Consider the following 57,671-nt stretch of genomic DNA (forward strand, 5'->3'; position numbering starts at 1 on the left):
TAGGAAGTTTTATAATATATAAAGTATTAAACCAAAAATCAAAAGAAAAGAAGAATTAATGAGTTTTGAAAAAGTTTATGTTCTAGATACAAATATTTTACTTGAAGATGCAACAAATATTTTTAAGTTAAGTGATGAAAAAAAGAATTTAATTGTTTTACCAGAAACAGTACTTGATGAAATTGATAGCAAAAAAAGTGGTTTTGATGAGATAAACTTTCAAGCAAGAGAGTTTGCAAGAATCTTAGAAAATTCGAAAATCATTGGCACAAAAAAAGAAGAAAACTTTAAAATAGTAAGACTAGAGATACATAGCCAAAAAGAGGCAATAATAGATATTATTTCATGTGAAGAGTATGATATAAATACTAAAAATGTAGCTTTAAATATTATAAATGATAGAAAAATACTTGAAGTAGGACTTTTTGCAAAAAGACACTATGATGAAAATACAACTTTTCTTTCTTTAGATATTATGGCAAGAACTAGAGCTGTATCTTTAGATTTAAATACTGATTCTTTACTTGGTTCAAATCAAGAAGATTTTAATTATGAGTTTATTAAAACTATTGAAATAAAGTTTGAAGATACAGAGCATTTAGATAATACTTTAATCACTGAATTAGATAGTGAATATGCACCCCACAATTTTAATTACTGTTTTAAAGTAAAAAGTTCAGACCAAGTTATTCTTGCTACAGTTCAAAATAAAAGAGTAGTTTTATTAGATGAAGGGGAAATGAGAAATCAAATTATTACTCCTTTAAATAAAGAGCAACTATTCTTTTCATGTGGAATACTATCTCATTTTTATAATGTACTTATTGTTGAAGCAAAAGCAGGTTCTGGTAAAACTTTACTTGCATTAAGTGGAGCATTAAAGTTAATTAGACAAAAAAACTATCAAAGAGTAATTTACATTAGAAACTCAATTGAATCCCTTGACAAAGGTGAAGATGTAGGATATTTACCTGGATATGAAGAGAAATTTAGAATCTATAATCACCCATTAATGGATAGTTTAGACTATATAATTAGAACAGAGCATAAAAGAAGACAAGCAAATAAAAAGAATGCAGAGAATATTCAAGAGTTAGATGATCAAGAAGTAACTCAAAGAATAGAACAAATGATTCAAAACTATGGAATAGAGACAATGTGGGTAGGGGAAATGAGAGGAAGAACTCTTTCTAATGCCTTTGTTATAATTGATGAAGCACAAAATATGTCAAACAAAACTATGCAAATGGTTTTATCTAGAGTTGATAATACTTGTAAAGTTGTAATTTTAGGAAGTAATAAACAAATTGATAACTTCTATGTAAATAAACATACAAATGCATTAACTACTCTTTTAAAATCTACAAAAAATGAAAACTCACTTATAAATATCTTTGCAATTAGGTTACAAAAAGTATTAAGAGGTCCAATTACTGAATGGGCAGAGCAGATATTTACTTCAAAAAATAGATAATTTATTAAAAATTAGATACCTTTATGTATTAAAATATGTAAAGGTATTCAAATGAAAATTGTATTTTTAGACACAAAAACTTTAGGAAATGATATTTCACTTGATAAGTTTGAAACTTTAGGTGAAGTAATAAAATATGAAACTACAAATTCACGTGAAACATTGCAAAGAGTCCAAGATTGTGATGTAGTAGTTACAAATAAAGTAGTACTTTCAAAAGAAATAATAGAAAAATCAAATTTTAAACTTATTTGTATAACTGCAACAGGAACTAATAATGTTGACCTAGAAGCAGCTGCTAAAGCAAATATTGAAGTTAAAAATGTAACTGACTATTCCACTTCAAGTGTAGCCCAACTAACAATAACTTTAGTGTTAGAGCTTATTCAAAAGATTTCCTATTATAAAGAGTATGTTGATTCTCTTCAATGGTCAAGAAGCAATCTTTTCACACATGTTGACAAACCATTCTTTGAATTAAAAAACAAAAAATGGGGAATAATTGGACTTGGTAATATTGGAAAAGAAGTTGCAAAAATAGCAAATGCCTTTGGAAGTGAAGTTAATTATTATTCTACTTCTGGTAAGAATTTAAATACAGATTATAATAATATAAGTCTAGAAGAGCTACTTAAAACTTCAGATATAATTACAATACATTCTCCACTTAATGATTCAACATACAATTTGCTAAATAAAACAAATTTAAGTTTGCTAAAAGAAGATGCTATTTTAGTAAATGTAGGGCGTGGTGGAATTATAAATGAAGATGATTTATCTGCAAAGCTAGATTCAACTAAAAGCTTATATTGTGGGCTTGATGTTGTAGAAAAAGAGCCAATTGAAGAGAGTAGTCCATTATTAAAAATCAAAAATAAAGACAGATTAATTTTAACACCACATATTGCATGGTCATCAATAGAAGCTAGGACAACTTTAATAAATAAAGTATTTGACAATATAAAATCTTTTGTATTATAATACATACTATAATATGTATAGGAGTACACATGAATCTGTTGCAATATAAATCAGATGAGATGGTTTCATCTACAGAGTTAATTAGAAAGAGTAAAAACATCTTTAATAAGCTTCAAAAAAAAGAGATTGAGAAGGCTGTAATATTAAGAGATGGTAAACCTCAGTTTATGCTTTTAGATTTTGATACTTATGAAGAGTTGATGAGTGAATACCTATCTTTAAAACAACTTTTAGAAAAAGATGAAAAAAAAGTTAAAAAGAATAAAGTAAAAAAAGTTGAAATTGAAGAAGAACTTTTACAAATTGATGATTCTTATGATGATGAAGAAGAGATAAAAAAAGATGAATTGGAAGAAGCTTTAGCTCAAATAGAAAAATTAGGACTAGAAGAAAAAAGTGATGAAATCTTAGAAACAAAAGATGATTTAGAGATTGAAATTGATATTAAAGAGATTAATAAAGAGAAACAACCTTTAAAAGATTTCTGGGAGTAAATATTAAAGTATAGATTTAGAATCAATAAAAGAATTGTTTAACTTTTATTTTAAGAAAGAAATTACTATTTAGGATTTTAATGCACTCTAAATACAATTTGGTTAAAATTAGCTTTTTTAAAGGGTTTTATATTGAAATATAATTGTATTGATTTTTTTTGCGGATGTGGTGGTTTAAGTTTAGGTTTTAAACAAGCTGGGTTTAACATAATTATGGGAATTGATTCTGATGAAAATGCCATAAAAACATATAATAAGAATTTTAATAATGTTGGCTATAGACTTGATGTTTTAGATGTTAATGGTAAAGAAATTTTAAAAAAACTTCCAAAAGATACAAAAGTAGATGTACTAATTGGTGGTCCTCCTTGTCAAGGATTTTCAGCTGCAAATCAATGGACAAAAGATAATGACGATGATAGAAATAAGTTGGTTTTATATTATGCCAAACATATCGAATACTTAGAACCAAAAATGTTTTTAGTTGAAAATGTGAAAGGAATGCTAGCCCCGTCAAAAGTTCATATAAAAGATCAAATTTTAAAAATATTTGATAAAATTGGTTACACTATACATGGTCCAGAAATACTAAATGCCGCAGATTATTTAGTGCCACAAAAAAGAGAAAGAGTATTTTTTATTGGAACAAAGAAAGGTTACAACTTTAAATTCCCAGAAAAAAAAGACATTAAATATACTGTAAAAGATGCTATTTCTGATTTATATATTTTTGAAGATAAACAAGATGATGAACCAATTAAACATAAATTGAAAACTGAAAGTGTTTATCAAAAGTTAATAAGAGAAAATTCTGAAATTGTATATAATCATCATCCAAAACTTCCTGCTGAAATTACACAACTTAAAATTAGTCATGTACCTCAAGGTGGTAATTGGAAAGATATACCACTAGATGTAATAGGGAATAATAGAAGTAATAGACATTCTAGTGCATATAAAAGATTAAGTGAAAAAGAACCTTCAATAACTATAGATACAGGCAATGCTCATTCAAACTATTTTCATCCTCTATTTAATAGAATACCTTCTGTAAGAGAAGCTGCTAGACTACAATCATTCCCTGATACTTTTATTTTTGAAGGACCGAGGGGTAGTCAATATAGGCAAGTTGGAAATGCAGTTCCTCCCCTATTATCAAAAGCTATCGCTGAAGAATTTATGAAATCATTAGGGAATTACAATGAATAAAATTGATTTATTTTGTGGATGTGGTGGATTAAGTTTAGGGTTTAAACAAGCTGGATTTAATAATTTATTTTCAATTGATTTTTGGCCTGATGCAATTGAAACTTATAATCATAATATGCCAAATTCAAATGCATATTGTGAATGTCTTGATGAAGATATAGTGGAAAAATTAGATAAATATTACAATGGAGAAGAAATACATACAATAATTGGAGGACCACCTTGTCAAGGATTCTCAACTGTTGGGACTAATAGGTTAGGGAAAAGAGATGTTGAAGACCCAAGAAATTACTTATATCAACACTTTTTAAAATTTGTTAAACATCATAGACCTTATTGCGTTTTAATTGAAAATGTAAAAGGTATGAAAACTTTAGATAAAGGTAGATACTTAAATCATATAATTTCTGAAATAAAAGAAATGGGTTATAACGTAAAATATGAGATTTTAAATGCATCAGAATATGGAGTACCTCAAAGTAGATATAGACTCTTTATTGTTGGTTATTTGATGGATAATTTTGAATTCCCAAAGCCTGTAGATTATAAAGTTACAACTAGTGAAGCTATCTCTGACTTACCAAGTTTAGATGTATATTCAGATTTAAAAGATTGTCCAACCAGTTTTGTATATTCTAAGAAGTTAACTGATTATCAAGTCCTTTTAAAAGGAAAATCAAAACTAATTTTTAATCACGAACCTACAAATCATACTGAACAAACAAAAGATATAATATCAAAAATTAAAGATGGTGGAAGAATAACAGATTTACCAGAAGAATATTGGAATATTAGAAAATATAACAAGTCTTTTCAAAGAATGAACAGTTGTGAACCATCACATACAATAGATACAGGTCACAGAAATTACTTTCATTATAAAGAAAATAGAGTACCTTCTGTGAGAGAATGTGCAAGAATACAATCTTTTCCTGATAATTTTATTTTTTTAAAATCTAAAACTAGTCAATATAAACAAGTAGGAAATGCTGTACCTCCAATATTAGCAAATAAATTGGCTATTCAAATCAAAAAATATATTGAACTTGAAGATATTGAGAAATTGAGAGAAAAAAGAAAAAAACTGATTAAAGGTTAAATATGTTAAAAAAATATAAAGTAGAAAAAGAAACAGATTTTGTAATTAATTTAAGTAAATATGATGTTTTAAAATACATTTTAAAACAATACTTATCAAAATTTTTCAATGAATTAGATAATATAAACAATCAAGAATTAATAAGTCAAAAAACAATTCTATTAGACGAATTAATAAAAGACAATAAAGATGATTATTTAGAATTTGAAATTGCAGATAAATATTATTTTCTACTTAATGTTTATAAATTTGATTATTTTGATAATTTAATAACTTATAGTAAAGAAATTTTAGGAATAACTGTAAAAGAGGATGAAGAAAGTACAGAAAAACTTAATAATATTAAAAAAAATGTATCTTTAAACCAAATATTTTTTGGACCTCCAGGTACTGGAAAAACATATAATGTTGTTAATGAAAGTTTAAAAATTCTTGGTGAAGATTCTTCTAATTTATCAAATGTAGAAAAATTTGACAAATTATATAGTTTAAATCCAAAGTTACTGAATGATGATAAGTTAAAACCTGGCAAAAAAATTTATAGAAATTTATCTTATCCTATTTCAACTATTTTAAAAATCTTTGATAAAAATAATACTGTATCAATGACTAAAGAAGAAATAATTGAGTCTGCTATGAATGATTATCATTTAAGTTGGAGCGGACCATCAACTATAAGTCAAAACACAAGACCACTTTTACATTTTAATTTATTAGAAAAAAATAATAACTCGTTTGAATTGACAGACAAAGGGAAAGAGTTTTTATCTGAATATAAAACTATAAATTTTTCTAATGAAATGATTACTTCTTTAAAAAACTACATAGTATCAAGTCTAAGAAATACCACTTTAAACGATATAAACTTAGTTAAAAATATGATTTTATGTACATTAAGATGGTTTTATGAAGATAAAATCATTAGTGATGCTTCAAATACAATTAAATTACTTAAGTATTATAACTATGAAAATATGAGTTATGGTTATATTTTTCCATATTTAATGGAATTAAACCTAATTGAAAAAAAAGATACTAATTTTTCTATAACTAACTATGGAGAAGAACTTGTAGAAAGTTTAACTATTTTAAAAGATATAGATGATGGAAAAGAAAACAAACAAATTAAGTTTAATAGATTAAATGAAATTGGGAAAATAGAATTTGTTACATTTCATCAAAGCTTTTCTTATGAAGAATTTATTGAAGGAATTAGACCTGAAGTAGTAAAAACTAGTGATGGGAAAAATGAAATTACATATAATGTAAAAAATGGTATTTTCAAAAATATATCAAATGCTGCAATAAAAAATCCTGATGAAAATTTTGTTCTAATAATAGATGAGATTAATAGAGGAAATATTTCAAATATCTTTGGTGAACTGATTACACTTTTGGAAAACACAAAAAGAAAAGGTAATAAAGATGCATTGAGTATAAAGCTACCTTATTCTAATGAAATATTTAGTGTACCTAATAATTTATATGTTATTGCTACAATGAATACTGTAGATAGGTCAATTGGTCTTATAGATAATGCTTTAAGAAGAAGGTTTACATTTATTGAATATCCACCATTAAGTAAGCTAATCACTTCTATTGATGGAATTGATTTAATTGAGTTTTTCACTACTTTAAATAAGAGAATAAGTTTTTTATTAGATGATAATCATAAATTAGGTCACGCATATTTTATGTCAATAAAAAATGAAAAAGATTTAAATATATTATTGAAAGATAAAATTATTCCTTTACTTCAAGAATATTTCTATGATGAATGGGACAAGATTGCACTTGTATTTGCAGATAATGATGCGTGGGGGAAAAAAGAGGAAGAAAAAATTATTCAAAAAAACTCAGCTACTGATGTCAATGAACTATTTGGAGAAAGTGATTTAAATGGATATGAAGATAAGATTGTTTATCAAGTCAATGAAAATTTACTTAAAGCAAATTTATCTTTAGATATTTTAAAATTAATTTATGAGAAACCAACTAGATGAAATATCCAAAAAAAGTTTGTGAATTTGGATATATAAGAAATATAAAGGCATATCCTAATGCTACTGACACTTTTAATGAGATATTTTTAAATGATGATGCATTTGAAGAATTAATTTCTTTTATAGAAACTAATTCTGCACTCAATGGAGATATTGACAAAGCATTTTCTATTTATAGAAAAAGTGGTAAACAATACATACAAGTTAAAAACTATGTTGGAATAATTGAAACCAAAAATAAAACTGTTATTGAGATACTCCCAAAAATTTATTTATCAAATGATAAAGATGAGATTAAAAAGACTAAAGATATTTTTCTGAAAATGTTGAAAGAGTTAAAAAATTCACCATTTATTTCAATTAGTGATGCTGACCTTCAAACAAAAAAAGATTTTCCTATGTTAGAAATATTTATTTCTTCATTTTTAATTGAATGTGAAAGACTGATAAAATACTTGAAATTAAACTATATTAAAAAATCTGAAAATTTAAAATTTATCAAAGGGAAAATAGAAATAACAAATCAAATAAAACATAATTCAATAAATAAAAGTAATTTTTTTGTTAATTATGATAAATATGACTTAAATATCCCACAAAATAAATTAATAGTTTCAACTTTATATAAAATTATTAATATATCTATTTCTCATAAAAATATTTCAAAAGCTTCAAAACTATTAAAGAATCTACCTTCTATTGAAACTTCTAAAAATATTACTAGAGACTTTCAATTATCATTAAATTCTAATAGATTATTTAAATCATATGAAAAAGCATTAAATTGGGCAGAAGTATTTTTATTAAATAAATCATTTACAAATTTTTCTGGAGATAGTATTAATCAAGCTATACTTTATCCAATGGAAAGAATTTTTGAAGATTATATATGTTCATTATTAAAGAAATTTACAATAGGAAATACCATTAAACTTCAAGATAAATCTTATTACTTAGTTGACAAACATAAAAACAAAGGAAAATTTTTACTTAAACCTGATGCTATATTATCAAAAAAAGAAAGTTTAATTATATTTGATACAAAATGGAAATTACTGAATTCAAAAAGCAATTCTAAAAACTACAATATAAAATCTGCTGATATGTACCAATTATATGCATATGGAAAAAAATATTCTTTAAATTCTCAAATAGAACCAAAATTAAAACTTATCTATCCTAAAAATATAAATTTTATAGATAAACTTGATAATTTTATTTATGACGGGGATTTAGTATTAGAAGTAATACCTTTTGATTTAGAAAGAAATGAAAAAGAACAAATACTTTCATTAATTCATTAATATCTTTGATTATATGTTTGAGTAAAAGAATTGATACTTATATAAGTTCTTAAAAGTCTTAAACTAGTGATACCTCACTAGTTTTATAGATTATTTTTAATATATAAATAATCAGATATCTTAGTCCACTCTCTTACATCTTTCATATATGCATCTTGGTGGTCTAGAATCTCTTTTAGCTCAGGAGATTTTTTTCCTAATTCATCTCTTAATTCAGCATTTGCTTTTTTCATTTCATCCATAATCTCTTTTGGGAATGTTTTGATTTGAATATTTGGATATTCTGCTTTCATCTTTTTCCAGGCTTTTGCATTCATATCATAGTTTTGTATATACATATCATATGCAGCTGTTCTAATAGTAAGTACTAAAATCTCTTGTAAATCTTTTGGTAATTTATCAAAAGTTTTTTTATTTATTAAAAACTGCATTTCAGAAGCTGGTTCATGCCAACCTGTATAATAATAAGAAGCAACTCTATGAAATCCCATACCTATGTCCATAGATGGACCAACCCATTCTAGTGCATCGATATTATTTCTTTCAAGTGCTGTGTAAAGCTCCCCTGGAGCAATATTTGTAACTTGAACACCAAGTTTTGCCATAATTTCTCCAGCAAAACCAGGAATCCTCATTTTAAGTCCTTGTAAGTCTTCTAAAGTATTAATCTCTTTTTTAAACCAACCACCCATTTGAACGCCAGTACTTCCACCTGGAAATGAAAGTAGTCCATGTTTTGAATAAACTTTTTGCATAAGCTCTAAGCCACCACCTTCATAAAACCAAGCATACTGTTCAGGTGCAGTCATCCCAAATGGCATAGATGTAAAAGGAAGAGCTGCAATATCTTTACCTTTCCAATAATATGATGCAGAATGTCCTATATCATACTGACCACCTTTTACCATATCAAAAATACCAAGTGGTGATTTATGCTTATTAGCAGCATCAACTCTAATTTTTAATCTTCCATTTGAAATAGTTTCTGCATATTTTGCCATATTTCTTGCTGAGTCAATTAATGGAGATAAAGTAGGTCCCCAAGTTGTAGCCATAGTAAGAGTATAAGTTTTAGCTTTTGCTTTTTTCTCTTGTTTTGTTTGTTGTTTTGTGTCATTACACCCAGTAAAAAGAATAACTAATGAAACAAAAAGAAATGTAAGTCTTTTCATCTTTCCCCTTATTATTTAACGAAGTTTTTTAATTGTGTTTAGTTGTTGATTTATTTTTTTCAAATATGCATAAGCTATTTGATTATCTGGCTCACATCCAATAATCTTTTCAAAGATTTTCTTTGCATCATCAAAATTTTGATTAAGATATAGTTTAATACCTTTACTTTCTAGTTTTCCTGTTATATCACATTTTGCAAGAATTGAAGCTTTTAATATTTCTTTTGCTTCTTTGTTATTTTTGTCACTTTTTAAAATATTTTTTGCCATTTCTTGTGCTTTGGTATAATCTTTTTTTGCTAAATAATCTTTTGCTTCTTCTATTAACTCTTTTTGTTTGATACTATATAAATAGCTGTCTATTTTGTCATCATCTTGATAAATAGAATTTAATACACTAAACTCTTTTTTTGCTTCGTTATATTGTTTTTTGTTATAAAGCTTTATAGAGTTTTTAATTAAATTTTCGTAAGAGTTTTTTATTTCATTCTTAGCTTGCAGAACAAAAGGATTATTTTCATCATATTTATGTAGTTTCTTTACTGCATTATTTAAAGCAAGAGTGTGATAGACATTTATTTTATTCTTTTGTAATAGTTTTTGAACTTCTTTTTCTTTTTTATTAATAAATCTTTTCACTTTTTTATCTTTAAGAAGAATCTCTTTTAGTGCTATTGCTTCAGGTAAAAAAGGGTCATTACGCATTGTTATATTTATGTAGTATAAAGACTTTAGTTTATTTTTCTTTTCATAAGCTTTAGCTTTTTTAAAAAAGTAATTAGCATTAAATTTTGCTCTGTTTTTTAGACTATTTATGTACTTTTTTGAATAAACTTCTTTTGCCTCATAAAAGTTTACTTTTTCGTAAGCAAGAATAGCTTTGTGGTAATATTTCTTTTTTAAATAAATATCCCCTTCTTTTTTATAGTTTTTTATTTCATTTATTACTTTGTTATAAATCTCAAGTTTTTTCTTATCTGAAATGTTATTTGGGGATGTAATTGAACAAGCAGTAAATAAAAAAGGTAGAATTATTAGGTAGAAATTTTTTATTAGTGTTTTCATTAAATATCTCTTTTTGATAAGATTAGGCTAACCTCAATATCTTGACTAAAGCCTTTTGCATTTATAGAATCAATTGTTTTTGTCTCAAAGTCATTTTGTATATTTTCTAAATTAGTATTAGCTATTAAAATCTCATTTTCTTTTGCGTTAGAGCATAGTCTTGCTGCTAGGTTAACATGTGATCCCATAGAAGTAAAATCCATACGTTCATTAGCCCCAACATTTCCAACAATAACTTCTCCTTTGTTTATACCAATTCCTACGCAACAGATAACTTTATCTTGTTCTTTTCTTTGCTCATTTGCAGTTTTTATAATATTTTGAATTTCAATTGCGGCATTAACAGCATCATGCAAACTTTTTTCACCTGAAAATGAAGCCATAACTTCATCTCCAATAAACTTATCTATATCTCCATTATTCTTTTTAATAATTTCTGCTTGAAGATTCAGATAAAAATTAACTATTTCTACAACTTCACTTGGAGATTTTTCTTCACTCATTTGTGTAAAGCCTCTAATATCAGAAAAAAGAAAAGTCTGTGTTCTATATTCTCCTCCTAAAAGAAGCTGTTTTTTTGTATCTTCTTGAATCATACTTATAGTTGAATTTGAAACAAATTTTTCCATATGATTTCTTTCTCTAAGACCATTTACCATACTATTAAAACGTTCTGCTAGAGTACCTATTTCATCGTAACTATTACTATTTAATTCTTCTATATTTAAATCACCTTTAGATACTTTATTTGCAGCCTCTGTAATATCTAAAATTGGTCTAGTAAACTTTAATCCAAAGAAATAAACAATAGCTGTAGCAATAAGAATGAAAATAAAAGTAGTAAAAATAGCAATATAAATTACTTGATTTATTACTCCATAAATAGCCTGTTTATCATATTTTAAAACAACTGCACCTAAAAGAAAGGTTTGGTTTTTAAAAGTATAAAGAATAGGTCTTGTAAATTGATAGGCTTTAATATTATTATTTATAGTAATATCTTTTTGCAAAATAGATTCAGAGTTAATTTTATTTAGTTGTTCTATTAGTTCTTTATCTTCTAAGAATTGGGTTTTTATAGAGCTTTGAAAACCAGTTAGATATTTAAATTGATTTTTGTTTTCTTTTTTTTCACGCTCATAAATAGAAATATCTATAAATCCATCTATATTTGATTGTTCAATTTTGTTTACAAGTTCACTTAAATTTAGTTTGTTTTCATATGTTCTTTCCAGCAAAGCTTGTCTTGAGAAGTTACTAATATGATGAATTGAGCTTGTAACAACATCAAAAGATTTTTTTTCAATAGAGTCTGTCATAAGATTGATAATAATAAAACTTGAAATTACAACAGTTGTAATAATAGTTCCAATAGCAAAGCCAATTAGTTTTAGCTTTATTCCGCCATTTCTTATTATTATTAATAGTTTATCTTTTAGAGATATTAAATTTTGTTTATTATATATTTTTCTCACAAATTACCTTAAATAGATAATCGACATTATAGTATTTTTACTTTATATTTAGGTAAATAATTAATTATAGTATGTACTGTTTATTATTTGATATAAATATGGTGACCATGATTGGGCTTGAACCAACGACAACTACGATGTCAACGTAGTGCTCTACCAACTGAGCTACACGGTCAGAGGATACTATTTTAATTCATGAAGTTCACTAAATAAAAAAGCCTCAACTATTTCATCAATACTTCTTTGAGTAGGAGCTACTAATACAGATATATCTTCTTGTTGGAATTGCCAAACATATTCTTGGTCATTTTGAACAATCAATGTCTCAATAAAAGCATTTATATCATCTTTTTCTTTATAAAACGTACAATTTTCTATTTGTCCTTCATTTAATTCAATAAAAGCCCAATATTCTGTTGCATCAAGTGTAGTTAATAGGGCTTCATGCCTTCTATTTGAATCTACAGGGATTAGTAAACTCATACTAAAGTCCTTCATTTTTTCTAAATAATATTATTTGTTGATAAATATTATTGTTCGTATTATATATTTTTGAAACTTATTAAAACTTTACTTATTTACTATAGGTATATTTTTTTAAACCATTTAGAAAATATAAAGATAGTCCAAAGATGTTGTTTGAACTTTCTTTGTGAAGAAAGAGAATAGATTTGTTTTAAGTATTCATCATTAAAAAGATTAGTTTCTTTATTTACTTCTAAAATAGTTTGTAAAATAGAGTCTTTATACTCTTCATGAATCCATTCATTAAAAGGAGAATTAAAACCTTTTTTTGTACGGTTTACTATTCTTTCAGGAATATATTTTAAAGCAATCTTTTTTAGAAGATATTTATTTGTATCTCCTATTTTAATTTTTGAATCAATACTAAATGCAAGATTTACTAATCTATAGTCTAAAAAAGGAGTTCTAACTTCTAAAGAGTTTCTCATAGAAATACGATCTACTTTACTAAGTAATGCTTCTCCTAGCCATATTTTCAAATCAATATAACTCATCCAATCAACGGGGTCTTTTTTAGGGTTTTCTGTTTTAAAAGTAGGCACTTTTTTAAATAGTTTTCTTTTTTGAATATCTGAATAAATTTCACCAAAAGAGTTATAAATATTTTGTTTTTTAACTACTCTTCTTAAGTATTCACTCTCTTTTGTGTTGTTTTGTAAGGCACCAATAATAGAGTTTAGAAACTCATTTTGATTGCTTTGTAGTGATTTCGCAAAATCATAATAACCTAAAAACTTAGCATAGTTATCATACCCTAAAAATAGTTCATCACTTCCTTCTCCACTTAAAACTGTTTTTATTCCTGTTTGATGTATTTTGTTTGTAAGGATATTAAGAGGAACTGCTGCACTATCTGCATGGGGTTGTTCAAGTGCAGTTAAAGTATCTTCAAAATAGTTTATAAAATCAGCTTTTCCTATTTCAAGTCTTGTGTGATTTGAGTTTATATGTTTTGCAGTAATATCTGCATAATCTAACTCACAATAGTTTTTATATTCACTATATCCTACTGAAAAAGTGTTTATCTTCTTATGTGTAATTTTAGAGTATAAAGCTGATACTAAGGAGCTATCAACTCCACCACTAAGTAAACTTCCAACTTCTACATCTGAAACAAGTCTTGATTCAATACTTTTGATTAAAGTCTCTTCTATCTTTTCTAAAGCTTCATTTTCATCTTTTATAGCTTTATAGGTATTGATTTTATAGTATCTTTTCTTTTTTAAATCATTGTTTTGCAAAGTAAAATAAGTTGCTGCTTCAAGAGAGTTTATATCTTGATAGAAAGTATTTGGTGAGATTGGAACAAAATATTGAACATATTGACTAAGAGCTACTTTATTTAGTTTAGGAGTACTTCCTAGTAATTTTATAATAGAGTTTATAGAAGAAGAGAAGATAAACTTATTGTCTTTGTGGTAATAAAAGAATGGTTTCTTTCCATATCTATCCCTTGCACAAAAGTATTTTTCTTTTTTCATATCATAAAGGCAAAAAGAGAACATACCATTTATTTTGTTTAAAAAGTCTTCTTCGTACTTTTGATATAGTCTTATTAAAACTTCTGTATCTGATGAGGTTTTGCACTCTAAGCTTTCGCTTTGTATTAATTCTTGATAGTTATAAATCTCTCCATTAAAGACAATTAAAATATCATCAAAAACCATAGGTTGATTTGCTTCTTTGTCTAAATCAATAATAGCAAGTCTTGTGTGACCAAACTCTTTGTTTTTTATTTTTAGTGAAGAGTTGTAATCAGGACCTCTATTGTTTAAGTTTTCTAAAGCCTCTTTAAAATTGTTTGATAAAAAGCTTGCACCTAAAATACCACACATCATTAAACTCCAAAGAACTTATTTAAAATGATTATATAAATAGCCATAAATCCAATAAAACTTAAAGTACTAATAATAACTGCAAAGGTTGTATCAATTGGTTTACAGTTGTATAAAGCTGAAATATTTACATTATTTACTGCAAGAGGAACAATTAGTTCTAAAAAGATGATTGAACCAACAAAAGGATCAATTTTAAAATAAATAATGACAAATAGTCCAATGATAGGTAAAATAATATGTTTAAACAAAGTGATGTTTATTGATAAATTCCAATTTGCACTTCTTATTTTAACTTGAGACATAAAAATACCAAATACAATAAGTTGCATAACTATCGCTGCATATGCTCCCATTGTAAATACTTTCTCAAAGTTTGCATTTAAAGTAAAACCATAATGATTAAATAAAATAGCTAAAATAGCTGCATGAATAGCTGGTATTTTAAATATCTCTTTTATCGCATCAGCAAATTTAAACTTTTCTCCTGCAAAGAAATAAACTGAAAAGATATAGATATAAAATATATTTGCAATATTTAAAATAGAAGTGTATGGTACGGATGCTTCGCCAAAAAGAGCAATCCCAAGGGGAATACCTAAATTTCCAGTATTTCCAACTAAGCAAGAAGCCAAAAATATAGAACGGTCTTGATAATCTTTAAATATTTTTTTTGAATAAAAAAAAGCTAAAAATAGTGTTATAAATATAGCGATTGCATAAATTAAAGGTGAAATTATAAATTCTTCAGTTACAGGAGCTCTTGTTAATCCCCAAAAGATAAGTATTGGTTGTAAAAAATATAGGTTTAAAAGTACAAAACTTTTTTCATTAACTTGTTGTTTAAAACTTCGTTTAAAAATAAAACCAATAACAATAAGAATATAGATTGTAGCAACTGAAATAAGAGCGTCTATGATAAATTCCTTTTAATTAAAAAAGGAATTTTATCAAAATAAAGTAGTTTGTTAGCTTTTAACTCATCATACCTTTTATCATGAAGAAAATAGCTGCAGATAGACAAGCAGCTGCAGGAACAGTAATAACCCAAGCAGCAATAATTTTTTTAACAGCATCTCTTTTTACATATTTAACTTTTTTAGCTAATTTGAAATCTCTCTTTTCTTGTTTAACTTGCTCAACTTTTTCTTCAATAGCTTTATAAAGTTCAGCAATTCTAATATAATCAGATTTCTTTTTCTCTTTTAACTCTTCTAATTCTTTTAATTCATCTTCATACTCATCAAGAATTCTTTTATCCTTTTTGAACTTTTTTCTAGTATCTGCAATAAATTTTGATTCTGATGAGTCAAGATATTCTCTTAAAAAACCAACACCAAAAACACCACCAACTGCAATATGAGTTGAAGAAACAGGAAGTCCTAGTTGAGAAGCAATAATTACAGTAATAGCAGCAGCCATTGCAATAGCAAAAGCTCTTATTTGGTCAAGCTCAGTAATTTCTGAACCAACTGTTTTAATAAGCTTTGGTCCATATAAGGCAAGCCCAACTGCAATACCAACAGCACCAACAGCCATTACCCATAATGGAATTCCTACTTTTGAACTGATGCCATGATTCATAACAGCATCATTAATAGCTGCTAATGGTCCAATAGCATTTGCAACGTCATTTGCACCATGGGCAAAAGAAAGTAGGGCAGCTGCAAAGATTAAAGGAATAGTAAATAATGAATTTACCCCTTCTCTATCTTTTGAGATCTTTTTAGCAGCTTTTTTTATAAGAGGTTTAACAAAGTAGTAAACTACAATTGCAATAACAATACCAATTGCTGCAGCAGTTAAGAAATCAAGTTTAATTATTTTTTTAACACCTTTTAGAATTAAATATGTAGAGAAAGCCCAAGACATTGCAGCTACCAATATTGGTACAAATTTCTCAGCAGAAGGAATAAGATCTTTTTTAAAGATGATATTTCTTTTAATAAAATATAAAAAACCAGCAGCAATAATACCACCAAGTATGGGAGAAATAACCCATGATGCAGCAATTTTACTCATTGTTTCCCATGAAACAATAGAAAAACCAGCAGCTGCAATACCTGCACCCATAACTCCACCAACAATAGAGTGAGTAGTTGATACAGGAGCTCCAATTGAAGTTGCAAAGTTTAACCATAAAGCAGCTGATAAAAGTGCTGCTGTCATTGCCCAAATAAATATTTCTGGCTCAGAAATAAGAGCAGGGTCGATAATACCTTTTTTGATTGTTTTAACAACATCACCACCAGCAATAAGTGCTCCAGCTGCTTCAAATATAGCAGCAATAACAATTGCCCACATTAAAGTCATAGCCTTTGAACCAACAGCTGGACCAACATTATTTGCAACATCATTTGCACCAATATTCATTGCCATATATGCACCAAATACTGCACCAATGATTAGGAATGTATTATTTGGAATATCTCCGTGAGAAGTATAACTCCAAAGAAATACTAAAACAACAAATAAAAGAGCTAAAGAAAACTTAGCAAGAGTTGGTAAAGTCTCATTTGTTGCCTTTTCAAACTTGTGTATGGTTTTTATATCCAATATGTACCCTTTAATGTAACTTTTTTGTAATTAATATTGTGTAGGATTTTATTGGGTAAATCCTTACACAACCTTTAAGTAAGCTTAATTTTTATATTACTAAACTAACTAATATATTTTATATCTCTATAATATATTCTACACTTTTTTTTAAATTTATAGATATTTTTCAAAAAAAATATCTCCATTGTAATAAAAACTTGACAAATTATACTTTTTTCTATAGAATAGTAATATAATATAGAGAAAAAACATAAAGGAGTTATAATGAGTATTAAAATTTTAACTGCCAACGAAAATCCAAAGGTAGATAAATTAAAAAAAGAGTTTGATATTTTTAGAGTAATTGACATCAAAAAAGGTGAATTAGAAATGATTGAATTCTTTAATAAAGATGGAGCCTTTAGAGGTTTTGGTAGAGATACAAAAACAGCTTTTAAAAAAGCTAAAAAAGTTTTAAAAAACTACTATAGATAGTAGTTAAAGAGAAGAGGGAAGAAGATTATCTTCTTCTTGGTCTTCTTCTTGAAGAATCAGAGTGATTACTTCCTCCACCGTTTCTATTTCTAGAACCAGATCTTCTTTGACCATTTCTTCCTCTATTTCCATTTCTATTTCTAGAGTCTCTTCCACCTCTATCATCTTTCATTCTTTCGAATAATCTTGTGATATCTTGTTCAGACTTACCAATATTATTACTTCCTTTTACATAAGTGCTATTAGTAAGCATTGAAGCTAATTTGTGTGCAATTGTAGATAAGTCATACTCTTCTTTCATGCTTTCAACTAAATCAATACCTGAATCATATACTTTTTGTTCACTAATTTTTGCTCTTAGTGAATCAGTTTTCTTCTCTTTTACCGATGCTACATTAGGAACAACTTTAGCTTCTAGTTTTCCACCAGTTGTTTTTTGAATCTTTTGTATCATTCTAAACTCATGGGGAGTTACAATTGAAACTGCAACACCTTCTTTTCCAGCTCTTCCTGTTCTTCCAATTCTATGAACGTAAGATTCTGAATCAAATGGTAAATGGTAGTTAAATACGTGAGTTACATCATTTACATCTAATCCTCTTGCAGCAACATCTGTTGCAATTAGTACATCAAGTGCACCTTTTTTGAAAGATTTAATTACTTCTTCTCTTTGTCTTTGTTCCATGTCTCCATGAAGACCTTTTGCCATATGACCTTGAGAAACTAAAAATGTAGATAGTCTATCAACTTCTTTTTTAGTTCTACAGAAAATAATTGATTTTTCAGGGTTTTTGAAATCATATAATCTAATTAATGCATCATCTCTTTCATATTCATCAACTACATAAAATGATTGCGTAATTTTAGAGTTAGTCATTTCAGATTTTGTTACTGTAATGAATTCTGGATCTTTTAGAATATTTTGTGCAAGTTTTTTAATTGCTGGAGGCATTGTTGCAGAAAATAATAGTGTTTGTCTTTTTTCTGGAAGATATGTGAAAATCTCTTTGATATCATCTAAAAATCCCATATCTAACATTTCATCAGCTTCATCTAATACAACAAATGAAGGTTTGATATTAATTTTTTTACCCTTAAGTAAGTCAATTAATCTTCCAGGTGTTGCAACAATGATTGATGCTCTATCAATATTTCTTAACTGCATAGAGTAAGATTGACCACCATAAACTGTAGCAGTGTTTAATCTTGAATTTTTACCAAATCTGAAAAGTTCATCAGATACTTGCATTGCAAGTTCTCTTGTTGGAACAATTACTACTGCTTCAACTCCACTATTACCTTTCATCATATTAATCATTGGAAGTCCAAATGCAGCTGTTTTACCAGTACCTGTTTGTGCTTGACCAACAATATCTCTTCCACTTAATACAACAGGAATTGCATCTTTTTGTATTGGACTAGGTTCTTTAAAACCTGCATCATTAATCGATTTTTGTAAGTCTTCTTTGAAATTAAATTCATTAAAAGTCATTTATTACCTTTTTTTTAGTTTATACTTGTGTAGTATATTTTTAAAACATACACTTATATAAACTTCTTCTATTTAATAGAACTAGATTAAAAAACTTAATGCTTAATGAATGAAAGCAGGGCCTTGAAATAAGAGATTCAAAGTAAAAATAGCATATATCTGTGTATCGTTTTGCGGATTATATCTAATTTAATATAAATTTAAGCTTCAAGAAAAAAGGTAGGAAGTCCTACCTCTTTTTTATAAGTCATCTAGACTTTTGTAACCTTCTAGATATTTTGTGTCGTAGTTATTATTTATGAAATCTTCATTTTCCATCATTTTTTGGTGGAATGGAATAGTTGTTTTTATTCCTTCTACTTCAAATTCATTTAAAGCTCTTTTCATAATATTGATAGCTTTACTTCTATCTCTTCCCCAAACAATTAGTTTTCCAATCATTGAGTCATAATATGGTGGTACCACATATCCTGCATATACATGTGAATCAACTCTTACGTTTCTTCCCCCAGGTACAAACCATTGTTTTACTTTACCTGGACTTGGTAAGAAAGAGTTTGGATCTTCTGCTGTGATTCTAACTTCAATAGAGTGTCCTCTAAATTTAATAGCTTCTTGAGGTGGTAATTCATCACCTTCTGCTACTTTAATCATAAGTTCAATAATATCAACTCCTGAAACCATTTCAGAAACTGGATGTTCAACTTGAAGTCTTGTATTCATTTCCATAAAGTAAATGTTTTGTTGGTCATCTGCTAAGAATTCAAATGTTCCTGCACCTTCATATTTTAAGTATTTTGTAGCTTTAACTGCTACATCATGCAAGTGTTTTCTTGTTTCATCATTTAATAAAATAGCAGGAGACTCTTCAATAACTTTTTGATGTCTTCTTTGTAAAGAACAATCTCTTTCACCAATGTGAATAGCATTTCCATGAGAATCACCCACAACTTGAACTTCAATATGTCTTGGTTTATTGATAAATCTTTCAAGATACATAGTTCCATCACCAAAGGCAGCTAAAGCTTCACTTGATGCAGCTGTGAAAAGTTGTTCGAACTTATCTTCTGATTCAATAAGTCTCATTCCTCTTCCACCACCACCAGCAGCAGCTTTTGCCATAATTGGATAACCAATTTCTAAGGCAACTTTTTTACCTTCTTCAACAGAATGAACTGAACCATCAGATCCAGGTACAACTGGAACACCCGCTTTAATCATTTCATCTTTTGCTTTTGATTTATCAGCCATTTTTTCCATTACTTCAACAGAAGGACCAATAAATTTAATATTGTGTAATCTACAAATTTCTACAAAGTCTTGGTTTTCTGATAAGAAACCATACCCTGGGAAAATTGCATCACAACCTGTCATCTCTGCAGCAGTAATAATTGCAGGAATGTTTAAGTATGAATCAATAGACTTTACATCTCCAATACAAATTGCTTCATCTGCATGTTTTAAGTATGAAGCATTTTTATCTCCAGCAGAATAAACAGCAACAGACTTTTTACCCATTTCTCTAATAGTTCTAATAGCTCTTTGAACTATCTCACCCCTATTAGCAATTAGAATTTTTTTAATTTCAGCCATAGCAAGCCTCTTATTATAGTTTTTCTACAACGAACATTGGCATATCATATTCAACAGGGTTTCCGTTTTCAATTAAGATATCAATGATTTTACAATCAAATTCAGCTTCAACTTCGTTCATGATTTTCATAGCTTCTAAGATACATAAAGTTTGACCTTTTTTAACTGTATCTCCTTTTTTAACAAAATTAGAAGCTTCTGGAGATGGCGCAGCATAGAAAGTACCAACCATTGGAGAATTTATAGTGTCCCCAGCTGGTGAAGTAGCAGGAGTTTCAGTTGTAGCTGCAGTTGCAACAGGTGCAGCAGGAGCAGCAACAGGAGCAGATGCAGGTGCAGAAGTTGTTACAAAAGTTCCTCCTTCAAAACCTTTTTGCATAGCTACTTCAAATTCACCTTCTTTAACTTTTAATTTATTTAATTCACTTTTATCAAAAACTCTAATTAGTTCTTTAATTTCTTTGAAATCCATGTTTAACCTTTAATAATTAAATTTTGGAAATAATACCATAAAAAATGTTATAAAATCTAGTACTAATTTTTCAAAATATGGTAAAATTAGCTTTTTTTTAATAAAAATATGCAAAAAAATGTTAAAATATAAAGAAAATTTAACAAAATTAGAAGTTTTTACAAAATGAAATTTAAAAGTAATTTTTATGAAACTAATATGAAACTATTCTAGGAAAAATAAATGATAAGTGATAAAAATTTTATAAACATCGCCCATGAAATAGCAAGTGCTTCAAAATGTGTATCAAAACAAGTTGGTGCTGTAATTGTAAAAGATGGAAGAATTCTCTCTACTGGATACAATGGAACTCCAGCAGGATATACAAATTGTAGTGCCCACTGGAATGGAGAATATACTAAAGATCACCATGATTGGTCAAAAACTTATGAAATCCATGCAGAAATGAATGCTTTAATCTGGGCAGCTAGAAAAGGTATTTCTATTGAAAATGCAACAATTTATGTAACCTTAGAGCCTTGTAGTGAGTGTTCAAAAAACTTAATTGCAGCTGGTATTAAAAGAATTGTTTATGATAAAGCTTATGAACATACAAACTCAGATGTTGTTTCTAAATTTATCAAAGAAAATGGTGTAGTAATTGAACAGATAAAATGATAGGTATAGATAATCACAAGTTTTATAAAAAAGCTATTGATAAATATGGAATAAGTGCAAAAGGGGTTCACTGGCAATCACAATTTACTCAATATCTTAGATTTGAAATTATAAACTCATTTATTAAAGATGAGATTGAAAGTTCATCCATAGTAGATGCAGGTTGTGGTTTTGCGGAGTATTTAAACTATCTTAAAAAATCAAGCTTAAAACCTAAAAGTTATATTGGTTTAGATGTTGAACAAAAAATGATTACTCTTAGTAAAGAGAGATTCCCTAGTGAAAAATTTATAGTTAAAGATATAGTAAAAGATAAGCTACCAAATGCAGACTACTATATTTGTAGTGGTGCTATGAATATACTTAGAAAAAAACAGATGTTTAAATTTATAGAAAACTGTTTAGCTTCATCTAATAAAGGCTTTGTTTTTAATTTTTTAAAAGCTCATAGTTTAAACAATGTTTCATGTGAGACAATTATAGATTTCTGCGAAGGTTTAGGCAAAGAAATTTATATAAAAGATTACTACTTAGATAACGATATAACTATTTGCTTAAAACACTTGACTACTTAGTTAAGTGAAATTAAAAATATCATAAGTTTTTCATATCAAGAATATATACTTACAGCATAATAATATAAAGAAAAGTTTTAAGGATTAGGTAATGAAAGTAGGTTTATTTATCCCCTGTTATATGAATGAGCTATACCCAAATAGTGCGATGGCAACTTTAAGATTGTTGAAAAAAGTTGGGATGGAAGTTGAGTATCCAATGGATCAAACCTGTTGTGGGCAGCCAATGGCAAATTCAGGCTGCTCTAAAGATATGAAAACACTAGCACTTAGATTTGTAGAAATTTTTAAAGAGTATGACTATATAGTTGCTCCAACTGGTTCTTGTGTAACTATGGTAAAAGATCATTATGAACCATTTTTTGATGAAGATGATAAAGATTACAATAAAGTAAAAACTTCAATTTATGAAATATGTGAATTTTTACATGACATTATTAAAGTAGAAAAAATTGATTCTTCTTTTCCTCATAAAGTAGGAGTTCATAACTCATGTCATGGACATAGAGGATTAAAATTAGGAAGTGCTAGTGAACTTAATATTCCTAAAAACAATAAATTAAAAAATCTACTTAATTTAGTAGAGGGAATAGAAATTGTTGAGTTAAATAGAGATGATGAATGTTGTGGATTTGGTGGAACATTTTCTGTAACAGAAGAAGATATTTCAGTTGCAATGGGAAAAGATAGAATCAAAGACCATATTGATTCACATGTTGAGGTAATGACAGGCGCTGATATGTCATGTCTTATGCACATGGAAGGTTTAATTAATCGAGAAAATAAACCTCTAAAAATCATGCATATAACTGAAATCCTTGCAGGAAAGGCTTAATATGAGTATTTTACATAATCATCCAGCAAAGGCAAAAGAGTTTGTAGCAAATGATGAAAGAATGCATTGGCACGATCAAGCTCTTTGGTTTGTAAGAGAAAAAAGAGACAAAACAACAAAAACAATTCCTGAATGGGAACAATTAAGAAGATATGCAGACCAAATAAAGTCTCATACTATGGCAAACTTAGATAAATACCTTTTAGAGTTTGAAAAAAATGCAAATGAAAAAGGAATAAAAGTTCATTTTGCAAAAGATGCACAAGAACATAATGAAATTGTACATAAGATTTTAAGTGAAAACAATGTTAAAAAAGTAGTTAAATCAAAATCTATGTTAACAGAAGAATGCCACTTAAATCCTTACTTAGAATCAAAAGGAATGGAAGTTGTTGATACAGATTTAGGTGAAAGAATTGTTCAATTAAGAAAGGAACCACCTTCTCATATTGTACTTCCAGCTATTCACTTAAAAAAACAAGATGTTTCAGATACTTTCCATGAAAAAATGGGAACAGAAAAAGGAAACTATGACCCAACATATTTAACAAGAGCAGCAAGAGCAGATTTAAGACAAAAATTCTTAGATGCAGATGCTGGTATCACTGGAGTTAACTTTGCAATTGCAAATACGGGTGGAGTTGTAGTTTGTACAAATGAGGGAAATGCAGATATGGGTGCTTCTTTACCTAAACTTCATATTGCATGTATGGGGATTGAGAAAGTAATTCCAAGACTTCAAGATTTATCTGTATTTACAAGATTACTTGCAAGATCTGCAACTGGTCAAGCAATCACGTCATATACTTCTCACTTCCATGGTCCAGTTGAAGGTGGACAGATGCATATTGTAATTGTGGATAATAAAAGAACACCTTTTTTACAATCTGAATCATATAAAAAAGCACTAAATTGTATTAGATGTGGAGCTTGTATGAATACTTGCCCTATTTATAGAAGATCAGGTGGTCACTCATATGACTATGTTATTCCTGGACCAATTGGTTCAACATTAGGAACATTTAGGGATCCAAAAAAACATAAAACACTATCTTTTGCATGTACACTTTGTGGTTCATGTACAAATGTTTGTCCTGTAAAGATTGACCTAGATTCGCAGCTTTACACCCATAGACAAGATTTAAGGGAAATGAATATTATCTCAAATCAGAAAAGACTTTCTATGCAATTTGCTTCTTGGCTAATGAGTAAACCAGCACTATTTGACTTTATGGGTAAGGTAGCCAGAAAAGTGGTACCACTTTTACCAAAAGGTATGATTTATAATAGGTTTAATACTTGGGGTAAACAAAGAGATATACCAGATATGCCAAAGAAAAGTTTTAAAGAAATGTATAAAGAGGAGTTTGGAAATGACAAGTAAAGAATTAATATTAAAAAATATTAGAACAAATAATGTAGTTCAAAATACAACTCTTCCTGACTACTCAAACTTTGGATTAACATTTGAAGATAAGTATTCACATTTTTCAACTATGCTTGAATCAGTTGGTGGAAAAGCTTTATTTATAAAAAAAGAAGAGTTGGATGAAACTGTTAAATCTTTATATCCTAATGAAAAGAATATAACATCAAATATAGAAGGTTTTTCATTGGCAAACTTTGATGCTAATGAAGAAGCTGACCCTCATAATTTAAAAGATGTTGATTTAGCAGTTGTAAAAGGTGAGTTTGCAGTTGCAGAAAATGGTGCTGTTTGGGTGAAAAATAGAGATAATAGGCATAGAGCTTTATATTTTATTGCTCAAAATATAATTTTAGTATTAGAAAAAAGAGCAATAGTTAATAATATGCATGAAGCTTATGAATTAATATCTTTTACTGACCCTTCATATGGGGCATTTATTAGCGGTCCTTCTAAAACTGCTGATATTGAGCAATCATTGGTAATTGGGGCTCATGGTCCTAAATCAGGATATGTGATCTTTGTAGAATAGTTTACTAATTATGTTATAATCAAAAGATAACATAAGGATTATTTTGAAATTACTACTGATTTTATTTTTGTTTTTGAGCTCTTTATTTGCCTCAAAAGAGGTTTTATTGCTTCATTCATACCATAAAGGGTATAAGTGGAGTGATGATATCTCTTTAGAGATAGAAAAGAAATTTAAAAATAAAAAAGACATAGACCTTACTACTTTTTATATGGATACCAAACATATAGCAACACCTGAGTATTTAAATAAACTAGCTGAAGTTTATAAAGAACAATTCTCTACAAGGAATTTTAATTTAGTGATTCTTAGTGATAACAATGCGCTAGAATTTGTATTAAAATATCGTGATTCACTTTTTAAAGATTTACCAATTTTATTTTGTGGAATTAATAATTTTGATAAAACTCTACTTCGAAGGGATGATATTCAAGGGAATATGACCGGTGTTGTTGAACAAGTTGATTTAGAAAAAAATTTTAAATTAATTCTTCGTATGCAACCACAATTAGAAAAACTACTTATTATAAACGATAAATCAAAAACGGGACTTGCAGTAAAAAAAGATTTAGATCCAATAATTAAAAAATATTCAAAAAGAATTGATATAGAGTATGTAGATAATTTAGATATTGATAATTTAAAAAAGAAAGTAGTTAATTTAGATAAAAAGAAAAGTGCTCTTTTATTTGTACTTTTGTTTAAAGATAAGACAGGGAAGTTTTTTACATATAAACAAAGTTTTAAAAAAGTATATGAAGTAAGCAAAGTTCCAATTTATGGACTTTGGGATTTTTATTTAGATTATGGAATGGTTGGAGGTTTATTAACCTCTGCAAAAGCTCAAGGGGAAGCTGTTGCAAATATGGCTTTACAAGTTTTAAATGGTAAAAGCGTAAAAGATATTCCTATTATTGAAAAATCTCCCAATAGATATATTTTTGACTATAAAGAATTGGATAGATTTGACTTAAGTGTTGAAGATATTTTAAATGAGTACGAACTAATAAATGAACCTCGTGGTTTTTTTAGAAAATACACAAAATTTGTTATTCTTATAATTATAATTATAGGAGTTCTTTTAATTATTGTTTTATCTATGAAAGCAAATATTCAAAAAAGAATGAGGGTTGAAAAAGATTTACAAAATAGAATTAAATTTGACAAAGTTTTATTAGATACTTTACCAAATGCAATATATTACAAGAATAAAGATGGAAAATTTTTAGGCTGTAATAAAGCTTTTTCTGAACTTCTTAATATCCCTAAAAAAGATGTAATAGGAAAAACTGCAAAAGATTTCTTTGCCCCTGATATTGCTAGAAAAAATGAGTCTGTTGATAAAAAGTTACTTAGAACTTTAGGAACAAATACTTCCGAAATAACTTTACACTTAAGCGATAATCAGATGAAACATATAATTATCAAAAAAGCAGTTTATCTTAATAATGATAGCTCAATAGGTGGAATTGTATGTATTATGGATGATATAACAGAACGAATACAGCAAAAACAGTTTTTAATCCAACAAGGAAAATTAGCAGAAATGGGTGATATGGTTGCAGCAATTGCTCATCAGTGGAATGAACCCTTAGTTGAATTATCAGCACAAGTACAAGATATACAAACATCATTTTTATTAGGGGAATTGAAAAATCATCATGTTCAAGAGTTTGTGGATGATTCAATGATACAAATTAAGTATATGTCAAAAACACTAAGTGATTTTAGAAATTTTTTAAAACCTTCAACTAAGAAAATATTTTTCTCAATTAAAAAATCATTTGAAGAGATTTTTGAGATTATTGGTAAACAAATTTTTTATTCAAATATCAATATTAAAGTAAACTACAACTATATAGGTGATGATTTACTAATTTATGGATATGAAAATGAGTTTAAACAAGTTTTACTAAATCTAATAAACAATGCAAAAAATAAGATTATAGAAAAGAACACAAACAAAAAATACAATTTAACAATTAATGTAGATGAAAGTAAAAAGTATAATATAATAGAGATTATTGATGATGGTGGAAATATTGAAGCAAGTATTATTGATAAAATCTTTGAGCCATATTTTACAACTAAAAAAAGAGGTACGGGATTTGGACTATATATGGCAAAAGTAATTGTTGAAGATAAAATGAATGGTCAAATAACAGTACAAAATAGAGACAAAAATGTAGTCTTTACTATAAAACTTCCAAAGAAAGAGGCACAAAATGAAAATTCTACTACTTGAAGATAATAAGAAATTAAATACAACAATTAAAAAAAGATTAGAACTTAAAGGATATAAGGTATTTAACTATTTAGATGGGCAAGAAGCTTTAAATAACATAGATGAAGGTTTTTCTTGTTTTATTCTTGATATAAATGTGCCCAATGTTGATGGATTAAATATTTTAAAGAAAATTAGAAGTTATTATAGTGAAGTACCAATTATTATTATAAGTGCAACAGTAGAACTTGATATGATAAAAGAAGCTTATGACTTTGGTTGTAATGATTATTTAAAAAAACCATTCTTTATTGATGAATTGGAAATAAAAGTTGAAAGATTATGTCAAGTAAAAGATGAGAAAGAGTATTTTGATGAGAACTCTTATTTTGATTACAAATCTTCAACTTTGTGTATTGATAATGAAGAGCAAAGGTTAACAAAAAAAGAAAGACTTCTTATGAATCTATTTTTAACAAAGAAAAATCAAGTACTTACTTATTCTACAATTGAAAGTTATGTTTGGGAAGGTTCGTTTGCTTCAATTGAATCAATAAGATCTTTAGTAAGAAGACTTAGAAAAGTTGTAAAAAAAGATTATATTCAAACTGTTGTGGATACGGGATATATTTTTAAGATTGACTAAATAGTTAAAAATAGCATTAAAATAGCAATTTCTTAAAAAATCTTTAATTTGGTGAGCATATGCTCAAAACCCTATATTTTATGGGGTTTTTTTCAAAAAAAAACTCAAAATATCATATCTTTTTCATTTCTGACAGTTACAATTTCCATGAGACACAAAAAAAGGAGATTACATGAAGATGTTTGGTAAATCAACTAAACTACTTTTAGCTGCAGCATTAATTGCAGGACTAGGTGTTGATGCAATGGCAAAAAGAGTGTATAAATTAACACTTGCAACAACTTGGGGACCAACACTATCACCATTTATTGATGCGCCTAAAAATATGGCAAGACTTGCAGAAGAAATGAGTGATGGAAGACTAAAAATTAGAGTGGATGCTGCAAACAAGCATAAATCACCATTAGGTGTATTTGATATGGTTAAGGGTGGTCAATATGATATGGCTCACACTGCATCTTATTACTGGAAAGGTAAAGATATTAATACAATGCCTTTTAGTACAATGCCTTTTGGTATGACAATGCCTGAACAATATTCTTGGTTCTACTATGGTGGTGGACAAGAATTAATGGAAAAAGTTTATAGTAAATATAAAGTTTTATCATTCCCTGGTGGTAGTTCAGGAAACCAAATGGGTGGATGGTTCAGAAAAGAAATTAAGACTTTAGAAGATTTAAAAGGTCTTAAAATGAGAATTCCAGGATTTGCTGGAGAAGTAATGGCACAGTTAGGATTAACAGTAACTAATATTGCTCCAGGTGAATTATATACTTCACTTGAAAGAGGAACTTTAGATGCGTTAGAGTGGGTTGGACCAGGTATGGACATCAACATGGGGTTCCACAAAATTGCTCCTTACTACTATACAGGATGGCATGAACCAGGATTAGATTTACAATTCTTAGTAAATGAAAGAACATATAAAAAGTTACCTGAAGATTTAAGACAAATTTTAGTTGTAGCAATGAGAGTATCTGCATATGATATGTATATTCAAAACTATCACATGAGTGCTGAAGCTTGGGCTAAAATGGAAAAAGAATATCCAAACATTAAAGTTAAAACTTTCCCTAAACCAGTTATGGACGCTATGAAAGCTTCAAATGCTAAGTTAAGAGAAAAAATGAAAGCTGAAAACCCAATGTTAAAAGAGATTCTAGAATCACAAGAGGCTTACCAAAAGAAAGTTAGAAAATGGACAGAAATGTCTGATTATATCTACTTAAAAGACAATTTATAAGATTGTTCTTATTCTTACGAAGAATCCCCTTAGGGGGATTTTTATATAATGATAAGTAATATAAACATAAAACAATAAGATATCTTTATCTTACTTATTACAACACACCCAAAGGATTTTTATGTTGTTAAAACTTGAAAAAGGTTTCAATAAATTTGCAGACTTTATTGGAATGATAACTGCATTAGCAATGGTACTTATGATTTTAAATGTATTTTATGATGTAATCATGAGATACTTCTTTAACACTGGAAGTATTGCAATGCAAGAGATGGAATGGCATCTATTTTCAGTAATTATACTTCTTGGAGTTGCTTATACTTTAAAAGAAGATGGTCACGTAAGAGTTGACTTAGTTTATGATAAATTTAGTCCAAAAAGAAAAGCTATGATTAATATGGTAGGTGCAGTATTATTTATTTTACCAATTGCTCTTTTAGTGGGAATAAGTTCAATTACCAATGCCCATGAAGCTTATTTATCAATGGAACAAAGTGGCGATCCAGGAGGACTTCCTTATAGATGGATTGTAAAATCATTAATTCCATTGTCATTTCTTTTATTAACAATTACAACAATTGGTTTTTTTATTAGAAATTTAAATATTTATAAAGGTTTACACCCTATGGATGAATACAATTTAAAAGGTGAAATAGAAAATCTAAAATGTGATTTAAAAGAGAAAAAATATCACGTAGTAGATATTGACCCTTATGAAAATGAAGATAAAAAAGGAGAATCAAAATGATTGGTATAGTAATGTTTTTTACAGCATTGTTTATGCTGATTATTGGATTCCCCGTAGCATTTACATTTGCAGCAGTTTCAGTTTTCTTTGGTATTTTTGCAGGATTTTATGAAATTTTTTCTTATGCAGAAGAGGGTACAGCATTAGCACATCTTTTAAGTCAAGGTTGGATTGAAGGTATATCAATGTTTGACTACATGCCTTTTAGAATCTATGCTATTCAACAAAGTACTATTTTAATGGCAATTCCTATGTTCATTTTTATGGGAATTGTTTTACAAAAAACTGGTCTTGCTGAAAAATTATTAGAATCTATGGGATTCTTATTTGGTGAAGTAAGAGGTGGTGTTGCCATTTCTACAGTTTTAGTTGGTACTTTACTTGCTGCTTCAACAGGAGTTGTAGGTGCATCAGTTGTTGCAATGGGTGTTATTTCACTTCCTGTAATGCTTAAGTATAAATATAACACAGAGCTAGCCACAGGTACAATCTGTGCTTCAGGTACCTTAGGGCAGATTATCCCTCCTTCAATTGTATTAATTATTTTAGGGGATGTATTCCAAGTTCCAGTTGGAGATTTATTCTCAGCTGCTGTTGGACCAGGACTTGCTTTAGTTGTAGCATATATTTTATTTATCTTAGTTGTTTCTTTTGTGAAAAAAGATATGGCTCCGGCAATTCCAGCTGATCCAAGTAGAGGAAACAAGAAGAAACAAGTAATTAGAGCTTTAATTGATATTATTCCATCATTAACTTTAATTATATTAGTTCTTGGTTCTATTTTTGCAGGTGTTGCTACTCCAACAGAATCAGCAGCAGTAGGTTGTATAGGTGCAGTAGGATTAGCTGTTTTATATAGAACTTTTACAGTTGGTATGGTAAAAGAAGCATCTTTAGAAGCAGTAAAAATTACTTCTATGGTATTTGGAATCTTAATTGGTGCAACAGCATTCTCTATGGTATTCTCTTATACAGGTGGAGAAGAGATAGTTGAACATGCAATGATGAGTTTACCAGGTGATGACAAATGGGGATTCGTAATCTTTACAATGCTAGCAATCTTAGTATTAGGATTCTTTATTGACTTTATTGAAATCTCATATATCATTGTTCCAATTTTATTACCAGTAGCTGAAACGTTAGGAATAAACCCTGTTTGGTTTGCAATTTTAATTGCAATGAACTTACAAACATCATTCTTAACGCCACCATTTGGTTTCTCACTATTTTATTTAAAAGGTTGTGCTCCAGCAGGTGTAACAACTGGACAAATATATAGAGGAGTGTTGCCATTTATTATAATACAAGTAATAGTCCTAGGAATTGTAGCATTCTATCCAGAAGTATTTGGAATGTCTACTAATATGTAGTATAATACTGCTAAAAAAGGAGTATATGATGTCGATGTTTTTAAAACTTATAACAAATCTAGTATTTAAAACCAAAGATAGAATGTACTCTTTTATAGATGATCCCCAACAAAGAATATATACTGTCCCACGCCTTGAATAATATTTTTTATAAATTTAATAAAGAAAAATTTATAAGGACAAAAAATGTTAGAAGGAAAATATCAAGAGTTTTATAATGAGGTATCAAAAATAATTGATACTAAAAATTTATTTACAGATAAGTTACATACTTTAGCTTATGGAACAGATGCATCTTTTTATAGGTTAATCCCAAAGATAGTAATTAAAACAGATAATGCAAAAGAAGTAGAAGAGATTTTAAAACTATCAAATGCTATGGAGTTAAGTGTTACTTTTAGAGCTGCAGGAACTTCACTTTCAGGACAAGCTATTAGTGACTCTATTTTAATTATTACATCAAGAAATTTTAGAGATTTTAGAATTTCTGATGATAAAAGTACAATTTCATTACAACCAGCACTTACAGGACAAGAAGCAAATAATTTATTAGCTCCTTATGGAAAGAAAATTGGACCAGATCCTGCAAGTATAAATGCTGCAATGATTGGTGGGATAGCTGCAAATAATGCTTCAGGTATGTGTTGTGGAATTTCACAAAACTCATACAAAACTTTAAAATCTATGAAGTTAATCTTTGCCGATGGTACAAAATTAGATACTGCAAGTGAAGAGTCAAAACAAGCCTTTAGAATTTCACATAAAGATTTAATTGAAGGTCTTGAAAAAATTGCCAATGAAACTAAAAGTGATGAAGAGTTATCTGCTTTAATATCTAAGAAATTTAAAATCAAAAATACATGTGGTTACTCAATAAACGCACTTATTGATTTTGATGATGTATTTGAAATTTTACAACACTTAATTATTGGAAGTGAAGGAACTTTAGCCTTTATTGAAGAGATTACTTATGAAACAGTTGAAGATTTAAAAGATAAAGCAAGTGCACTTATTTATTTTAAAGATGTAAAAGAAGCATGTAATGCGGTTACTAAAATTAAACTTGCACGTGAAGCAAAAACTATTACAGTAGATGCAGTTGAGCTTATGGATAGGGCTGGACTTGCAAGTATTGAAAATGACCCAGCTATGCCAGAGTTTATTAAAGATTTTGATGAAAATGTAACAGCACTTTTAATTGAAACAAGAGCAATAAATGATGAAGCATTAGATGTTCAAATTAAAGAGCTTGAAGAGTTACTTGAAGAGTTTGAAGTTGTAAGAGATATCTATTTTACAAAAGATATTGCAGAATATACTCTTTACTGGAAGATTAGAAAAGGACTATTCCCTGCCGTTGGAGCAGTAAGAGAAGTTGGAACAACTGTTATTATTGAAGATGTTGCTTATCCTATTGAAGTGTTAGCAGAAGCTACTTTAGAACTACAAGCATTATTTAAAAAACATGGTTATAGTGAAGCTTTAATCTTTGGTCATGCTTTAGAAGGAAACTTCCACTTTGTATTTACTCAAGACTTCTCAATTGAATCTGAAGTAAAAAGATATGATGAGTTTATGAATGATGTTGTTTCATCTGTTGCAGTTAAGTATCAAGGAAGTTTAAAAGCTGAACATGGTACTGGAAGAAATATGGCTGCTTTTATTGAAGTAGAGTGGGGGAAAACTGCTTATTCAATGATGAAAAGAATCAAAAAAATATTTGATCCAAAAGCTTTATTAAACCCTGGAGTTATCATAAATGATGATTCAGAGGCTCATTTAAAAAATCTTAAAGCAATGCCAGCAACAAATGAGATAGTTGATACTTGTATTGAGTGTGGTTTTTGTGAACCTACTTGCCCTTCAAATGATATTACTTTAACTCCTAGACAAAGAATTGTTATAAACAGAGAGATCTCTAAACTTGAAAGAGAAGGAAATCTTGAAGAAGCTAAAGAGTATAAAGACCTTTATCAATATGATGGAATAGAAACTTGTGCAGCATGTTCTTTATGCTCAACTGCCTGTCCTGTTAAGATTGATACAGGAAGTTTAACAAAACATTTAAGAGCAGAACAGTTGAGTCCAAGAGCCCAAAAGATAGCTTCGTTTGTTGCAAATAACTTCTCTACAACACTAAAGGGAATGAAGTTTGGATTAGGTGGGGCCAATTTACTTCATAAAATAATTGGAACATCAAATATGGAAGGTTTAACTTCTTCAATGAGAAGTATAAGTAAAAATTCTATACCAAAATGGAGTGCAAGTCTGCCTAGACCAACTTCAATAGATACAAACTTTGAACAAAAACTTGTAAATAAAAAAGTTGTATATTTCCCTTCTTGTATAAATAGAACTATGGGAAGAGATTCTAAAACAACAGTTGAAGAAGAGGTTTTTGATGTAACAGTAAGACTTCTTCAAAAAGCTGGTTACCAAGTATTATTCCCTAATAATATAGATAGTTTATGTTGTGGAATGCCTTTCTCTTCAAAAGGTTTTATAAGTCAAGGAAAACAAAAAAGTGATGAGCTAGAACAAGCTTTAAAAGAGATTAGTAATTTTGGAGAGTATCCAGTACTTTGTGATACAAGTCCTTGTACTAAAAAAATGCTTGAGAGTTTCCAGGAGGGAATGAAAGTTTATGAGCCTATTGAGTTTACTTTAGATGTATTAAAAGAGAATTTAGAGTTTACACAAATAGATGAACCTATTACTATTCACTCAACTTGTTCTTCAAGAAAGATGGGCTTACATGAGAAGTTTATAGAACTAGCAAAAATGTGTTCAACAAATGTAATTGTTCCAGATAATGTAAAATGTTGTGGATTTGCAGGGGATAGAGGTTTTAACTTCCCTGAACTTAATCAATCTGCACTTAGGTTTTTAAAAGATGATGTAAAAGGGGCAAAATATGCATTTTCTACTTCTAAAACTTGTGAAATAGGTTTAAGTGAAACATCTGGCTTAGATTATAACTCTATTTTTTATTTAGTGGATAAGTGTACAGCTGCAAAAAATAAATAATCTTTTTTTATAACAAAACAGATATTTACCATTAATTTGGTAAAATGTCTGTTTTTATATCAAATAAAAGTTTGATAGATACAAAAAGGATTAAAATTATGACTAAACTACTTCTTGTTTTTTTAACATTCACTACTATATCTTTTGCACAACTAGTTGATGCAATTGCTTTAACTGTAAATGATGAACCGATTACTCTTTATGATATTGAGAAGAGAAAAGCTCAAGCAAATCTTCCAAAAGATAAAGCTGTAGCTCAACTTATTGATGAGGTTTTATTTGAACAGTTAGTTGAAGAACACAATATAACAGCAGATATTTTTGATGTGAATAACTATTTAGAAAAGATTGCTGCATCAAATGGTATGGATTTATATACATTTAAATCTTTAATTAAACAAAAATACCAAGATTACAATGCATATGAAGAGCAAATTAGAAAACAAATTATTACGCAAAAACTTACAAGAAAACTTGTTAGAGGAAATATAAAAATTGCCACTGAAGAGGATTTAAAAATCTTCTATGACAATAATAAAAATCTTTTTACTACAGCTTCAACTGTAAGAGCAGTTCAATACTCTTCTGTTGATAATGCAGCATTAAAAAAAGCTATTAATAACCCAATGGTAAATGTAAAAGATGTAAAAAAAGCTGCAATTGAGTTAAATCAAGCTAATTTAAATCCTCAATTAAAATATATTTTAAATGAGACAAAAGTTAATCAGTTCACTCCTATCTTTACATCAAATAAACAGTATGTTTCTTTATTAATCAAAGATAAAGGTAATCAACAAACATTAGCTTTTGAAGATGTAAAAGACAGAATTTTTAACATGATTATGCAAGATAGAGAAAAAGAGTATTTAAAAGACTATTTTGAAAAATTAAAACTATCTGCAGATATTAAAATAGTAAGATAAAAGGAAATAGATGTTTGAAGTAATTATTGGATTAGAGGTACATGTTCAATTAAATACAAAAAGTAAGCTGTTTTGTTCTTGTGCGACAAGTTTTGGAGAAAAACCAAATACAAATGTATGCCCAACTTGTTTAGGACTTCCTGGAGCACTTCCTGTATTAAATAAAGAAGCAGTACATAAAGCAATTATGCTAGGAACTGCTTTAAAATCACAAATTAATCAGAAATCTATCTTTAATAGAAAAAATTACTTCTATCCAGACTTACCAAATGGATACCAAATTTCTCAATTTGAAGTTCCTGTTGTAGGGCTTGGTGAGTTAGTAATTGATTTTGAAGATGGAAGTAGTAAAAAAATTGGTGTAACAAGAGCTCACTTAGAGAATGATGCAGGTAAAAATATTCATGCTGGAAGTGTTTCTCATGTAGATTTAAACCGTGCAGGAACACCACTTCTTGAAATCGTTTCTGAGCCAGATATGAGAAATGCTGAAGAAGCTATTTTATATCTTAAAAAACTTCATTCAATTGTAAGATATTTAGGTATTTCAGATGCAAATATGCAAGAAGGTTCTTTCAGATGTGATGTTAACGTATCAATTAGACCAAAGGGTGATGATAAGTTATACACAAGATGTGAAATCAAAAATATGAACTCATTTAAGTTTATTGAAAAAGCTATTAAATATGAAGTAAATAGACATATTGAAGCTTGGGAAGATGGAGTTCATGATACAGAAATTGTACAAGAAACAAGACTATTTGACCCGGAAAAAGGTGAAACAAGATCAATGAGAGGTAAAGAAGATGCTGCTGATTATAGATATTTCCCAGACCCAGATCTTTTACCTTTAATCATTACAGATGAGATGATGGAAAAATATTCACAAATTCCAGAACTTCCAGATGAGAAAAAACAAAGATTTGTAAATGAGTTTGGCATCAAAGAGTATGATGCTTCTGTTATCACTGCTTCTTTAGAGACTGCAAACTTCTTTGATGAAATGATGAAAGAGGGAATTTCTGGTAAAAATGCTGCAACATGGTTAACTGTTGAGTTACCAGCAAGATTTACAGAAGGAATGACTTTAGAAAATTCTCCTGTTGGAGCTAAAAAGCTTGCAGGTGTTGTAAAAGCTATTGAAGATGGAACTATCTCTGGAAAAGCAGCTAAAGAAGTACTTGATTTCTTAATGGAAAAACCTGATTCTGAAATTGATGCAGTTATTGAGGAGCTTGGATTAAAACAAGTATCTGACGATGGCGCTATTTTAGAAATCATTGATGGAATATTAGCTGCAAACGAAGATAAAGTTGCAGAATATAAAGGTGGAAAAGAGAAACTATTTGGATTCTTTGTAGGACAAACTATGAAAGCATCTAAAGGTAGTGCAAATCCAGCTAAAGTAAACGAACTTTTAAAACAAAGATTAGGGTAATAAATGGCTGAAAAATCTATTGCAGTAATTGGAGCAGGTAAGTGGGGTCAAGCCTTACATTTTGCTCTTAGTCAAAATCAAAAATGTTTAATAACTTCAAGAACAAAAAGAGATATTAACAATTTTGTAGATTTACAAACTGCATTGGAGTGTGAATATTTAATTATTGCTATTCCTGCACAAGAAGTAAGAGAATGGCTAGAAGGAAACTTTGTATTCTCAGGACAAAAAATACTTGTAGCAGCTAAAGGTATTGAAGCTAGTACCGGAGAGTTTTTAAATGAAATTTATGAAGAGTTTGTTCCAAGTAAAAATATAGGTTTTATTTCGGGACCATCTTTTGCAAGTGAAGTTATGCAAGCTTTACCAGCAGCTATTGTAATAAACTCAAAATCTAAAAAGCTTTATGATAAATTCGCTCCTATGTTTCCACGATTTTTAAAAACTTATTATAGTGATGATGTAATAGGTGCAGAAATTTGTGGTGCATATAAAAATGTACTTGCCATTGCAAGTGGAATCTGTCAAGGACTAAAACTTGGAAATAATGCTAGAGCTTCACTTATTTCAAGAGGTCTTGTGGAAATGCAAAGGTTTGGCAAAAAGTTTGGAGCTAAAAAAGATAGTTTCCTTGGTCTTAGTGGAGCAGGAGATTTGTTTTTAACTGCAAGTAGTGAATTAAGTAGAAACTTTCGTGTAGGGCTTGGATTAGCAAGTGGGAAAAGTTTAGAAACTATCTTAGAAGAGCTTGGAGAAGTTGCAGAAGGTGTGAAAACAGCAGAGGCAGTATTTAAACTATCTAACAAAAATAAAATATATACTCCAATTGCAAATGAAGTTAAACTTATTCTCGATGGAAAAAACCCTCATGATAGTTTGAAGGACTTATTAAGAAGTTAGAAAATGAGTACAATTTCATTTTTTAACTTATCCCTTTCTTTTCTTCCTTTACTTTTTATATGGTATTTTTACTACAAATGGACAAAAGATAAATCTGATATTATAATAGCTAGTATAAGAATGATTATTCAGCTTATAGCTATTGGATATTTACTTGTTTTTATATTTAAATCAAATGATATAACAGTAGGTATTTTTATTGTTTTCTTTATGATTGTAGTCTCTTCTTGGATTACTCTTAGAAATACACTTGATAAAAGTTTTAAACACTATTTTCAAATACTCTCAGCAGTAGCTTTAGCTGGACTAATAAATCTTTTTTTAATAGTTGTATTTGTATTAGAGTTAGAAAAATTATACGAACCACGATACGTAATACCACTTGCAGGAATGGTTTTTGCGAATACTATGAATGCCCTTTCTTTAGCTGTTGAACGCTTTGAAAAAGAGATTGAAAGGTCAAGCTTCGAAGAAGCAAGACAAATAGCTTTTAAAGCTTGTATGATACCTCAAATAAACTCACTATTAGCAGTTGGATTAGTTGCTCTTCCTGGAATGATGACAGGACAAATATTATCAGGTATTGATCCATTGATTGCAGTTAGATATCAAATTATGATTATGGCAATGACTCTTTCTAGTGCAGGATTAAGTGCAATAGTTTATTTTCTTTTGAAAGGGAAATTATTAAAAAGGGAGTTTTAGTATAAATTTTGCTCCAAAGGGAGTGTTTTTTGCTAATATCTTACCTTCAAGTTTTTTTTCAGTAAGGGTTTTAGCTAGGCTAAGTCCCACCCCACTTCCTTCATGAAGTTTAGTTGAGTAGTTAGGGTCAAAGATTGTTTCTTCACACTTTAAACCTTTTCCTGAGTCTTCTATTTCAATATATATTAGGTCATTAATTGTTTTAGTAGTAATTCTAATAACTCTTGTTGCATCAAGATTTTTTAATTCATAAATTGCATTTTCAAGTATTACCATAATAATATTAGAAAAAGTACCTCTATATGTTTTTATTTCAATATTTTCAAACTCTTTTTTAACTTTAATATTATGTTTTAATAAGTAGTCACTTACTAGATTAATTAAAGTATTTAATTGTTGATTTAGATCGAAAGTTTCTTTTCCATTAGGGTTTAAAAATAGTGTGTTTACACTATGATTTACTTCATTTATATATTGAAGAGTATTTTTTATTTTTGGTAGAGTATCTTTTACAGTAGAAGTTAGATTATCTTTGTCAAGCATATAAGTTGCTTCTATTAAATTAATTTGACTTCCCAACTGTGAAATAGGTCTTTTTATCTGATGAATTATATAAGAAATAGTTCTTCCTGCATTTGTAAATCTAGATTGTTCTAAAAGTTGTTGTTCCATTTCTTTTTTTTCTTTTTCAGCTGTATTCATTTTTGCATTAAGAGCTAAAGAGATAAAAATAACTTCTAATAGTAATCCTATTGGTAAAATTAACCAAGAGTATTGCAGGGCTTCTTTTATACCAATAACTTCTAAAGTGTAGTAACTAAAACACAATATATAGATGCTTTGTCCTATTAGAAAGTATATAGAGTAATTATTCTGTTTTTTAAACTCAAAAATAGCAATAAAGAAGATGAAAATAAAAGAAAATAAAGCAAAAGTATCAATTTTTGATGTTATATAATGGTATGAATTATCATAAAAACCAATACTTAGTAGTAAAATTGAAACTATCTGAAAAATTATTAATGCTCTAGTTAGTTTATAAAGTCTTGAATCTTTTTCTCCATTAAAAAATTTAATTATAAAGAGTAAAAGAAATATTACATAAGAGTAAACAAAATACCAAGTTGAGATAGTAATAAAATATAAATTGATTCCTAAATTTAATTGATATGTAATACCATTTAATGTTAAAAGGTAAAAGCTAGATGAAAGAGTTGATAAAACATAAAATAAAAATGCACTATTTTTTGTTGTTAAGTATAAAACACTATTATAAATCATTAAAGAAAGAAAAATACCATAGATAACACCCCAAATCATTGATTCTAAAGTTTCTACTCTAAAAAAATTATGAGGAGTAAATATCTCCCATTGATTTGTAATAGCTCCTAAGTTTTTATATTTAATATATATTTCATATGAGGATTTCTTTTCAAAAACAAAATTAAAAATACTTTTTCTAGAAAGGATTCTTTCTTCTTTATAAGGTCTTAGGTCACCTAATAAGAAGCTTGCAATTACTTTTTTATCTTTTAAAATATAAACATCAATATAATCAATACCTGGTCTTAAGTTTCTAAAAAATAGTTCTTGATCTTTATTTGACTTATTTAATAAAACAAATCTTGACCATATATAGTTTGGGGTTTTTTCAAAGTTTGATTTTTTAGTGCTATAAAACTTTTTTTCTTGAATATTTCTAATAGATAAGTTTTCAGAAGTAGAAAATATTTCTTTTGAACTTTTATATAAAGCTTTTTCAAAATTATTGTCAATAGTTATTGTTTCTGCAAAAGAGAATTGAATAAAAAAAGATAGAATAATTATAAATTTAATCATATGTTTAACGCGTAACCTAGGTTTCTATGTGCTGAGATTAAATCAGCAGGAAGTTTTTTTCTTAGTCTATAAACAATATTTTTAACACTATTTTTATTTATTTCTTCATTTTCATTATTCAAAAAATTGATAATAGTATCAAATTCAATAATTTCATTTTTATAATTACATAAAAGTTCAAGTAATTTTGATTCATTAAAAGTTAATTCTATTTTATCATCTTTAATGAATAAACACTTTTTCTTTTTACAATAGGTGATTTCTTTAGTGAGTTTGTACTTTAGTCTACTACTCTTTTCAAGTTTTTCTATAGAGTTATTTATTTGTTCTAAAAGTTTATCAAAGGCAATAGGTTTTTCTAAAAAACTTGTAAGTTCTAAGGGAATACATTTTTGTAGTTTTTCAATATCCATAAAGCTTGAAAGTATAATTATAGGTATATCGTCTTTTTCTTCTCTAATTTTTCTACTTAACTCATAGCCATCCATGTTTGGCATTACATAGTCACTTATAATTATATCTATTTCAAGTTCTTTATAGTTTCTAAAGGCTTCCAGTCCATCTTTTGCTGTGAAGACTTGTTTAAAAAGTAAGGATAGAGTTTTTTTTAGATTATTTTGTATTTCAATATCATCTTCAACAATTAAAATATTTAAATACTTTGTTGTATCTTTCAATTCTATCCTTTTTTAAGATATAGAAATTTATCTTAAACTTAGTAAATATTTTATTAAAATACCCATCCTGCCTGAAGTAAAAACCTAGAAGAATAATCTTTTTGGCTAGTAACATCATGTTTGATATTTTGAGCTAAATGTGCATTAACAAACATATCTTTATATGAACCATAATATCCTAAACCAAATGATTGTAATGTTCTAGGAGCTTCATTTGTAGTATCCTGACTCATAAATGTTCTCCCTACATCATAAAAAACAGATACAGAAGAGTTTAATTCTTTATAGTTTGGAAGTGTATAAAATAACTCTGTATTAAAGATAAATCCATTTTCAGCACTTTCTTCTCCATCAGGATAGTATTTAACACCATAAATACCTCCAATACTTAAATCTTGACTTCCATCTAAATTTTTATCTCCTAAAGCATATTGAGCTTGGAAAGAGTTTTCCCATCTGATTTTTGGAGTTAATTCAAAGTCTTGTCCTAACTCTAGGTTTAACTTTGTAAATGTTCCATTTGTATTAGCACCATTTTCATCATTTTGTCTATCTTCATCACTATTAAACTTTAGTTTTCCAGTTGTTAAAGATAATTTAGCTCTTGATTGAGAATTTTTATTAAATACAATTTTGTCTTCAGTATAATCAACACCTACTGTTAATACCTTAGAACTTTTCTTTGTATATACATCTGTTTCTTGAATTTCATCTTTCATTTTATTAAATGAAATTTCTGCAAAAAGATTTATATTTTTAAGTTTTGATCTTACATAAGGATACTCTGTTCTGAAAGTAATTGAATCAGAGCTTCCTAAAGCATCTAGATTCTCATAAGTACTTCCAAGCTCATAAGTAGTTTTAGAAATACTAACTTCTCCTCTTAAACCTTTTTCATTCATTGGAAAGTTATAAGCTACTCTTCCATTAATAAGTCCAATCTCTTCTGATGTAAGACCTGAGAATGTTAGTTTATCTCCTATATCAAATGGTGAATTAATATCAGCTCCTGCCATGATTCTATGTTTACCTGTATATTGAGAACCATAGTTGTCACCTAATACATAGCCACTATATTTTTTAGTAGCTTGAGTTCCAATAATAAAATCACTAGTTCCTACTTTTTTACCTGGTCTAACTTCTGCTTTATTTACAACAACACCAGTAGTATCGTTAATAATAAGCATAGCTCTTTCAAGTGTATTTGTAGAAACAATATTATCATCTTTAATTGCATTTAAGTTTGCTTGTACGATTTCATCTTTAACTAATGAATTATTTTCTAAGATAAAATCTCCATAGTTTCCTTCAATTATGTTTATTTTTAAAACACCTTCTTGTGAAAAGATATTTTGTTTTGGAATATATGCCCTTGCTACAAAGTATCCTTCTTGTCTATATGCTTTTGTAATTAAAGTTGTTGCATCTTGCATATCTTTAAAGCTTAACTCTTTGTTTTCATAAGAAGAAACTATTTTTTTTATTTTTTCAGTTGATAACTTCTCATTACCTTTTATTTCAATTGTTTTAATAAATACTTTTTTACTATCATCAAACTTTTTTAAAGGTTCTTCTACTTTGTTATCTAAAGAAGGAAGCTTGGTTTCTTTTTCTTTTTTTAGTTTTGGAGGTTGCACTTGTTTTAGTGCATCACCAATGTTTGGAACATTGGCAGCACTTAAAGATAGTGATGTGATTATTGATAATGCTATAATATTTCTTGTTTTCATTCTTACTTTCCTATATTTCATCTTCTGCTACATAAAACTCTTGTTCAACACCTTCTGGTAAAAGTATTCCATTCCCTACAATTACAATTTGAGAACTTCTTGATAATGGTACTTTTACTTCATCTACTTTTTCTCCAGTTGCATCTTCTTGCATTTTTTTTGCTTCACTCATAGAGACTCTTTTTGTAGCTTGTCCTTCTATTGGTTTTGAAATAATCTGTTTATTACCTTCCGTATCAACTGCTATTTTAGTTAGATTAGTTGGTGTTGTTGTAACTTTTGGAGGTAATGGGGTTTTAATTGCTTCTTTATTTGTAATCGTAGTAACTATTTTTTCTATTTCTTTAGATTTATTATCAGTTTTTGTTTCACTTTCTTGTGTTGTCTCAATAATTTTTGGACCTACATACACATTATAGTTTTTATTTACATTCCCTGCTTCTGCATTTAGTTTAATTGCATCATCTGTTCTTTTTTCCGTAATTACATCTTTTTCAACAGTAATATCTCCAGATAAAGTATTAACTTCAATATTATTTTTAGCATTTAAACCTTTTGAGTCATCAACTTTACCGATTTTAACATCATCTTTATCTTTATAATATAATTGTCCAATTGGAGACTCTTTTGTTCCTGCTGCTAATATATCAACATCATTGTTATCGTTATCTAAATTAAAGTTTCCACTTCCTTTTAGATTTAAATTTTTTGCTTGAATATAGCCATTACCAGAATCTGTTGTTGTTCCTGTTGAATTTAACGTTAGTGTATTTGTTCCAGCATCTAAAGTATTTGCAATTTCAATTTCATTTGCTGCATGAAGTTCAATATCATAGTTAGTTGTAATATCTCCAGTAGTAACTACTTTCCCAGTATTTGAATCACCAAAAATAACATTAGTAAAGTCTTGAATATTTGCTAAATCAGAACTTGTAAAGTCTAAAATATTAGAATCATTATTTACATTTCCACCTAATTCAATTGTTCCTCCAGCTGTTCTTTTGTTAATTTTTAGAGTATTTTTTCCTGAAATAGTACTATTAAAGTTGATTTTATCAGCTTTAATTTGGATTTCACTAGAACCACCATTTAAAGTGTTGTTAAAGGTTACATTAGAACCTATAAAAGATTTATTACTATATGTTGTAATATTATCAATATATAAGTTAGCACCTAGGGCTCTTCCTCCACTAGCATCCCATGAACCAGCAACGAAAATAAACTTATAATTTCCAGCTTTGTTAGCAGTTACTGAAGCAGATGCCCAGTTTGTAGTCGCACTTCCTGTTGCTCCTGTTTCATTTAAAATAACTTGTGTTTCTCCTGTATCAACATTTAAAATATATCCAAATACATCATATGCATCACTTCCACCTTGTGCTTTCCACTTAAATGATACTCCATCCCCTTCTTCTAATGAAACAGAATTATCACTTACAACAGAAGGACCATGAACAACACCATATCCTTCTGTTACCTGACCACTAGAGTATGTTAATTGTAAAGAATTACTTCCTCCATCAGTATCAGTATCTCCTGAGAGTGTTGCAGAATAGTTTCCAGTTGAATCGTAATCATCATATGCTCCACTTTCACTATCTTTAGTTGGTACAGTGTTTGGTAATATATCATCATTTGGAGTATTGTATCCTGCTATAACACTTCCCCCATTTAGATATATGGTGTTTGTTGTATCTATTGTCCAGTTTGAAGTATTTCCATCTTCAAAACCAGAGTTTGCAAATTGTGCAGTGGCTAGGGAATTTATTATTGCATTATAAACTTGCTCATCTTTTGTAATAATTTTATGTAGTTTACTACCTAAATTTAAATTATTTGCAGTCACTGTAAGAGATTTTAATCTTTTACTTTCACCTAAATCATCATTTAAATTTATATCACCAGTTCCTGCATTAATAACAAGTGGAGTTTCTCCATCAACGTTTCCATCAATTTTATTATTAATAGTTACATTTCCATTATTTGTCAAAATACTATTTCCTGTTGATCCAGAAACTATAATTTGTCCAGATCCACTATTGTTATTATCAGCAGTTAAAATAACATTTAATTTATTAGTATTTGCGTTTTGTGTTGCATCAATATTAATTCCATCTGCAAAAGTAATATTATTATCTGCAAGTAGAGTAAAGGTTCTATCTGCTGATCCTAAGTTATTAGTTATAATATTAGCATTCACAAATATATTCCCATTACTTCCACTTTCACTATTTGTACCACTTGAACTTGTATCAATATCTGAATAATCACTTTGATCAGTTTCAATAGTAACATCCCCAGTATCCAATGCACTTACTATTGCACTTGCTAAAGCAGTATCAATAGTAATATTAACAGGATCAATTAACCATTTTCCTGCTTCAATTTTTGCATCATTAAAAGTAAACTCTTTACCAGAAGTTTCAACAAACCCCTCTTTAGCAGTTATTGTCCCACCAATCTTAGCTTCACCACCATGGGCAAATAATTCTACATATCCAGTAACACCTTCAAAAGAGTTTGCTTCAATGATACCTTCATTATTTACTACACCTTTTAATAGTTCATTTACAGCATTAGTTGTAAGATAAATTTCTCCACCATCAGCATAAATAGCACCTTTATTTTCAACAAGTGAATCAAGTACTCCTTTATTTACTGTTAAATCTACAATTGAGTTTCCATTTAGGTTTATAGTTACGTCATCTGCACCTACAAGTCTTACAGAACCTTTTACTGCTTTTATTGTTCCTTCATTTGAAACTGTGTTTGCTAAAAGTGTTGCATATCCTGAGTCTGAGATATCTATTTCACCTAAGTTAATTATTGCTTCTGTTGAAGAACCTTTGAAATTATAATTAGCTGCATTAAAATCTTGGTCACTTAAGTTTTTTGTAGTAGCTAAAAGTCCTGATGTATTTATCTTTGCATTTTTACCAAATAAAACTCCATTTGAATTTAATATCCAAACCTGTCCATTTGCATTAAGTGCACCATTGATAATAGATTTTTCATTTCCTACTACTCTGTTTAAGGCAATAGAATTAACATTTGGCTGTTTAAAATTTACAACTTCATCAGTAGCAATGTTAAACTTATTCCAGTTTATAGAAACTTTGTTCGTATTTTGAACAATATTTGTGGTATTTCCACTTTGAGAGATATTTGCATTTCCACTAGTTACAACACCACCAGATGGAGCTGCAAATGTTAAAGTAGTAGTTCCAAGTAAGGCACTTACAACTAAACTGATTTTACCACCTTTTAAAATTCTAAATCTAGAACTAAAATCAATTAGTCTTTTCATTCTTCTTTCCCTTGTAATTGAATATTTAAATATTTTAACAAGTGAAAGTCAAATGAAAGTCAAAATAAATTAATATTAAAAAAGATAGTTGTTATTTAATATTTTTATCCAGTTTTCTTCCCAGCCTTTTTGATGGGTAAAATCTTTAAAAATAGTGTGTTTTATATTCGAAGTATTCTTAAAATAAGAGTAGTAAGAGTTGAAAATAGAGCTATCAATAATAGTATCTTTTTCTCCAATTAAATGAACTTGTTTTATTTTTTCTAAACTTTTAGCAAACTGTGGTGGATTTAAAGAACCATATAAAGAGTTTATATTATGTTTTTGAGTCCAGTATTTGTGGTCTATATTTCCTGCAACTGTTAACAAAAACCTTACATCCTCTCTTTTCACACTTATAAGTGTGGCAATTGCTCCTCCACCTGAATATCCTATAAGTTCAAACTCTTTATTTAAAAAATTTTGTTTTAATAAATCTAAGGCATTTAAATAAGAACTTAAAACTTCTTTTGAGTATCTATGTGAAGTCCAGTATTTCTTCTCACATTTACTATCCTTTGTATATTGACAAGGTCTTGCTAAATAGATTTTACAAGAGCTTTTGTCTTTTAAAAATAGTTTCATTGCTAGAGGATTTATAGGAGTAGGGTTATTTGAGATTCTTGTTCTGCTAAGCCATGATAAACCGTCTCCTTCAATATATACTCTTAAAGTATTGCATGAAGAAGTTTTTTGCAAAGAGTATAAAGAAAAAATATTTGTATGTAGTATCTCTTTTTTGATTTGTTTTTCTTGAATAAGTTTATTTGAAGTAGTTATTCTTTCTTCAACTGTAGCAATAGAAGAACATGCATTAAAAAATAAAACAATTAATAAAAATAGTAAAAGAGACTTCATTTATTTATTAAACTTCTCTTTATGAACTTCACCCCAAAGGTATAGCTGTTTTAGAATAGGTTTTAAACTCTGTCCATATTCTGTGAGAGAGTACTCTACTTTTGGTGGAACTACAGGATATACTTCTCTATGGACAATATTGTCTTTTTCTAATTCTCTTAGTTTTTGAATTAACATCTTTTCTGTAGTTCTTGGAAGCATCTTTTGAAGTTCACTAAATCTTAGGGTATCTCGCCTTAAATACCATAAAATCAATATTTTCCATTTACCTGCAAGTACATCAAGGGCAGTTTCTACAGGACATTTTTCAATGTTTTCTTCTAATTCATTAATTTTTTTATTCATTATAGATACCTTTAATTCGCTTAACTATCTTTTTTGATAGTACATTTCTTTTTAGATAGTTCTTGTCTCTTTGTCTAATTTTAGCTAAAGTTTTAATATAAAACAAATAAAGAAGAATTCAAAGGATAATTCATGAAAGCATTTGTAGTAGAAAAAATAGAAGATAAGAAGTTTGATTGTGGAATTCAAGATATTGAAGTTCCAGCTTTAGAAGAAAATGAAGTATTAATAAAAGCAACGTACTCATCTTTAAACTATAAAGATGCTCTAAGTTCAATAGGTAATCCAGGAGTTACAAGAGTATTTCCTCATATTACTGGAATAGATGTAGCTGGAACTGTAGAAAAATCAACAAGTTCAGATTTTGAAGTAGGGCAAAAAGTTCTTGTGACAGGCTATGATTTAGGTATGAATACTAATGGGGGACATAGTGAATATGTAAGGGTGCCAGCTTCATGGGTGGTTACTATGCCAGAAGGTATTTCTGATAGAGAAATTATGACTTATGGAACAGCAGGTTTAACAGCAGCTTTAAGTGTAAATGAGCTTTTAAACAATGGTGTTACAAGTGGAGAAGTACTTGTTACAGGTGCTACTGGAGGTGTTGGAAGTATTGCTGTTGCTATTTTAAGCAAGCTTGGATTTTGCGTAACTGCTATTTCTGGGAAAGAAGATAAAATTCCTTTCTTAAAAGATTTAGGAGCTAAAGAGGTTATCTTAAGAGCTGATTTTGATGTTGAAAATAAAAGACCAATGGGAAGTGAAAAGTATGATGGGGTAGTTGATACTGTTGGTGGAAATATTTTAGCAGAAGCTTTAAAAGTAATAAAATATGATGGAGTAGCAACTTGTTGTGGTTTAACTTCATCACATGAATTACCAACAAATGTTTTTCCATTTATATTAAGAGGCGTAAGACTTATTGGTATTGATTCAGTTGAGTGTAAAATAGAAAAGAAAACAGCTGCTTGGGAAAAGTTAGCTTCTGATTTTGCCATTGAGTCTTTAGCTGCTTTAACAACTGAAATAAATTTAGATGAAGTAAAAGAAGCTTATGAAAACTTATTAGCTGGTAAAGCTGTAGGAAGATATTTAGTAAAAATATAAAGTATTAGCAACATTTAGTTGCTAATATTCTATCAAAATCTTCTTTTGTATCAATATCAATGGCATATTTATCTTCTAAAATAACATAATCTTTGTCATACTCTTTTAAAATATTTTTTGCTCCTTTGTCCCCACTTAGTTTTTTAAATAAATCAAAATATTTATTAGGAAAAATTGCAGGAACTAAAAACTTATCTTTATATTTAGAACATACTATTTTATTTTTATTATTTGAATAAACTTTTACTAAACTTTCATAATGAGTAAGAGGAACAAGGGGCATATCACATAGCATGACTAAAATATCTTTATTATTTTCAACTTTTGAAATACCAAGTTTTAAAGAGCTTGCCATTCCTGATTCAAACTCTTTATTTATGTGATATTTTATATTAAAATCTTTAATCTTCTCAATGCATAAATCAGCATATGACCCTAAAATCACATTTACATCATCACTTATAGTTAATGCTTTTTTTATTGAAAGTTCTAAAAGTGTTTGCCCTTGTATTTCAAGAAGTTGTTTTGCTTTTCCAAATCTACTTGCTTTGCCAGCTGCTAAAATTACAACTGATAAGTTTTTAGATTTTTCCATTTTTTTTAGCCTCAATTTGAGAACAAATAGATAAAGCAATGGTTTCAGGAGTATTTCCACCAATGTCAAATCCTACAGGAGCAAAAAACCTTTTGTCATTTTGTAAGGAGAACTTTTCTACTTTCTTTTTCATATTTGTTTTATTGCCCATAATTCCTATATATTCTACAGAAGACTTGAGTAAAGCTTCTAAATAGATATCATCTTTTTTGGGAGAGTGACTTAATATAACAGAAGCATTATAAGAACTTAAATCTAAAGAAAATATCTCATTTAAACTTTTTAATTCTATTAAATTATCTGCACTTTTTACATTTTCATTATCAATTTTCATGTCAATAACTGTTGTCTTCCAACCTAAAAGATTACACATGGAAATAAAAGGTTCAACATGGCGTCCTGAACCAAAAGCTAAAATAGAATAGGGCAGTTGTATATATTGATAAAACATACCATTTTCAAACTTATTCTCTTTTTTATCAATAAAACTAAACTCTTCACTATCAATTGACCTAATCCAGCTTTTACCAGAGCTATTTAAAGCTTTGCCTAAAGCACAATACTCATCTTTATAAAAAAAAGCTTGTATTATATATTCACTTACTCCATGCCCAGAGTTTTTATCTATTGGCGTGTTCTCATAATAAATTGTTTTTTTACTTTTAAAAGCTTCTTTTGAAAATTCTAAAAATTTATTATGTAATAAAGGACTTCCTAATACGCCAATAGATTCACCTTTGTTATTTATAAGCATCATATTTCCAGCTTTTGCATAGGTAGAACCCTGTGTTTTTACCACAGAAACTACAACTATGTCTAAGCCTTCTAGTCTAGATTTTTCTATAAAATCAATATATTGCTTATTTGAAAACATATTAAATCTCTTTTATAGGCATTGAACTATAAACTTTTCCTGTTGCATCAAATAAAGCATTTGGAACAGCTGCTAAAATTGGAGGAACTCCAGGTTCTCCTATTCCACCGATTTTATCTCCTGAATTTATAATACTTACTTCAATCTCAGGAGCATCAGATATCCTAGAAACTTTATAGTCATAAAAATTGTTTTGTACTGTGGCACCTTTTTCAAGGGTGATTTCTGAATATTTTAAAGCTGCAATACCAAAGTTAATACAACTAATCATCTGATTTTCTACATTTTGTGGATTAAAAGCAAATCCACAATCCACACTACACCAAACTTTTTCAACTGTAAAGTCATTGTCAATAACTCTTACCTTTGCTATTTGAGCGCAAATAGTACCAAAAGATTCAACTAAAGCTACTCCATAACCTACATTCTTTTCTTTTTTTCTATTTTTCCAATTGGCTTTTTTAGCCACATCATTTAAAATATCTATAAATCTTTGGTCACTTAACATTCCTATTCTATACTCAATAGGGTCTTTTTTTGCAAGGGCTGCTGCTTGTTCTATCATCCCTTCAACTGTTAATGATGTTTGAGTATGTCCTACTGATCTCCACCATAATACAGGAATAGGAGACTCTACAATTTTTGCTTGCATATCATGGTTATCTATATTATATGGATGATCAACTAATCCCTCTTTTTGAGCCCCATCTACTCCATTTTTATATCCAAACCCTTCTAGTGCGGTTCCTTTAAAAATAGATTGAGAGATAACCTTTGCATCAAATGCAGTTATATCACCATGTTCATCTAGAGCCATTTTTACTTTATTTTTATATTTTGGTCTATAATTCCCCATTTTAATATCATCTTCTCTTGTCCAAATAGTCATTACAGGAAAATCTTCCCCTTTTGCACTATATAGTCCATCTAAAATGAAGTCCATATTTAATGTTCCTCTTCTACCAAAAGCTCCACCTAAATAAGGAGTATTATAAGTAATATTATTAAAATCAACTTCTAAAACTTCTGCAGCTTTTTTTTGCGTAAGAGTTTGAAATTGAGAAGAAGACCAAATAGAAGCTGAATTTTTATCATGTTGTACAACAAAGTTTAAAGGTTCCATTGCAGCATGGGCTAAAAAAGGAAAATCATATTGGGTTTCTATTGTATTTGGTGCTTCATCAAATGCTTTTTTACTATCTCCATCTTTTCTCATTGTAAAAGCAGGTTCTGAAAGTAACTCTTTATACTCTTTATCTATATCAAGGCTACTTGTATTTTCAAAATCTAAGTTATCCCAAGTTACATCAATGTCTTTTAAGGCTTCTTTAGCAAGCCACCAATAATCAGCAATAACAGCAATTCCTGAAGGGATTTGTTTTACTTTTACAATTCCATCTCTTTTTAAAACTTTTGAAGCATCATAAGATTTAATCTTAGCACCAAAAACTCTTGGGTGTAATATTGCTGCATACTTCATTCCATCAATTCTAACATCTATACCAAATTGGGCTTTTCCTGTTACTTTAGCTTCCATTTCTTTTGGATGTCTTGATCTTGGTTTTCCAACTATTTTGCAATCTTTTAAATCTTTTATTTTAGGATTTGTTGGTACTTTAATATCAGATAAAGATGAGACTAGTTCTCCAAAACTAAATTTCTCTTTTGTTTTTTTGTTTATAACATAAGAAGAGTCTGTATATACATCATAAGTTCTAATCTTCCATTTTTTTGCAGCAGCAGTTTTTAGCATCTCATTTAATGCAGCTCCAACTTTTCTCATATCTTGTTGTTTAGCTAAAATAGAAGAAGAACCACCAGTGAACATCATAGGAGCCCAGGCATGATTATATACAGGCGCTACAGGCGCTCCTACAATATTTATTTCATCCCATTTTACATTTAACTCTTCTGCTATACACATAGCTAATGTTGTATATGTTCCTTGCCCCATCTCCACTTGACCTATTATAAAGTCTATTGTATTATCGTCACTAATTTTTACAAAAGCATTAGGTTTTAATACCTTTTTTTTAGGTTCTTCTGCTCTTGATTTAGTAGGAATATAAAACCCAATAACAAAAGATGAAGCAACTAAAGAACTTGTTTTTAAAAAATCTCTTCTTTTCATCTTATGCCTCCTTTATAGCAGATTTAATAGCTATTTTAATTTTATTATAAGTACCACATCTACAAATATTTCCATCCATAGCTGAAATAATCTCTTTATCACTAGGATTTGAGTTTGATTTTAGTAAACCTGCTGCATTCATTATTTGCCCAGATTGACAATATCCACATTGTACAACATCTTCTTGTGTCCAAAATCTTTGAAGCTTTTGAACTGTTTTATCTTCTTTTGTTTCAATAGTAGTAACTTTTCCATCTTTTATTTTACTTAAAGGAGTTTGACAGCTTCTAGTTGCAACCCCATCAACTAATACGGTACAGGCTCCACATTGGGAAACCCCACAACCAAACTTTGTACCAGTCATATTTAAATAATCTCTTAATACCCACAATAAAGGGGTGTCTAAAGGAGCATTAACACTATACTCTTTACCATCAATTGTTATTTTAGTAGCCATTGTTTTCCTTTTAAAAGTATAAAACCTTTTTATTTAATAAACTAAACAGTTTAGTTTATTATAAAAAAATAATCTAAAATTTAATATGCATTATTATAAAAGAAATCAAAGTTTTATTTAATACTAAACTATACAGTATAGTATATTAATAAATAAGTGCTTTTAAGATAAGATAATCTTATGAAAAGAAATAGACCTCTAAATGAAGAAAAAAGAAAAGATATTATTAAAGCAGCAATAAAAGAGTTTTATAACAAAGGTTTTGATGGCTCAAGTATGGATTCTATCTCAACTATTGCAAAAGTATCAAAAGCCACAGTATATAAACATTTTAAAAATAAAGAAGAACTTTTTTTGCACCTTGCTTCTATTTTTAAAGAAAGACTTGAAGAAGCATATAAATATACTTATGATTCTAAAAAAGATATTGAACAACAACTTTTTGAAATTGCAAAAAAAGAGATGAACTTTTTGCGAAAAGAGGAAAATATAAAGCTTATTAGAATTATGACTGTGGTTATGGTTCAACGAAGTAATGTTGGGCAAAAAATTCTTGATAATACAAAAGATGAGTATGTGACTATGACTGCAAAATGGTTTGAAGAAGCTAAAGAAGACAACAAACTACATTTTGAAGATTCATTATTTGTGGCTAAACAATTTATTGGAGTGATTAAATCTTTTGCTTTTATTCCTCAACTTTATGGAGCAGAAATTATCACCGAAGAGGAAGAATTAAAAGTAATAACTAAAGCCATTGAAATGATAAAAACAATGTATATGGCTAACTAGCAGTTTGTAGCTTTTTCTATAGTGATTTTATTTTCAATTGCATAATCTTTACCCCAATCATGTAATTCTTGTAAAATGGGAATAAGTTTTTCACCATGTTTAGTTAATTTGTATTCAACTTTAGGAGGAATAACTGGGTATGCAATTCTTTGTACAATACCAACTTCTTCAAGTTCTCTTAGTTGTTGAGTTAACATCTTTTGGCTAATTCCTGGAATAAGTTTTTTTAACTCACCATTTCTTTTTACACCTTTTTTAAGTGACCAAAGAACCATTGCTTTCCATTTTCCACCTATCATATCAGTTGCTAATTGAAAAAAACAGTTGTAATTTCTTGTTTCCATAATAAAAGCCTTTATAGTGTTTATAGTTACCAAAAAGTTCCTATATTACTATTGGGTATATACTTGACATTTGTCAACTAATAAGTTAATATACTACAATAAAAATAAAAAAAAGGATAATTAAATGGGTAAATATATTGAATTAACAAATGATAATTTTGAAGCAACTGTAAATGAAGGTGTATCTTTAGTAGATTTCTGGGCTCCATGGTGTGGACCTTGTAGAATGCTTGCTCCCGTAATTGATGAATTAGCAGAAGATTTTGATGGTAAAGCAAATATCTGTAAAGTAAATACAGATGAGCAACAAGATTTAGCGGTTAAATATGGAGTTAGATCAATTCCTACAATTGTATTCATGAAAGATGGAGAAGTAGTTGATACTTTAGTTGGTGCACAATCTAAACAAGCACTTGCTGATAAATTAAACTCACTATAATATTAAATAACAATATTTATAAAAGAGGCAGTATCTCACTGCTTCTTTAACTTCTTCTTTTCATAAACTTTCATATTTAAAATAAGTATAATTAGATAAAATAACGAATTAAAAAATAATTAGGAAAATTGATGCAACAATTTTTAGAAGAATCAAAAAAAGTTAGTAGAGAAATTGCTACACTTAGTGGTGAAGTAAAAAATAGAGTATTAAATGAGATGGCTGATGCTTTAATTGAAAATTGTGATTATATAGTAGGTTGCAATGAAAAAGATATGAGTGTTGGCAGACTTGGAAATCTTGATGATGCGTTATTAGATAGATTACTTCTAACAGGTGAGCGAGTTGAAGGTATGGCAAAGGCTATTAGAGAAATAGCCTCTTTAAAAGAACCAGTTGGAAGAACTCTTGATGGATGGGTTACAGAAAATGGTTTAAATATTCAAAAAGTTTCTATTCCTATTGGAGTAATTGGTATTATTTATGAAAGCAGACCAAATGTTACTTCTGATACTGCAGCACTTTGTTTTAAAAGTGGAAATGTATGTGTATTAAAAGGTGGGAAAGAAGCTGAACACTCAAATAAAGCCATTGCAAATATTTTAAGACATGTATTAGCAAAAAACAAGTTACCTGAACAAGCTATCTCATTACTTCCCGATTCAAGTAGAGAAGGGGTTGCAAACCTAATAAAACAAGATAAATATGTAGATTTAATAGTTCCAAGGGGTGGAGAAGCACTTATTAAGTATGTAAGTGAAAACTCAACAGTTCCAGTTGTAAAACATGATAAAGGACTTTGTCATATCTATTTAGATAGAGATGCAAATCACCAAAAAGCAATTGAAATAGCAATTAATGCAAAATGTTCAAGACCAGGTGTTTGTAATGCAATGGAAACTTTACTTGTACATAAAGATGTTGCTGGATATATTTTACCGCCATTACATGAAGCATATGAAAAGTATGGAACAGAACTTAAAGGTTGTGATGCAACAAGAAAGTTCATTGATATTCAATGTGCAACCCATGAAGATTATGATACTGAGTATTTAGCAAACAAGTTAAATATTAAGATTGTAGATAATGTTGATGAGGCAATTTCGCATATTTCAAAATATGGTTCTGGGCACTCAGAGGCTATTATTAGTGAAAACTACTCTATTGTAAATAAGTTTTTAAATGAAGTAGATGCAGCTTGTGTATATGCAAATGCAAGTACAAGATTTACAGATGGTGGAGCTTTTGGACTTGGAGCTGAGGTTGGTATTTCAACAAATAAACTTCACTCAAGAGGACCAATGGGAATAAATGATTTAACAACATTTAAATATAAAGTTTATGGAACAGGACAGGTAAGATAGATGTCAAAAAAGATTTATTGTATTGCTTCATTTAAAGCAAAAGAAGGTAAAGAACAAGAGCTTTTAGAAGTACTTCAAGCACTTGAACCACAAACAACAAGAGAAGATGGGTGTATTCAATATATTGTTACAAAACATATAGAGCATCCAAATGCAATGGGAAAATCATTTCCTATAGTATTTAATGAAATCTGGGAGTCAAAAGAGGCTTTTGCATTACATTGCAATAAACCGTACATAACAAACTTTTTTCAAACACATTGTGTAGATAAAGATGGATTTGTAGAAGACTTTAATGTATGTGTTTACTCTGATGAAGTAAATTAGTTCTATCTTGAAGATAGAGCTAATTTAACTGCTAAAGCACCTAATACAAAAGAAGTAAGCATATTTAGAATTTTAGAAATATTAGGATTTTCCATAAGTTTACTACTTAACATATTCCCTGCTATTCCAATTGAAGAAAAAACAACTACTGTTAAAGCCATAAATACTAAACCTAAAATAATCATTTGCATAGGCACATTTCCTAGTTCAGGGTTTACAAATTGAGGAAGAAATGCTAAGAAAAATATAGATACTTTAGGATTTAAAATATTCATAATAAAACCTTTGGCATACATTTTTTTTAACTCATTGCTTGAATCTTGCACACTTAAATCTAATTTGTCATTTCTATGTCTAAATGCTTGATAAGCTATATAAAGTAAATAAGCAGCACCAATATACTTAACAAGATTAAAAGCTAACTCTGATGTTTGGAAAATAACTGATATACCAAAAGCAGCAGCTGAAGTGTGAATAATAATTCCTGAACAAAGTCCAAGAGTTGTAACTATTGCAGCTTTTTTACTTTTTGTCATACCTTGTGTTAACACATAAATATTATCAGGCCCTGGTGCTAAACATAAAAGAAATGAAGCAGCTATAAACATATATAAAGATGTAAAATCTATCATTATTTTTCTCCTTTAAAGAAAAGATTATATAAAAATACTACTTATACCACCAAATGAACACCATTTCTTAATAGACTACTTCTTATAAACTGAAGGAGGTTTGATTTGAGCTATTCAAAAAAAAGATATCTAACATATCTAATCATCACTATACTGGTATTTGTAATACCTTTTATTAAAATAAATGGTAACCATTTATTACTTTTATCTTTTGATAAAATGCAATTTCACTTTTTAGGTTTAGTATTTAATATGAATGAGCTTTATGTTATGCCATTTTTATTAATGCTTCTATTTATTGGAATCTTTGCAATGACATCTATGTTTGGTAGAGTTTGGTGTGGTTGGGCCTGTCCCCAAACTATTTTTAGAGTTATTTATAGAGATTTAATTGAAACAAAGATTTTAGGTCTAAGAAGAATTAAAAATAAACAAAAAGATATTGACTATTCTAAAACATCTACTAAAATTAAAAAATATATATCTTTAGTTATTTGGGGTATTTTATCTTTAATTGCAGCAATGAACTTTATGTGGTACTTCGTTCCACCAGAGGATTTCTTTAAGTATATAATAAATCCTAATGAACATTTTTTATTACTTATGTTTGTGGTGAGTATAACTTTATTTTTAATATATGATATTGTTTTTATGAAAGAACATTTTTGTACATATGTTTGTCCGTATTCAAGAATTCAATCAGCACTTTATGATGATGATACAAAGCAGGTTGTTTATAATACAAATAGAGGTGGAAATATTTATGAAAAAGGTACAAAATCTATTTTTGATGTTAAACAGTGGAGTGGAAATCAAGAATGTACAACTTGTGAAGCTTGTGTAAAAATTTGTCCTACTCATATTGATATTAGAAAAGGTTTACAAGTTCAGTGTATCAACTGTTTAGAGTGTTCTGATGCTTGTGCAACTGTTATGGGAAAACTTGGGAAAAAATCATTAATTGATTGGGGAAGTACAAACACAGTAATAAATAAAAAGAAATCACCACTTTTTACAATAAAAAATATTGTATATATCGTATCTCTTCTTGCTTGTTTAATGCTAGCAATATTCTATACAGGTGAAAAAGAAGACTTCTTAGTAAATGTGAATAAAACTACAAAACTGTATGGTATCAAAGAAGGAACAGTTACAAATAACTATTTATTAACAATCCATAACACAAATAAAAAAGAGTATACCTTTGAAGTAGAAGTTTTAGATCCAAGATTTGAAGTAAAAAGATATAGAGCATTAAAATTAAAACCAAAACAGAGACTAAAAACAGTATTAATTTTAAATACTACTAGAAAACTAGCCTCAACAAATAGAAAAGATA

52 protein-coding genes and 1 tRNA gene (2 of these 53 cut by a window edge) are annotated in these 57,671 nt (G+C 28.5%); 30 read left to right on the forward strand and 23 right to left on the reverse strand.

Annotated features, from left to right (window positions below):
* From hemJ to CRV01_RS00910, 8 genes are all read left to right on the forward strand, one after another.
* Positions 1-59: the end of a protoporphyrinogen oxidase HemJ gene (gene hemJ, locus CRV01_RS00875; RefSeq protein WP_129006136.1), read on the forward strand. The gene continues 475 nt to the left of window position 1, outside the view; only the last 59 of its 534 coding nucleotides appear in the window; its start codon lies off the left edge, out of view; it ends in the stop codon at positions 57-59.
* The gene (locus CRV01_RS00880; protein ID WP_129006138.1) at positions 59-1,474 is read left to right on the forward strand and encodes a PhoH family protein; all 1,416 of its coding nucleotides are present in this window, start codon (positions 59-61) and stop codon (positions 1,472-1,474) included. Before hemJ ends, CRV01_RS00880 begins: the two co-directional genes overlap by 1 nt.
* 51 nt (positions 1,475-1,525) lie before the next feature.
* A complete protein-coding gene (locus CRV01_RS00885) occupies positions 1,526-2,455 on the forward strand; it encodes a D-2-hydroxyacid dehydrogenase (RefSeq protein ID WP_129006140.1) in 930 nt (309 codons plus the stop codon).
* Between the two features lie 29 nt (positions 2,456-2,484).
* A complete protein-coding gene (locus tag CRV01_RS00890) occupies positions 2,485-2,949 on the forward strand; it encodes a hypothetical protein (protein ID WP_129006142.1) in 465 nt (154 codons plus the stop codon).
* Positions 2,950-3,081: 132 nt separating this feature from the next.
* Positions 3,082-4,158, forward strand: a complete 1,077-nt coding sequence (locus tag CRV01_RS00895) for a DNA cytosine methyltransferase (protein WP_129006144.1) — start codon at positions 3,082-3,084, stop codon at positions 4,156-4,158.
* Positions 4,151-5,257: a DNA cytosine methyltransferase gene (locus CRV01_RS00900; RefSeq protein ID WP_129006146.1), complete on the forward strand. Its 1,107-nt coding sequence runs from the start codon at positions 4,151-4,153 to the stop codon at positions 5,255-5,257. Before CRV01_RS00895 ends, CRV01_RS00900 begins: the two co-directional genes overlap by 8 nt.
* 2 nt (positions 5,258-5,259) lie before the next feature.
* On the forward strand, positions 5,260-7,260 hold the full coding sequence (locus CRV01_RS00905) for an AAA family ATPase (protein ID WP_258238277.1): 2,001 nt from the start codon (positions 5,260-5,262) through the stop codon (positions 7,258-7,260).
* On the forward strand, positions 7,257-8,564 hold the full coding sequence (locus tag CRV01_RS00910) for an McrC family protein (RefSeq protein WP_129006148.1): 1,308 nt from the start codon (positions 7,257-7,259) through the stop codon (positions 8,562-8,564). The genes CRV01_RS00905 and CRV01_RS00910 overlap by 4 nt, the downstream gene beginning before the upstream one ends.
* 83 nt (positions 8,565-8,647) lie before the next feature.
* Here CRV01_RS00910 and CRV01_RS00915 read toward each other — a convergent pair whose 3' ends face one another.
* From CRV01_RS00915 to CRV01_RS00950, 8 genes are all read right to left on the reverse strand, one after another.
* On the reverse strand, positions 8,648-9,736 hold the full coding sequence (locus CRV01_RS00915; protein ID WP_129006150.1) for a TRAP transporter substrate-binding protein: 1,089 nt from the start codon (positions 9,734-9,736) through the stop codon (positions 8,648-8,650).
* Between the two features lie 15 nt (positions 9,737-9,751).
* On the reverse strand, positions 9,752-10,801 hold the full coding sequence (locus CRV01_RS00920) for a hypothetical protein (RefSeq protein WP_129006152.1): 1,050 nt from the start codon (positions 10,799-10,801) through the stop codon (positions 9,752-9,754).
* A complete protein-coding gene (locus CRV01_RS00925) occupies positions 10,801-12,276 on the reverse strand; it encodes an adenylate/guanylate cyclase domain-containing protein (RefSeq protein ID WP_129006154.1) in 1,476 nt (491 codons plus the stop codon). Before CRV01_RS00925 ends, CRV01_RS00920 begins: the two co-directional genes overlap by 1 nt.
* Positions 12,277-12,375: 99 nt before the next feature.
* A tRNA-Val gene (locus tag CRV01_RS00930) sits at positions 12,376-12,451 on the reverse strand.
* Between the two features lie 8 nt (positions 12,452-12,459).
* Positions 12,460-12,759, reverse strand: coding sequence for a hypothetical protein (locus CRV01_RS00935; protein WP_129006156.1), 300 nt, complete (start codon positions 12,757-12,759; stop codon positions 12,460-12,462).
* Between the two features lie 98 nt (positions 12,760-12,857).
* A complete protein-coding gene (gene asnB / locus CRV01_RS00940; RefSeq protein WP_258238278.1) occupies positions 12,858-14,639 on the reverse strand; it encodes an asparagine synthase (glutamine-hydrolyzing) in 1,782 nt (593 codons plus the stop codon).
* Positions 14,639-15,556 carry an AEC family transporter gene (locus tag CRV01_RS00945; protein ID WP_309109202.1) on the reverse strand — a complete coding sequence of 306 codons (918 nt, stop codon included), beginning with the start codon at positions 15,554-15,556 and terminating at the stop codon, positions 14,639-14,641. Before CRV01_RS00945 ends, asnB begins: the two co-directional genes overlap by 1 nt.
* 55 nt (positions 15,557-15,611) lie before the next feature.
* Positions 15,612-17,192, reverse strand: coding sequence for an inorganic phosphate transporter (locus tag CRV01_RS00950; RefSeq protein ID WP_129006160.1), 1,581 nt, complete (start codon positions 17,190-17,192; stop codon positions 15,612-15,614).
* 267 nt (positions 17,193-17,459) lie between these two features.
* Here CRV01_RS00950 and CRV01_RS00955 point away from each other — a divergent pair, with 267 nt between their 5' ends.
* Positions 17,460-17,669, forward strand: a complete 210-nt coding sequence (locus CRV01_RS00955) for a hypothetical protein (protein WP_129006162.1) — start codon at positions 17,460-17,462, stop codon at positions 17,667-17,669.
* Positions 17,670-17,694: 25 nt separating this feature from the next.
* Here the strand turns inward: CRV01_RS00955 and CRV01_RS00960 are convergent, their stop codons facing one another.
* From CRV01_RS00960 to accB, 3 genes are all read right to left on the reverse strand, one after another.
* On the reverse strand, positions 17,695-19,161 hold the full coding sequence (locus tag CRV01_RS00960) for a DEAD/DEAH box helicase (protein WP_129006164.1): 1,467 nt from the start codon (positions 19,159-19,161) through the stop codon (positions 17,695-17,697).
* 240 nt (positions 19,162-19,401) lie between these two features.
* Positions 19,402-20,754 carry an acetyl-CoA carboxylase biotin carboxylase subunit gene (locus CRV01_RS00965; protein ID WP_129006166.1) on the reverse strand — a complete coding sequence of 451 codons (1,353 nt, stop codon included), beginning with the start codon at positions 20,752-20,754 and terminating at the stop codon, positions 19,402-19,404.
* Between the two features lie 13 nt (positions 20,755-20,767).
* Positions 20,768-21,226, reverse strand: a complete 459-nt coding sequence (gene accB, locus CRV01_RS00970; protein WP_129006168.1) for an acetyl-CoA carboxylase biotin carboxyl carrier protein — start codon at positions 21,224-21,226, stop codon at positions 20,768-20,770.
* A 222-nt stretch (positions 21,227-21,448) separates the two neighbouring features.
* Here accB and CRV01_RS00975 point away from each other — a divergent pair, with 222 nt between their 5' ends.
* The 15 genes from CRV01_RS00975 to CRV01_RS01045 all read left to right on the forward strand — a co-directional run bounded on the left by CRV01_RS00975 (position 21,449) and on the right by CRV01_RS01045 (position 38,475).
* Positions 21,449-21,883 carry a dCMP deaminase family protein gene (locus CRV01_RS00975; RefSeq protein WP_129006170.1) on the forward strand — a complete coding sequence of 145 codons (435 nt, stop codon included), beginning with the start codon at positions 21,449-21,451 and terminating at the stop codon, positions 21,881-21,883.
* Positions 21,880-22,458: a class I SAM-dependent methyltransferase gene (locus CRV01_RS00980; protein ID WP_129006172.1), complete on the forward strand. Its 579-nt coding sequence runs from the start codon at positions 21,880-21,882 to the stop codon at positions 22,456-22,458. The genes CRV01_RS00975 and CRV01_RS00980 overlap by 4 nt, the downstream gene beginning before the upstream one ends.
* 91 nt (positions 22,459-22,549) lie before the next feature.
* On the forward strand, positions 22,550-23,293 hold the full coding sequence (locus CRV01_RS00985) for a (Fe-S)-binding protein (protein WP_129006174.1): 744 nt from the start codon (positions 22,550-22,552) through the stop codon (positions 23,291-23,293).
* Position 23,294: 1 nt separating this feature from the next.
* On the forward strand, positions 23,295-24,677 hold the full coding sequence (locus CRV01_RS00990) for a lactate utilization protein B (protein WP_129006177.1): 1,383 nt from the start codon (positions 23,295-23,297) through the stop codon (positions 24,675-24,677).
* The gene (locus CRV01_RS00995; protein WP_129006179.1) at positions 24,667-25,251 is read left to right on the forward strand and encodes an LUD domain-containing protein; all 585 of its coding nucleotides are present in this window, start codon (positions 24,667-24,669) and stop codon (positions 25,249-25,251) included. The genes CRV01_RS00990 and CRV01_RS00995 overlap by 11 nt, the downstream gene beginning before the upstream one ends.
* Before the next feature lie 43 nt (positions 25,252-25,294).
* The gene (locus CRV01_RS01000) at positions 25,295-27,496 is read left to right on the forward strand and encodes an ABC transporter substrate binding protein (protein WP_258238279.1); all 2,202 of its coding nucleotides are present in this window, start codon (positions 25,295-25,297) and stop codon (positions 27,494-27,496) included.
* Positions 27,477-28,121 carry a response regulator transcription factor gene (locus CRV01_RS01005; protein ID WP_129006183.1) on the forward strand — a complete coding sequence of 215 codons (645 nt, stop codon included), beginning with the start codon at positions 27,477-27,479 and terminating at the stop codon, positions 28,119-28,121. The genes CRV01_RS01000 and CRV01_RS01005 overlap by 20 nt, the downstream gene beginning before the upstream one ends.
* A 172-nt stretch (positions 28,122-28,293) precedes the next feature.
* Complete coding sequence (locus CRV01_RS01010) at positions 28,294-29,364, forward strand: TRAP transporter substrate-binding protein (RefSeq protein WP_375234254.1); 1,071 nt, start codon at positions 28,294-28,296, stop codon at positions 29,362-29,364.
* Between the two features lie 121 nt (positions 29,365-29,485).
* Positions 29,486-30,112 carry a TRAP transporter small permease subunit gene (locus tag CRV01_RS01015; protein ID WP_258238280.1) on the forward strand — a complete coding sequence of 209 codons (627 nt, stop codon included), beginning with the start codon at positions 29,486-29,488 and terminating at the stop codon, positions 30,110-30,112.
* Positions 30,109-31,482: a TRAP transporter large permease subunit gene (locus tag CRV01_RS01020; protein ID WP_129006185.1), complete on the forward strand. Its 1,374-nt coding sequence runs from the start codon at positions 30,109-30,111 to the stop codon at positions 31,480-31,482. Before CRV01_RS01015 ends, CRV01_RS01020 begins: the two co-directional genes overlap by 4 nt.
* A gap of 186 nt (positions 31,483-31,668) precedes the next feature.
* Positions 31,669-34,509 carry an FAD-binding and (Fe-S)-binding domain-containing protein gene (locus CRV01_RS01025; protein ID WP_129006187.1) on the forward strand — a complete coding sequence of 947 codons (2,841 nt, stop codon included), beginning with the start codon at positions 31,669-31,671 and terminating at the stop codon, positions 34,507-34,509.
* Positions 34,510-34,607: 98 nt separating this feature from the next.
* Positions 34,608-35,432 carry a peptidyl-prolyl cis-trans isomerase gene (locus tag CRV01_RS01030; protein WP_129006189.1) on the forward strand — a complete coding sequence of 275 codons (825 nt, stop codon included), beginning with the start codon at positions 34,608-34,610 and terminating at the stop codon, positions 35,430-35,432.
* Positions 35,433-35,442: 10 nt separating this feature from the next.
* Positions 35,443-36,870, forward strand: coding sequence for an Asp-tRNA(Asn)/Glu-tRNA(Gln) amidotransferase subunit GatB (gene gatB / locus CRV01_RS01035; protein ID WP_129006192.1), 1,428 nt, complete (start codon positions 35,443-35,445; stop codon positions 36,868-36,870).
* A 3-nt stretch (positions 36,871-36,873) separates the two neighbouring features.
* Positions 36,874-37,770 (forward strand): NAD(P)H-dependent glycerol-3-phosphate dehydrogenase, encoded by an 897-nt coding sequence (locus CRV01_RS01040; protein ID WP_129006194.1) that lies wholly within the window; start codon positions 36,874-36,876, stop codon positions 37,768-37,770.
* A gap of 3 nt (positions 37,771-37,773) precedes the next feature.
* Positions 37,774-38,475, forward strand: coding sequence for an ABC transporter permease (locus tag CRV01_RS01045; protein ID WP_129006196.1), 702 nt, complete (start codon positions 37,774-37,776; stop codon positions 38,473-38,475).
* Here CRV01_RS01045 and CRV01_RS01050 read toward each other — a convergent pair.
* From CRV01_RS01050 to CRV01_RS01075, 6 genes are all read right to left on the reverse strand, one after another.
* Complete coding sequence (locus tag CRV01_RS01050; protein ID WP_129006198.1) at positions 38,458-40,314, reverse strand: sensor histidine kinase; 1,857 nt, start codon at positions 40,312-40,314, stop codon at positions 38,458-38,460. The two genes, CRV01_RS01045 and CRV01_RS01050, sit on opposite strands and share 18 nt — an antisense overlap.
* Positions 40,311-40,991, reverse strand: a complete 681-nt coding sequence (locus CRV01_RS01055; protein WP_129006200.1) for a response regulator transcription factor — start codon at positions 40,989-40,991, stop codon at positions 40,311-40,313. The genes CRV01_RS01050 and CRV01_RS01055 overlap by 4 nt, the downstream gene beginning before the upstream one ends.
* Positions 40,992-41,044: 53 nt before the next feature.
* On the reverse strand, positions 41,045-42,721 hold the full coding sequence (locus tag CRV01_RS01060; protein WP_129006202.1) for a ShlB/FhaC/HecB family hemolysin secretion/activation protein: 1,677 nt from the start codon (positions 42,719-42,721) through the stop codon (positions 41,045-41,047).
* 10 nt (positions 42,722-42,731) lie between these two features.
* Entirely contained in the window at positions 42,732-46,028 is a 3,297-nt protein-coding gene (locus tag CRV01_RS01065; protein ID WP_129006204.1) for a filamentous hemagglutinin N-terminal domain-containing protein, read from the reverse strand.
* Positions 46,029-46,103: 75 nt separating this feature from the next.
* The gene (locus CRV01_RS01070) at positions 46,104-46,925 is read right to left on the reverse strand and encodes an alpha/beta hydrolase (protein WP_129006206.1); all 822 of its coding nucleotides are present in this window, start codon (positions 46,923-46,925) and stop codon (positions 46,104-46,106) included.
* Positions 46,926-47,270 carry a helix-turn-helix domain-containing protein gene (locus CRV01_RS01075; protein ID WP_129006208.1) on the reverse strand — a complete coding sequence of 115 codons (345 nt, stop codon included), beginning with the start codon at positions 47,268-47,270 and terminating at the stop codon, positions 46,926-46,928.
* A gap of 132 nt (positions 47,271-47,402) precedes the next feature.
* Between CRV01_RS01075 and CRV01_RS01080 the strand changes: the two genes are divergently transcribed.
* Positions 47,403-48,377 carry a YhdH/YhfP family quinone oxidoreductase gene (locus CRV01_RS01080; RefSeq protein WP_129006210.1) on the forward strand — a complete coding sequence of 325 codons (975 nt, stop codon included), beginning with the start codon at positions 47,403-47,405 and terminating at the stop codon, positions 48,375-48,377.
* A gap of 4 nt (positions 48,378-48,381) precedes the next feature.
* Here CRV01_RS01080 and CRV01_RS01085 read toward each other — a convergent pair whose 3' ends face one another.
* From CRV01_RS01085 to CRV01_RS01100, 4 genes are read right to left on the reverse strand one after another with little or no spacing between them, the layout of a single operon-like run.
* Complete coding sequence (locus CRV01_RS01085) at positions 48,382-48,972, reverse strand: nucleotidyltransferase family protein (protein WP_129006212.1); 591 nt, start codon at positions 48,970-48,972, stop codon at positions 48,382-48,384.
* Positions 48,959-49,846 carry an XdhC family protein gene (locus CRV01_RS01090; protein ID WP_129006214.1) on the reverse strand — a complete coding sequence of 296 codons (888 nt, stop codon included), beginning with the start codon at positions 49,844-49,846 and terminating at the stop codon, positions 48,959-48,961. Before CRV01_RS01090 ends, CRV01_RS01085 begins: the two co-directional genes overlap by 14 nt.
* A 1-nt stretch (position 49,847) precedes the next feature.
* Complete coding sequence (locus CRV01_RS01095) at positions 49,848-51,977, reverse strand: molybdopterin cofactor-binding domain-containing protein (protein WP_129006216.1); 2,130 nt, start codon at positions 51,975-51,977, stop codon at positions 49,848-49,850.
* A 1-nt stretch (position 51,978) separates the two neighbouring features.
* Positions 51,979-52,434, reverse strand: a complete 456-nt coding sequence (locus tag CRV01_RS01100; RefSeq protein WP_129006218.1) for a (2Fe-2S)-binding protein — start codon at positions 52,432-52,434, stop codon at positions 51,979-51,981.
* Between the two features lie 180 nt (positions 52,435-52,614).
* On the opposite strand from CRV01_RS01100, the gene CRV01_RS01105 reads away from it, so the two are divergent.
* Entirely contained in the window at positions 52,615-53,226 is a 612-nt protein-coding gene (locus CRV01_RS01105; protein ID WP_129006220.1) for a TetR/AcrR family transcriptional regulator, read from the forward strand.
* Here the strand turns inward: CRV01_RS01105 and CRV01_RS01110 are convergent.
* Positions 53,223-53,570, reverse strand: a complete 348-nt coding sequence (locus tag CRV01_RS01110) for a helix-turn-helix domain-containing protein (RefSeq protein ID WP_129006222.1) — start codon at positions 53,568-53,570, stop codon at positions 53,223-53,225. The two genes, CRV01_RS01105 and CRV01_RS01110, sit on opposite strands and share 4 nt — an antisense overlap.
* A gap of 124 nt (positions 53,571-53,694) precedes the next feature.
* Here CRV01_RS01110 and trxA point away from each other — a divergent pair, with 124 nt between their 5' ends.
* From trxA to CRV01_RS01125, 3 genes are all read left to right on the forward strand, one after another.
* Positions 53,695-54,009 carry a thioredoxin gene (trxA, locus tag CRV01_RS01115; RefSeq protein WP_129006224.1) on the forward strand — a complete coding sequence of 105 codons (315 nt, stop codon included), beginning with the start codon at positions 53,695-53,697 and terminating at the stop codon, positions 54,007-54,009.
* A 131-nt stretch (positions 54,010-54,140) separates the two neighbouring features.
* Positions 54,141-55,373, forward strand: coding sequence for a glutamate-5-semialdehyde dehydrogenase (locus CRV01_RS01120; RefSeq protein WP_129006226.1), 1,233 nt, complete (start codon positions 54,141-54,143; stop codon positions 55,371-55,373).
* Positions 55,374-55,700, forward strand: a complete 327-nt coding sequence (locus CRV01_RS01125) for a putative quinol monooxygenase (protein ID WP_129006228.1) — start codon at positions 55,374-55,376, stop codon at positions 55,698-55,700. It abuts the gene before it with no gap.
* A gap of 2 nt (positions 55,701-55,702) precedes the next feature.
* Here CRV01_RS01125 and CRV01_RS01130 read toward each other — a convergent pair whose 3' ends face one another.
* Positions 55,703-56,332, reverse strand: coding sequence for a LysE family translocator (locus CRV01_RS01130; RefSeq protein WP_129006230.1), 630 nt, complete (start codon positions 56,330-56,332; stop codon positions 55,703-55,705).
* 105 nt (positions 56,333-56,437) lie between these two features.
* Here CRV01_RS01130 and ccoG point away from each other — a divergent pair, with 105 nt between their 5' ends.
* A protein-coding gene (gene ccoG, locus CRV01_RS01135) for a cytochrome c oxidase accessory protein CcoG (protein ID WP_129006232.1) crosses the window boundary here: on the forward strand, positions 56,438-57,671 show its 5' portion. 104 nt of this gene lie beyond the right edge of the window; only the first 1,234 of its 1,338 coding nucleotides appear in the window; it begins with the start codon at positions 56,438-56,440; its stop codon lies off the right edge, out of view.

Origin of the sequence: Arcobacter sp. CECT 8983 (genome assembly GCF_004118855.1) — a bacterium.
Lineage (GTDB): Bacteria > Campylobacterota > Campylobacteria > Campylobacterales > Arcobacteraceae > Halarcobacter.

Coding starts and splice junctions, on each gene's coding strand:
- CRV01_RS00885 (WP_129006140.1), top strand. CDS start 1,526: ATGAAAATTGTATTTTTAGACACAAAAACTTTAGGAAATGATATTTCA.
- asnB (WP_258238278.1), bottom strand. CDS start 14,639: ATGATGTGTGGTATTTTAGGTGCAAGCTTTTTATCAAACAATTTTAAA.
- CRV01_RS01105 (WP_129006220.1), top strand. CDS start 52,615: ATGAAAAGAAATAGACCTCTAAATGAAGAAAAAAGAAAAGATATTATT.
- CRV01_RS01110 (WP_129006222.1), bottom strand. CDS start 53,570: ATGGAAACAAGAAATTACAACTGTTTTTTTCAATTAGCAACTGATATG.
- CRV01_RS01045 (WP_129006196.1), top strand. CDS start 37,774: ATGAGTACAATTTCATTTTTTAACTTATCCCTTTCTTTTCTTCCTTTA.
- CRV01_RS00905 (WP_258238277.1), top strand. CDS start 5,260: ATGTTAAAAAAATATAAAGTAGAAAAAGAAACAGATTTTGTAATTAAT.
- CRV01_RS01060 (WP_129006202.1), bottom strand. CDS start 42,721: ATGAAAACAAGAAATATTATAGCATTATCAATAATCACATCACTATCT.
- accB (WP_129006168.1), bottom strand. CDS start 21,226: ATGGATTTCAAAGAAATTAAAGAACTAATTAGAGTTTTTGATAAAAGT.
- CRV01_RS00980 (WP_129006172.1), top strand. CDS start 21,880: ATGATAGGTATAGATAATCACAAGTTTTATAAAAAAGCTATTGATAAA.
- CRV01_RS00910 (WP_129006148.1), top strand. CDS start 7,257: ATGAAATATCCAAAAAAAGTTTGTGAATTTGGATATATAAGAAATATA.
- CRV01_RS00880 (WP_129006138.1), top strand. CDS start 59: ATGAGTTTTGAAAAAGTTTATGTTCTAGATACAAATATTTTACTTGAA.
- CRV01_RS00920 (WP_129006152.1), bottom strand. CDS start 10,801: ATGAAAACACTAATAAAAAATTTCTACCTAATAATTCTACCTTTTTTA.
- CRV01_RS01020 (WP_129006185.1), top strand. CDS start 30,109: ATGATTGGTATAGTAATGTTTTTTACAGCATTGTTTATGCTGATTATT.
- CRV01_RS00955 (WP_129006162.1), top strand. CDS start 17,460: ATGAGTATTAAAATTTTAACTGCCAACGAAAATCCAAAGGTAGATAAA.
- CRV01_RS01030 (WP_129006189.1), top strand. CDS start 34,608: ATGACTAAACTACTTCTTGTTTTTTTAACATTCACTACTATATCTTTT.
- CRV01_RS00915 (WP_129006150.1), bottom strand. CDS start 9,736: ATGAAAAGACTTACATTTCTTTTTGTTTCATTAGTTATTCTTTTTACT.
- CRV01_RS01080 (WP_129006210.1), top strand. CDS start 47,403: ATGAAAGCATTTGTAGTAGAAAAAATAGAAGATAAGAAGTTTGATTGT.
- trxA (WP_129006224.1), top strand. CDS start 53,695: ATGGGTAAATATATTGAATTAACAAATGATAATTTTGAAGCAACTGTA.
- CRV01_RS00965 (WP_129006166.1), bottom strand. CDS start 20,754: ATGGCTGAAATTAAAAAAATTCTAATTGCTAATAGGGGTGAGATAGTT.
- CRV01_RS00960 (WP_129006164.1), bottom strand. CDS start 19,161: ATGACTTTTAATGAATTTAATTTCAAAGAAGACTTACAAAAATCGATT.
- CRV01_RS01015 (WP_258238280.1), top strand. CDS start 29,486: ATGTTGTTAAAACTTGAAAAAGGTTTCAATAAATTTGCAGACTTTATT.
- CRV01_RS00985 (WP_129006174.1), top strand. CDS start 22,550: ATGAAAGTAGGTTTATTTATCCCCTGTTATATGAATGAGCTATACCCA.
- CRV01_RS01120 (WP_129006226.1), top strand. CDS start 54,141: ATGCAACAATTTTTAGAAGAATCAAAAAAAGTTAGTAGAGAAATTGCT.
- CRV01_RS01130 (WP_129006230.1), bottom strand. CDS start 56,332: ATGATAGATTTTACATCTTTATATATGTTTATAGCTGCTTCATTTCTT.
- CRV01_RS01010 (WP_375234254.1), top strand. CDS start 28,294: ATGAAGATGTTTGGTAAATCAACTAAACTACTTTTAGCTGCAGCATTA.
- CRV01_RS01075 (WP_129006208.1), bottom strand. CDS start 47,270: ATGAATAAAAAAATTAATGAATTAGAAGAAAACATTGAAAAATGTCCT.
- CRV01_RS01085 (WP_129006212.1), bottom strand. CDS start 48,972: ATGGAAAAATCTAAAAACTTATCAGTTGTAATTTTAGCAGCTGGCAAA.
- CRV01_RS01065 (WP_129006204.1), bottom strand. CDS start 46,028: ATGAAAAGACTAATTGATTTTAGTTCTAGATTTAGAATTTTAAAAGGT.
- CRV01_RS00935 (WP_129006156.1), bottom strand. CDS start 12,759: ATGAGTTTACTAATCCCTGTAGATTCAAATAGAAGGCATGAAGCCCTA.
- CRV01_RS01040 (WP_129006194.1), top strand. CDS start 36,874: ATGGCTGAAAAATCTATTGCAGTAATTGGAGCAGGTAAGTGGGGTCAA.
- CRV01_RS00975 (WP_129006170.1), top strand. CDS start 21,449: ATGATAAGTGATAAAAATTTTATAAACATCGCCCATGAAATAGCAAGT.
- CRV01_RS01090 (WP_129006214.1), bottom strand. CDS start 49,846: ATGTTTTCAAATAAGCAATATATTGATTTTATAGAAAAATCTAGACTA.
- CRV01_RS00900 (WP_129006146.1), top strand. CDS start 4,151: ATGAATAAAATTGATTTATTTTGTGGATGTGGTGGATTAAGTTTAGGG.
- CRV01_RS01125 (WP_129006228.1), top strand. CDS start 55,374: ATGTCAAAAAAGATTTATTGTATTGCTTCATTTAAAGCAAAAGAAGGT.
- CRV01_RS01095 (WP_129006216.1), bottom strand. CDS start 51,977: ATGAAAAGAAGAGATTTTTTAAAAACAAGTTCTTTAGTTGCTTCATCT.
- CRV01_RS01005 (WP_129006183.1), top strand. CDS start 27,477: ATGAAAATTCTACTACTTGAAGATAATAAGAAATTAAATACAACAATT.
- CRV01_RS01025 (WP_129006187.1), top strand. CDS start 31,669: ATGTTAGAAGGAAAATATCAAGAGTTTTATAATGAGGTATCAAAAATA.
- CRV01_RS00990 (WP_129006177.1), top strand. CDS start 23,295: ATGAGTATTTTACATAATCATCCAGCAAAGGCAAAAGAGTTTGTAGCA.
- gatB (WP_129006192.1), top strand. CDS start 35,443: ATGTTTGAAGTAATTATTGGATTAGAGGTACATGTTCAATTAAATACA.
- CRV01_RS01070 (WP_129006206.1), bottom strand. CDS start 46,925: ATGAAGTCTCTTTTACTATTTTTATTAATTGTTTTATTTTTTAATGCA.
- CRV01_RS01050 (WP_129006198.1), bottom strand. CDS start 40,314: ATGATTAAATTTATAATTATTCTATCTTTTTTTATTCAATTCTCTTTT.
- CRV01_RS01100 (WP_129006218.1), bottom strand. CDS start 52,434: ATGGCTACTAAAATAACAATTGATGGTAAAGAGTATAGTGTTAATGCT.
- CRV01_RS00890 (WP_129006142.1), top strand. CDS start 2,485: ATGAATCTGTTGCAATATAAATCAGATGAGATGGTTTCATCTACAGAG.
- CRV01_RS00995 (WP_129006179.1), top strand. CDS start 24,667: ATGACAAGTAAAGAATTAATATTAAAAAATATTAGAACAAATAATGTA.